This is a genomic window from Roseateles hydrophilus (assembly GCF_026712245.1).
Lineage (GTDB): Bacteria > Pseudomonadota > Gammaproteobacteria > Burkholderiales > Burkholderiaceae_C > Pelomonas > Pelomonas hydrophilus.
The window spans coordinates 170158-227592 of sequence record NZ_JAPPUY010000004.1 but is presented as its reverse complement, the minus strand read 5'-3'; the positions used below and the strand labels follow the sequence as shown (position 1 = coordinate 227592).

The following is a 57435-nucleotide window of genomic DNA, read 5'->3' as shown; positions in this document are numbered from 1 at the left end:
ACGGCGAGCGCCGCATCACAGCCTTCCAGGAGAAGCCCGCCGACCCGCCCACCATGCCTGGCCGCAGCGACACCTGCCTGGCCAGCATGGGCATCTACATCTTCAGCGCCGACTACCTCTACCGCCTGCTGGCTGAGGACCTGGCCGACGCCAGCTCCAGCCACGACTTCGGCAAGGACGTCATCCCCAAGGTCGTCGGCGAGGGCCGCGCCGTGGCTCACCCGTTCGGCATGAGCTGCATCCACAACCCCAACGGCGCCGCGCCCTACTGGCGCGACGTGGGCACGCTGGACGCGTTCTGGGCCGCCAACCTGGACCTGGCCTCCATCAACCCCGAGCTGGACATCTACGACACCGACTGGCCCATCTGGACCTACCAGCGCCAGCTGCCGCCGGCCAAGTTCATCCCCGACCACAACGGCATGCACGGCATGACGGTCAACACCATGGTCAGCGGCGGCTGCATCGTGTCGGGCTCGCACGTCGTGCAGTCGGTGCTGTTCAGCAACGTGCGCATCCGCTCCTTCTGCAACATCCACCAGAGCGTGCTGCTGCCGGGCGTCAGCGTGGGGCGCAACTGCCGGCTCACCAAGGTCATCGTCGACCGCGGCTGCGAGATTCCCGACGGCCTGGTCGTCGGTGAGGATGCCGCGCTGGATGCGGCCCGCTTCGAGCGCACGGACAACGGAGTCGTGCTGATCACCAAGCAGATGCTCAAGAAGCTCTGACATGCGGGTGCTGCAAGTCAGCGCGGAGCTGTTCCCGCTGCTGAAGACTGGCGGCTTGGCCGACGTGGCCGGCGCCTTGCCCGCCGCGCTGGCCGCGGCCGGTGCCGAGCCACGGCTGCTGGTGCCGGGCTTCCCGGCGCTGCGCGCAGCGCTGGTGCAGGCATGCGCCGTTGCGCCTGTCGCGCTGCCGTGGAGCGAGGGGCGTGCGGCGTTGCTGCGCGGGCGGCTGCCCGGCTTCGAGCAGCCTGTCTACCTGCTGGACGCGCCGGGCCTGTTCGACCGCCCCGGCAACCCCTATGCCGATGAGCACGGCACGGCCTATGCCGACAACCATCGCCGCTTCGCGCTGCTGGGCCTGGCCGCCGCGCGGCTGGCGGAAGGGCTGGATGCGCAGTGGCGGCCCGACATCGTGCATGCGCATGACTGGCATGCCGGCCTGGCCTGCGCCCATGTCGCCGCCAGCCGCGCGCGCCAGCGCAGCACGGCCAAGACCGTCTTCACGGTGCACAACCTGGCCTACCAGGGCCTGTTCCCGGCCAGCCAGTTCGGCGAGCTGGGCCTGCCGGCCGAGCACTATGCGGTTGAAGGGCTGGAGTTCTACGGCCAGGTCAGCTTCATCAAGGCCGGCCTGCACTTCGCCGACGCGATCACCACCGTCAGCCCGACCTATGCCCGCGAGATCCAGACGCCCGAGCAGGGCTGCGGCCTGGACGGGCTGCTGCGCCATCGGTCGGCCGCCTTGCACGGCATCCTGAACGGCGTGGACTACCGCATCTGGTCACCGGCCGCCGATGCGGCCATCGCCGCGCCCTACAGCGCCGACGACATCGCGGGCAAGGCCGCCTGCAAGGCCGCGCTGCAGCGCGAGTGCGGCTTGGCCGTGTCGGCCGAGGCGCCGCTGTTAGGCGTCGTCAGCCGCCTGACCGAGCAGAAAGGCCTGCCGCTGGTGCTGCAGGCGCTGGACGAGCTGGTGGCGGCCGGCGGCCAGCTCGTCATCCTCGGCGCCGGCGACGCGCGGCTGGAAGCCGAGTTCGCCACCGCTGCGGCCCGTCACCCCGGCCGCGTCGCCCTGCGCAGCGGCATGGACGAGGGCCTGGCCCACCGCATCTACGCCGGCATCGACGTGGTGCTGGTGCCCAGCCGCTTCGAGCCCTGCGGCCTGACCCAGCTTTACGGTCTGAGCTACGGCGCGCTGCCGCTGGTGCACCGCGTTGGCGGCCTGGCCGACACAGTCGTCGACTGCACGCTGGAAGACCTGGACGCCGGCAGCGCGACGGGTTTTGTCTTCGACGCCTACGCGCTGGATGCCTACCGCCGCGCGCTGCGGCGGGCGTTCGTGCTGTGGCAGCGCCCCGCGTGCTGGGCGCGTGTGCGCGCGGTAGCGATGCAGCAGCGCCTGGGCTGGGACACGGCCGCCGCGCGCTACGTGGACCTTTACGCCGACCTGCTACACGGCTAGCGCCACGACGCCAAGCGCGATCAGGCCCGCGCCGGCCAGGCGCCAGCCGCGCTCGGCCTCGCCCAGCAACTGCCCGCCCAGCAGCGCCGCGATCAGCATGGACACCTCGCGCGCCGGGGCCACGCGCGACAGCGGGGCCTCCTTCACGGCCAGAAGCACCAGCACATAGGCTGCCGGCCCCAGCGCCGACACGGCCAGGATGCCGCGCCACGACTGCCGTACCTCGGCCCAGAACGTGTGCCGCTGGCGCAGCGACACGGGCGCCTGCATCACCATGCGCAGCAGGTTGCCCACCCAATCCAGCAGCAGCGGCGACACCGCCAGCAGCTTGACCGCATAGGCATCGATGACCGTGTAGCCCGCGATCAGCGCGCCGGTGGCCGCGCCCCACCACAGGCCCAGCCGGCGGCGGCGCTCCGCGTCGGCGTCATGCGTCAGGCCGCGCCCGATCAGGCGTGGCCCCAGCGTGATGAGCAGGATGCCGCCCACCACGCCGGCCAGGCCCAGCGCGCCGTGCACGCCCAGGTGCTCGCCCAGCAGCAGCACGGCCGCCAGCGCAGACAACAGCGGCCCGCTGCCGCGCGCCACCGGGTAGACCACCGTCAGGTCGCTCGCCCGGTAGCCGGCCACCAGGCAGTTGAAGTACAGCAGGTGCACGACGGCGCTGGCCAGGGCCAAGCCCCACACCAGCGGCGTCCAGCGCGGCACCTCGTCCATGCCCAGCCACACGGCGGCCGGCAGCCACAGCAGCACGACGCCGATGGCGCAGCTCATGACGAAATGCGGACCGCCGCCCCACTTCTTGGCGGCCAGGTTCCACAGCGCGTGGAGCAGGGCGGCGGTGAGGACGAGCGCGAGCGCCGAAGCGGGCATCAGGCCGGCATCAGTAGATCAGCCGGTCGGGTCGGATGTCGCGCAGGATGGTCGTCGCGATCTCCTCGATGCTCTTGTGCGTCGACGACAGCCACGAGATGCCCTCGCGCTTCATCATGGCCTCGGCCTCGTTGACCTCGTAGCGGCAGTTCAGCGCGTCGGCGTACTTGCTGCCGGGGCGGCGCTCGTTGCGGATGCCGGACAGCCGCTCGGGGTCGATGGTCAGGCCGAAGCACTTGCGGCGGTGCGGCACCAGTGCCGGCGGCAGCTTGCGGCGCTCGAAGTCCTCCGGAATCAGCGGGTAGTTGGCCGCCTTGATGCCGTGCTGCATCGCAAGATACAGCGACGTCGGCGTCTTGCCCGAGCGCGACACGCCGACGAGGATGACGTCGGCCACGTCCAGGTTCTTGGCCGACTGGCCGTCGTCGTGCGCCAGCGAGAAGTTGATGGCCTCGATGCGGTCGTGGTACTCCTGGCTCTGCGCCACGTCCGAGAAGCGGCCCACACGGTGGTTGCTCTTGATGCCGAACTCGTCTTCCAGCGGCTCGATGAAGGTGCCGAACATGTCCATCACGCGGCCCTGGCAGTGCTCGCGCACGATCTTCAGCACGTCGCGGTCCACCAGCGTGGCGAACACGATGGGGCGCTCGCCCTCGCGCACGGCCAGCTCGTTGATCTCGGCCACCACGGCATGCGCTTTGTCAGCCGTGTCGATGAAGGGCCGGCGCACATGGCGCGGCTTGATGGAGAACTGCGCCAGGATGGAGTTGCCGAAGGTTTCGGCGGTGATGCCGGTGCCGTCAGAGACGAAATAGACAGTTCTGGCGGTCATGGCGAAGCGCTCGGAAGTCGATGTTCCGGCCATGATAGCCAGCGCCCCCGGGGCGAGGGGGGTGTTTCCCAACAGCGGACCTTTCGCACGTCCGGCGCAGGTTACGCGCGGGTACGAACCGCCTAGAATCAGCCGCAATTCCTCGCGATCAGCCCCATGCGCGCCGCCATCCTCCAAGAAGAATCCAGAAATGGATGGAGCCGCGCCTGCCTTGAGCCCCTGAGCTCGGCACCGGGCCCGGACGACGCGACGACACCGGTTTTTCAACCTCCCGGAGTTTTTTCATGTCCACCCTGTTCGAGGCGACCGCCCTGGTCGTACCGTTTGAGAACCTGAGGATGACCGATGTCGAGGCAGTTGGCGGCAAGAACGCCAGCCTCGGCGAAATGATCTCGCAGCTCGCCGCCAGCGGCGTGCGCGTTCCCGGGGGCTTCGCGACGACCGCGCATGCCTTCCGGCAGTTCCTCAAGCACGAGGGCCTGGACGCGCGCATCGCGGCGCGGCTGAGCTCGCTCAACACCGACGACGTCCGTGCGCTGGCCCAGGCCGGTGCCGAGATCCGCGGCTGGATCGAGAACCAGCCCTTCCCGGCAGACCTGGAAGCCGGCGTGCGAGCCGCCTATGCGCAGCTGACCGCTGACAACCCGGACGCGACCTTCGCCGTGCGCTCCTCCGCCACGGCCGAGGATCTGCCCGACGCGTCCTTTGCCGGCCAGCAGGAAACCTTCCTGAACGTGCACGGCATCGACGAGGTGCTGCACAAGATGCGCGAGGTGTTCGCCTCGCTCTACAACGATCGCGCCATCAGCTACCGCGTGCACAAGGGCTTCGCTCACGGTGACGTGGCGCTGTCCGCTGGTGTGCAGCGCATGGTGCGCTCCGACCTGGGCTCCGCCGGCGTGATGTTCACCATCGACACCGAAAGCGGCTTCCAGGACGTTGTCTTCATCACCTCCAGCTACGGCCTCGGCGAGACGGTGGTGCAGGGCGCCGTAAACCCGGACGAGTTCTATGTCCACAAGCCCGCGCTGAAGAACGGCAAGCTGGCCATCATCCGCCGCAACCTGGGCTCCAAGCTGCTGCGCATGGAGTTCTCGACGCCGGAGGAAAAGGCGGCCAGCGGCAAGCTGGTGAAGACGGTGGACACGGCCGTCGAGGCGCGCAACCGCTACTCGCTGAACGACGCCGAGGTCACCGAGCTGGCCCAGTACGCGCTGATCATCGAGCAGCATTACGGGCGCGCGATGGACATCGAGTGGGGCCGTGACGGCATCGACGGCAAGCTCTACATCCTGCAGGCCCGCCCCGAGACGGTGAAGAGCCAGGCGGCCGGCCAGGTGGAGCTGGCCTACAAGCTCAAGGCCCACAGCGCCGTGCTGGCCGAGGGACGCGCCATCGGCCAGAAGATCGGCACCGGCCCGGTCCGCCTGGTCGACAACGTCGCCGACATGGAGCGCGTGCAGCCCGGCGATGTGCTCGTCACCGACATGACCGACCCCAACTGGGAGCCGGTCATGAAGCGCGCCAGCGCCATCGTCACCAACCGCGGCGGCCGCACCTGCCACGCGGCCATCATTGCGCGTGAGCTGGGCATCCCGGCCGTCGTCGGCTGCGGCGACGCGACGGACAAGCTCAAGGACGGCCAACTGGTCACCGTGGCCTGCTCCGAGGGCGACACCGGCTACATCTACGACGGCCTGCTGGAGACCGAGGTCAGCGAGGTGCACCGCGGCGAGCTGCCGTACTGCCCCATCAAGATCATGATGAACGTCGGCAACCCGCAGCTGGCCTTCAACTTCGCGCAGATGCCGTCCGGCGGCGTGGGCCTGGCCCGCCTCGAGTTCATCATCAACAACAACATCGGCGTCCACCCCAAGGCCATCCTGGACTATCCGAACATCGACGCCGACCTGAAGAAGGCCGTCGAGTCCGTGGCCCGCGGCCATGCGTCGCCGCGTGCGTTCTATGTGGACAAGCTGGCCGAAGGCGTGGCGACCATCGCCGCCGCGTTCTTCCCGCGCCCGGTCATCGTGCGCCTGTCGGACTTCAAGTCCAACGAGTACCGCAAGCTCATCGGCGGCAGCCGCTACGAGCCGGACGAAGAGAACCCGATGCTGGGCTTCCGTGGCGCGTCGCGCTACATCAGCGGCGAGTTCCAGGACGCGTTCGCGATGGAGTGCGAAGCGCTCAAGCGCGTGCGCAAGGACATGGGCCTGACCAACGTCGAGATCATGGTGCCCTTCGTGCGCACCGTGAAGCAGGCGGAGAAGGTCGTCAACATGCTGGCCGAGCGGGGCTTGAAGCGCGGCGTGGACGGCCTGCGCGTCATCATGATGTGCGAGGTGCCGAGCAACGCCATCCTGGCCGAGCAGTTCCTGGAGCACTTCGATGGCATGTCCATCGGTTCCAACGACCTGACGCAGCTGACGCTGGGCCTGGATCGCGACTCCGGCCTGGAGCAGCTGGCCGGCGACTTCGACGAGCGTGACCCGGCCGTCAAGGCCATGATCTCGCGCGCCATCCGTGCCTGCCGTGCCACCGGCAAGTACATCGGCATCTGCGGCCAAGGCCCCAGCGACCACCCGGACTTCGCCGACTGGCTGGCCGAGGAAGGCATCGTGTCCATCTCGCTGAACCCCGATACGGTGATCGACACCTGGCAGCGCCTGGCCGCCAAGTAAAGCTTCACCGCTGACGACCCGAGGCCCGGGTTCTCCGTAAGGGGAACCCGGGCTTTTTGTTGCCATCATCGCGGCCGTGCTCGCCAACCGCCTCCACCGCCGCTACGCCGTCTTCGCGCTGAGCTTCATCGCACTCGTCGTCGCGCTGGGCGTGGCCGAGCAGCGCGGCATGCCCAAGGCATGGATCGGCTACACCTTCCTGGGCGCGACGGTGGCGGTCTATGCCGTCATCGGCATCCTGGGCCGCACCACGGATCCGGCGGAGTACTTCGTCGCCGGCCGGCGCGTGCCGCCGCTCTACAACGGCATGGCCGCCGCGGCCGACTGGATGAGCGCGGCCAGCTTCATCGGCCTCGTGGGCACGCTGTACGCCAGCGGCTACTCGGGGCTGGCCTATGTGCTGGGCTGGACGGGCGGCTTCGTGCTGGTGGCGCTGTGCATCGCGCCCTATTTGCGCCGCTTCGGTCAGTTCACGCTGGGCGACTTCCTCGGCGAGCGTTTCGACAGCCGTGCGCTGAGGCTGCTGGGCGCCGCCGCCGCCATCCTGGTGTCCTTCGTCTACCTCGTCGCGCAGATCTACGGCGTGGGGTTGATCACGACGCGGCTCACCGGCCTGGCCTTCGAGGTGGGTGTGTTCGTGGGCCTGGGCGGCGTGCTGGTGTGCTCCTTCCTGGGCGGCATGCGTGCCGTCACCTGGACGCAGGTGGCGCAGTACCTGATCATGATCCTGGCCTACCTGGTGCCGGTCATCTGGCTCAGCGTCAAGCAGACCGGCTGGCCGCTGCCGCAGCTGGTGTACGGCCAGCAGCTGCACCAGCTGGCCGAGCGCGAGCGCGAACTCATCCACGACCCCGCCGAGCTGCAGGTGCGGGCGCTGCACCAGCAGCGCGCCGACGCCGCGGCCGCCCGGCTGCAGGATGTGCCTGCCGCGCTGGCCAAGGCGCAGGCCGAGGCCGCTGCACGCGTTGCTGCGCTGAAGGCGGAGGGCGCGCCGCTGGCCGCCATCCAGGCGGCGGAGAAGCAGCGCGCCGCGATGCCGCGCACGCCGGCCGAAGCAGAGGAGCAATGGCGCCGCGAGCAGGCCAGCGAGACCCAGCGTGCGCGTCCGCTGTCCGGGCTGGTGCCGCATTCCCAGCCATTCCCCGAGGCCTCGCCCCGCGGCAATGCGGAGGATGCCGCGCCGGGCAGTGATTCGCGTCGCAATTTCATCGCGTTGGCGCTGTGCCTGATGGTGGGCACGGCCGGCCTGCCCCACCTGCTGACGCGCTACTACACGACGACCTCGGTGGCGACGGCGCGTGAGTCGGTGGCCTGGTCGCTGGTGTTCATCTGCCTGCTCTACCTGACGGCGCCAGCATTGGCCGTCATGGTCAAAACCGAGGTGTTCAACGGCCTGGTGGGCACGGCGTTCGACCAGTTGCCGGCCTGGATACGCCAGTGGCAGCGCGTCGATCCCGCGCTGCTCTCGGCGGTGGATCTCAATGGCGACGGCCGCCTGCAGCTGGGCGAGCTGCGGCTGCATCCCGACCTTGTCATGCTGGTGCTGCCGGAACTGGGGGGCCTGCCCTATGTGATCTCGGGCATGGTGGCGGCCGGCGGGCTCGCCGCGGCGTTGTCGACCGCCGACGGGCTGCTGCTGGCCATCTCCAGCGCGCTCTCGCACGACATCTACTTCAAGTCCATCAACCCCGATGCCTCACGCACGCGGCGCGTCACGCTGTCCAAGGCGCTGCTGCTGGCTGCTGCGCTGACGGCGGCGGCCGTGGCTTCCAGCCGGCCGGCGGACATCCTGGCCGTCGTGACGGCGGCGTTCTCCATCGCCGGCTCGACCTTCTTCCCGGCGCTGGTGGCTGGCGTGTTCTGGCGGCGCGCCAATCGAGTCGGCGCGCTGGCTGGCATGCTGAGCGGGCTGGCCGTGTGCCTGGCCTACCTGGCCATGGCCCACCCCGACCTGCGGTCGCTGTTCGGCCTGGCAGGGCCGGCGTCCTTGCTGTGGGGCATTCCGCCGGCGGCGGCGGCCGTGTTCGGCGTGCCGGCCGGGGCATTGGTGCTGGTGCTGGCCAGCCTGATGACGGCGCCCCCCGGGCCCCGCGAGCGGGAGATCGTTGAGACCCTGCGCACGCCGCCACCGCGCTGATGCGGCGCCGGTTTGGGATTTTTCAGGTTGCGGGCTAGAATCACGGGCTTCGCCTTGCCGCACCACGAGTAGACGCCGTGGCGCGGCTTCCTCAGGCCGGCCGTCACTTCCGACCATGCCGGGCTGGAATCCACAAGGAGTACTCATGCGTCACTATGAAATCGTTCTGCTGATCCATCCGGATCAAAGCGAACAGGTTCCGGCCATGCTGGAGCGTTACAAGGGCCTGATCACCGCCGGCGGCGGTGTCGTGCACCGTGTCGAGGACTGGGGCCGCCGTCAGCTGGCCTACCAGATCCAGAAGCTCGCCAAGGCCCACTACCTGTGCCTGAACATCGAAGCCAGCAAGGAAGTCCTCGTTGAGCTCGAGACCGGCTTCCGCTTCAACGACGCCGTGCTGCGCCACCTGACCGTGGTGCAGGACAAGGCCATCACGACCCCCTCGGTCATGATGAAGGCCGTCGAGCGCGAAGAAGCCCGCAAGGCGCCGCAGCAAGAAGCGGCCTGAGCTGACGCTCATCGCTGAAGAACCAGGTTTTTCGAACAGCGTGCCGACAGCGTGAATCAACTTCACCTGCAGGCACAGATCCAGCAACTCGGACAAGTTCGCTACACACCCGCCGGGCTGATGGCCCTGGACGCCGCCCTCAAGGCCGAGTCCGAAGTCATCGAAGCCGGCAAGCCGCGCAAGGTCTCCCTGGAGATCAAGGCGGTCGCGGTGGGCGAGGTGGCCAAGCAGTTGCAGGCGCTGGGAATCGGTGGCCACGCGATCTTTCGCGGCTTCCTGACCCACCAGCGCAACGGCCGGGGCTTTGTCGCCCACGTCACCGTGATCGAACCCGCTGAGTCGCAGAACCCGGACATTGATTGATCCGGATAGATTTAACAGAGGTCCAACATGCCCCCTCTTCGTGGCAAAGGTCGCTTCTCCAAGGACAAGAAGCCCAAGCGCAACCAACAGTCGCTGCTGTTCCGCCGCAAGCGTTTCTGCCGTTTCACCGTCGCTGGCGTCGAGAAGATCGACTACAAGGACGTCGACACGCTGCGCGACTTCATCGCCGAAAACGGCAAGATCACGCCCGCTCGCCTGACCGGCACGCGCGCTTTCTTCCAGCGTCAGCTGACGGTGTCCATCAAGCGCGCGCGCTTCCTGGCCCTGCTGCCGTACAGCGACCAGCACAAGGTCTAAGGAGCTGACGACATGCAAGTGATCCTGCTCGAAAAAGTCGCCAACCTCGGCAACCTCGGCGATGTCGTCAAGGTCAAGGACGGCTACGCCCGCAACTTCCTGATCCCGACCAAGGCCGCCCGTCGCGCCACCGAAGCCGCGATCAAGGAATTCGAAGCCAAGCGCGCCGAACTGGAAAAGATCGCCGCCGCCAAGCTGGCCGAAGCCCAGAAGCTGGGTGAAGCCATCGCCGGCAAGACCGTCCGCATCGCCCAGAAGGCCGGCGTGGACGGCCGTCTGTTCGGCTCGGTGACCAACGCCGACGTCGCTGACGCACTGACCAAGGCCGGCACCGCCGTCGCCAAGGCTCAGGTGCGCCTGCCGAACGGCCCGCTGAAGACCGTGGGCGAGTTCCCGGTCAGCATCGCCGCTCACACGGACGTGGTCGTCGAGATCACCGTTCACGTGGTTGCCGAAGCGGAATAAACGCTTCCCCTGATGCGCGGTGACAGCTTGTCGCCGCAACATCCAACGAAGGCCGATACCCTGAGGGTTTCGGCCTTCTGTCTTTCAGGGCCGAGTTGTCCCGCTCCGCCCACCGCTTGCTCCCAGGCCGTCCACAGCTTTATCCACAGGCATGTCTGCGATCTTCCCTGCTTCCCCTTCCACTGCGCCGCAAGACGATGAGGTTGCGCGGCTGCGCGTGCCGCCGCATTCGGTGGAGGCCGAGCAGAGCGTGCTCGGCGGCCTGCTGATCGACAACTCCGCCTGGGACAAGGCGGCCGACCTGCTGACCGAGAGCGACTTCTACCGCTTCGAGCACAAGCAGGTGTTCGCGGCCATCGGCAAGCTCGTCAACGCGGGCAAGCCGGCCGACGTGGTGACTGTCTTCGACGAGCTGACGTCGCTGGGCCGCGCCGAGGAATGCGGTGGCCTGGCCTACCTGAATGCGCTGGCGCAGAGCGTGCCGAGCGCCGCCAACCTGCGCCGCTACGCCGAGATCGTTCGCGAGCGCGCCATCCTGCGCAAGCTGGTGGCGACGTCCGACGAGATCGCCACCGCCGCGATGAACCCGCAGGGCAAGGCCGTCAACCAGATCCTGGACGAGGCCGAGGGCAAGATCTTCAAGATTGGCGAGGAAGGCTCGCGCAGCCAGCAGGGCTTCCAGAGCATGGACCGGCTGGTCATCGCGCTGATCGACCGCGTCAACGAGCTGGCCGAGGCCGGGCACCAGGACGTGACCGGCGTGCGCACCGGCTTCTACGACCTGGACAAGCAGACCGCGGGCCTGCAGCCGGGCGACCTCATCGTGCTGGCCGCGCGCCCGTCCATGGGCAAGACGGCATTCGCCGTCAACATCGCCGAGAACGTGGCCATCAACGAGGGGCTGCCGGTTGTCATCTACTCGATGGAAATGGGCGCCGCGCAGCTGGCGCTGCGGATGGTGGGCTCCATCGGCCGCATCGACCAGAGCCACCTGCGCACCGGCCAGCTCAAGGACGACGAATGGAGCCGGCTGTCCGAGGCCGTCGACAAGCTCGGCAAGGCCGCGATCTACATCGATGAGAGCCCGGGCCTGTCGCCCAGTGAGGTGCGCGCCCGCGCACGCCGGCAGGCGCGCATCAGCGGCCAGCTGGGGCTGATCGTCATCGACTACCTGCAGCTGATGACCGGCAACGGCGGCGGCAGCGAGGAGAACCGCGCGACGGTGCTGGGCGAGATCTCGCGGGGCCTGAAGGCGCTGGCCAAGGAGCTGCGCTGCCCCGTCATCGCGCTGTCGCAGCTGAACCGCTCGGTGGAGCAGCGGCCTGACAAGCGGCCCATGATGTCCGACCTGCGAGAGTCCGGCGCCATCGAGCAGGACGCGGACATCATCATGTTCATCTACCGTGATGAGTACTACACGAAGGATGAGTGCAAGGAGCCTGGGGTGGCCGAGATCATCATTGCGAAACAGCGTAATGGTCCGGTGGGCACGGTGAAGCTGGCCTTCCAGCGCATGCACACCAAGTTCGAGAACCTCGCGCCAGGCTACGTGGGCGTGGAGCGCGACGAGTACTAGCCCGGCGCTGTCGCTCAGGGCAGGGGGCGGATGCTCTGGCTCAGGCTGCCCGGCGGATGGTGCTCGTTGAAGAGTTGCCAGACCCGCCCGTTGCGGGCGGCTTGGCCGAAGGCCGTGCGCAGCGTGTCGCGCTCCGCCTTGCTGAGGCTGCTGTTGGACAGGTACAGCCCGCTCGCGTTCCAGCCCAGCTCATCCAGGGGCGAGCTCTGCAGCTGCTTGAGCAGCGGCTGCAGTTCGGGCTCCACCATCAGCGTGCCGACGAGGATGCTGGCCGTCATGACGGTGCCTTGGGCCAGGCCGCGTTGCAGCGCGCGGGCCACGCCGACGGTGTCGGCCTCCTCGACGAGGCGCTGGCGCTGGCGCAGTGTTGCGATGGCGCTGTCATAGGCCGCGCCGAAGGAAAAGCCACGAACGACGACCAGCTTGTAGTCGGGCTTCGCCAGCAACTGCGCCAGCGAGCGCGGTGGTGCGGGGTCGCTCCCCAGCGTCAGCAGGCTGGCCCGCACCTGGATCAGCGGCACGAACTCCGCCTTGGCGTCGCGTGCCGGCGTGGCCGATGCTGGCACCAGCAGGTGGGCCTGCCCCGCATCGAACAGCTTTTGCTGGCGCGCGCGTGGCACGCGCTGCACCTCCAGCTGGCAACCGGTGTCGGCGGCCACTTCGCGCAGCAGCGTCGGGTAGATGCCGGTCGCCTGGTTGCCGTCAAAGCTGACGCTCACGCCGATGGGCGCGAGTGGCACCTGCAGTGGGCGCGGGCAGCTGGCCTGCGCGCCCAGCGCGGCGAGTGCAGCCAGGCTGGCAACAACGGTGCGCATGCGGGCGTTCACGCGGGCGGTCTCCTGTGACGGACGGCCTGATTCTGGCGCGTCGCGATGCGCAACGGCATCCGGGGTGCTACGGTCGTCTGCACCCGGCTGAAGCTGTTCAGCTGCGGACTCGCAGCCGCTGTGCCAGCGTGGCGTAGGCGGGCTCGACGCGGGCCGGCGCGGCGTCGGCCAGATGGGCGCGCAGCACGCGCTTGAGCGTCTCGGGTTGCGGCGTCAGCGGGCCGGCGAAGCGCACCTGCCCGTCGTCGGCGATCAGCAGCGTGGGAAAGGTCTCGATGTCCAGCTCGCCGATCAGCTCGGCCTCGTCCTCGATGTCGATCCAGTGCACCCGCAGTCCGTCTTGGGGCAGCTCGGCGCAGGCGGTTTCGAAGACTTCGCGGTAGGACTCGCAGGTGCGGCACCAGGCGGCACACAGGCAGGCGACATGCAGGCTCATGGGGCGGATGCTGCCACGACTGCGCGCTGCATCACTTCAGCCCCGTCCACCAGCGCCGGTTCTCGCGCGGCACGCCCACGGTCAGCACCTCGCCGATCTCGGGCGTGGCCAGCGTGATGCCGCGGGCCGACGTGAGATCGGCGATGCGGTCCAGCGGGTCGCGCCACGTGTGGAAGGCCAGGTCGAAGGTGCTGTTGTGCACCGAGTACAGCACCCGGCCGCGCAGGTCCTGGCAGGCCTGCACGCTCTGCTCGGGCGTCATGTGCACGGCGGGCCAGTAGCTGTCGTAGGCGCCGTTCTCCATCAGCGCGAGGTCGAATCCGCCGAAGCGTTCGCCGATGGCCTTGAAGCCGTCGAAGTAGCCGGTGTCGCCGCTGTAGAACAGGCGCTGCCCGCCGGTCTCCAGCGCCCAGGAGGCCCACAGCGTGCGGTTGCGGTCGGCCAGCGTGCGGCCCGAGAAGTGCTGGGCCGGCGTGGCGGTCAGCGTCACGCCGGCATGCGTGGCGGCCTGCCACCAGTCGAACTCCTGCACGCGCTCGGCCGGCACACCCATGTCCACCAGCCGCGCCTTCACGCCCAGCGGCACGAAGTAGCGCTCGGCCTTTGTGGCGAGGTGCTCGATGGTGGGCACGTCCAGGTGGTCGTAGTGGTCGTGCGACAGGATGATGCCGGCGATGGGCGGCAGCTCGCGCAGCGCCAGCGGCGGCGCATGGAAGCGCTTGGGGCCGGCAAAGCTGAAGGGCGACACGCGCTCGCCGAACACCGGGTCGATGAGCCAGTAGCGGCCCTGCAGCTTCAGCAGGTGCGAGGAATGGCCCAGCCGCACGACATGGTTGGCCTGCGGGTCCAGCGCGTCCAGCTGCGCGCGCGTGACGGGGCGCACGGGGATGGCGTCCACCGGTACCGTGCCGACCTTGCTTCCGAAGATGAAGCGCGACCAGATCTGCCAGCCGCTGGCGCTGGGCGGTGTGGCCGGGTTGGGCGGGTTGGTGAACTGGCAGTTGCGGAACTGCGGCGAGGCGGCGTAGGGCGAATCGCAGTCGCGGCTGCTGGCGCAGCCGCTCATCAGCGCCATGCACGCCAGCAGGGCGAGCAGGGCCAGCAAGGACAGCGCGGCGCGGGCTTGGCGGGAAGGCAATGGCAGGCAAGCAGGCATGCGCGGCACTGTGCCGCAGCGGCCGCGGCCGTGCTGGCGCGCGGGTTCTTGCGAGCCTGGCGCTATGGCTGCCATCAACAAACGCAACTGGCCACCGCGCCGCCGCCTGCGAATACTGCAGGCCAGGCGTCGCGCCGTGGCCCCTCGGCCCCGGGCGCGGCGGCCGCACAAGACCACGGCGCTCGCGCGCAGGAGACACGCATGCTCACCTCACTGATGGACGCCTGCCGCTGCAGCATGGCGGTGCTCGGCGCCAGCCGCTGGCCGCTGGAGGCCGCGCTGGCCCACGGCCTGCGGCTGCCTGCCGACGGCAGCGTGTGATGCGCGCCGCTCAGGCCGCAGCCGGGCCTGGGGCCGTGGCGCCTGGGGCGTTGCTGCAGGGTGAGGCGATGCAGCGCCTGTGGACGCGGCTGCTTGCGCTGCTGGCACACCTGGCGCAGGTTTGCCGTGACCCGGAGGGCGAGCGGCTGTTGCGCGGCGTGGGCGTGCGGCGCACGCAGGTGCTGATCGCGGGCCTGGACGGCGAGTACGGCAAGTCCCGCGAGCTGGCGGCGCGCTGCGGCTGCGAGCCCAGCGGGCCCGCGGTGCAGGCGCTGGCCGCGCAGCTGACGCGGCGTGACGACCTGGCGCAGAGCTTCCTGGAGCTGGGCCATTGCTACGAGCAGCTGCTGCACCTGTGGGCGCCACCCGCCGGCACGCACCGCCACAACTGGCTGGACAGCCGCGCCCGTGTGCACCTGGCGCGGGCGGCTGCGCTGCGGGGGTGAGGGCGAGCGTGCGCTTCAGCCGTGTGCGTCGTGCGGGCTCGCCGGGCCACTGAGCGGCAACTCCACGCAGGCGTCCAGCCCGGCGATGCGCCCCTCCAGCAGCCGGTTGCGCAGCGTGATCTGACCGCCCAGCGACTGCACCAGCGCCTGGCAGATGGCCAGGCCCAGGCCCGAGCCGTTGCCGCCTTCGCCCGTGGCAAAGGGCAGGAACAGGCGTTGCTGTTGCGCGTCCGTCAGGCCCGGGCCGCCGTCGGCGATCAGCAGCCGGGCGTGGCGGCCTTCGGTGTTCAGCGTGATGGCCAGCCGGCCGCCGGGCGGTGTGTGCTGGATGGCGTTGTGCAGCAGGTTGCGCGTCAGCTCGCGCAGCGCCCACTCATGGCTGGTGATGGGGGCGGGTTCGGTGTGGATGTCGAAATCCAGCCCCTGCTTGGCGATCAGCGGCGCCAGGTCCAGCGCCATCGCGCGCACGATGTCGGCCCAGTCCAGCACCGGCATGTCGTCGCGCTGCTGGCGCATCTGCTCGGCACGGGCCAGCGCCAGCATCTGCGTGGCCAGCTGCGTGGCGCGGGCCACCGTGGTGTCGATCTCGGCGAGCGCCTGCTGCGGCTCCACATCGCCCTGGCGGGCGGACTGCACCTGCACCTTCAGCACCGCCAGCGGCGTGCGCAACTGGTGCGACGCATCGCGCACAAAGCGCTTCTGGTGCTCCAGCAGCCGCGCCTGGCGGGCCAGCGCGTCGTTGGTGGCGACGATGAGCGGCGCGAGCTCGGCCGGCATGTCGGGCGCCTGCAGCGGGCTGAGGTCGTCGGCGTCGCGCTCGCGCAGCGCGGCGCTGAGCGCACGCACCGGCCGCGTTGCGCGCTGCACCACGGCCCACACGACGATGGCGATGACGCCCAGCAGCGCCGCCTGCCGCCACAGCGTGTGCAGCAGCACCTGGCGCGCGAGGCTGCGGCGCAGCGCCAGTGTCTCGGCCACCTGGATGGTGGCCAGGCCCATGCCGGTCTGGCCCGACACCGGCTGCAGCAGCACCGCCATGCGCACCGGTTCGCCGCGGTAGTGGTCGTCATAGAAGTCCACCAGCGCCGGGTAGGCGCCCTGGTCGGGCAGCTTGCCCTGCCACGCGGGCAGGTCTTCGTAGCCCGACACCATCTCGCCCTTGAAGCCCAGCACGCGGAAGTACAGCCGGCTGCGGCTGTCGGTCTCGAAGGCCTCCAGCGCTGCGTAGGGCACGGCGGCCACCAGCCGCGCCTGCTCGCCGCTGCCGTCCACGCCCAGCAGCTCGCCGATGGCCTTGGCCGAGGCCAGCAGCGTGCGGTCGTAGGCGGTGTCCACGGCGCGGAGCGTGTCGCGGTACAGGCTCACCGTGTTGATGGCCACGATGAGGCCCACCGGCAGCAGGATGCCCCACAGCAACCGGGCCCGCATGGACAGGCCGGCCAGGCGCTGGCCGAGCTCAGTCATCGGCTTGCAGGAGGTAGCCCAGCCCACGCAGCGTGACGAGCTTGGCCCCGGTGGCGGCCAGCCGCTTGCGCAGCCGGTACGCGACCACCTCGATGGCATCGGGCTGCGCGTCGGCCGCGTCGGCAAACACCAGCTCGAACAGGCGGTCCTTGGCCACGGCCTGGCCCGGCCGCACCAGCAGCGCGCGCAGCAGCGCCGCCTCGCGCGGCGGCAGGTCCAGCGGCTGGCCGTGGTGGTAGACGGCGCCGCTGTCGGCGTCCGCGCGCAGCCCGCAGAAGCTCGGCGCCTCGGCCGCGCGGAAGCCCTCGCTGGCCTGGCCCTGGCGCCGCACCAGCGCACGGATGCGGGCCTCCAATTCGTCCAGGTCGAAGGGTTTGGGCAGGTAGTCGTCGGCGCCGGTGTTCAGGCCCAGGATCTTGTCGCCCAGCGTGCCGCGCGCCGTGATGATGATGACGGGCGTCGTCAGCCCCTCGGCGCGCGCCTGGGCCAGCACGTCCAGGCCGTCCTGCCCGGGCATGGACAGGTCGAGCAGCACCACATCGGGCACGGCCGCATGCCAGCGGCCCAAGGCCTTGGCGCCGTCGTCGCAGATGACGACCTTGAAGCCGCGCCGCTCGAAGGAGCGCTGCAGCGTGGTCTGCATCGCGGCGTTGTCTTCAATGACCAGCAACTTCATGGGCGACACGCTAGCACCCGCGCGCATGGGGCCAGGGCCTGAGGTTTACCCCGACGCGTTGGACAGCCGATTGACAGCCTCGCTTTCAACCATGGCGGCTCCCATAAGTCATACACAGGAGACAACCATGAACTTCCAAGCGAAGGCGCTCGTCGCCGCCCTGCTGGCGGGCACCGCCACGCTGGCCTCGGCCCAGTCCTCCAGCGTCACCATCTTCGGCGTGCTCGATGTCGGCGTGCAGCGCCTGACCAACGGCAACAAGACGCTGAACCTGGAGAGCATCGACGGCCTGCAGACCAGCCGCATCGGCTTCCGCGGCCGCGAGGATCTGGGTGGCGGGCTGAGCGCCAGCTTCCACCTCGAAGGCGCCATCGGCCCCGACGTCGGCTCGGGCGGTGACTGGCGCCGCCGCGCGACGGTCAGCGTGGCGAGCAAGGACGCCGGCGAACTGCGCCTGGGCCGCGACTACACGCCGACCTTCTGGAACATTAGCAAGTTCAACGCCTTCGGCACCAACGGTGTGGGCGCGGCCAGCAACCTGGTCTACGGCTTCGACGGCGCGTCCAGCACGGCCAAGACCGTGATCCGCTCCGACAACTCGGTGGGTTACTTCCTGCCCGACAACCTGGGCGGCGTCTACGGCCAGGCCATGGTGGCGGCGGGCGAGGGCAGCACGGGCCGCTACGTCGGCGCGCGCCTGGGCTGGGCCGGCAACGGGCTGGACGTGGCGCTGGGCGTGTCCGAGACCACCAACACCGCCGCCGGTGCCAAGTTCAAGGTCGTCAACCTGGGCGGCAGCTACACGGTCGGCGCGCTCAAGCTGCTGGGCCTGGTGCACAACAGCAAGCAGACGACGCGCGAGCAGAAGAACCTCGTCATCGGCGCGCACTACGCGCTGGGCAGCGGCATCGTCCGCGCCAGCTTCGTCAATGCGCAGTCGCGCAACAGCGCCAATGGCGAGGACTACACGGGCAAGCTGTTCGCGCTGGGCTATGTGCACAACCTCTCCAAGCGCACATCGCTCTACTCGACGATCTCGCAGGTCAACAATAGCAAGACGGGCCGCTTCCTGATCCCCGGTGGGTCGGCGATCGCCCTGGGTGACGATTCGCGCGGCATCGAGGCCGGCATCTACCACTCGTTCTGAGCTGACAAGACCAAGGAGACAAGCATGCGTCGCGACACCTTCCTCAAGTCCCTGGCGGCGCTGGCTGCCACCGGCGCGCTGCCACTGGGCGCCAGCGCGGCCGGCGTGCCGATGAAGATGATGATCCCCGCCAACCCCGGCGGCGGCTGGGACACCACGGGCCGTGCACTCGGCAAGGCGCTGCAGGATGCGGGCGTGGCCTCGTCCGTGCAGTTCGAGAACAAGGGCGGTGCGGCCGGCGCGCTGGGTCTGGCCCAGTTCGTCAACGCCAGCAAGGGCGACCCGAATGCGCTGCTGGTCATGGGTGCCGTCATGCTGGGCGGCATCATCACGGGCAAGCCGCCGGTGAGCCTGACGCAGGCCACGCCCATTGCGCGCCTGATCAGCGAGTACAACGTGTTCGTCGTCCACGCAGCCTCGCCGCTGAAGACGATGAAGGACGTCATCGAGCAGTTGAAGAAGGACCCCGGCAGCGTCAAGTGGGGCGGCGGCTCGCGCGGCGCCACCGAGCATGTGGCGGCCGCCATGATTGCGCGCGATGTCGGTGTGGACGCCGCCAAGATCAACTACGTGCCCTTCCGTGGCGGTGGCGAGGCGACGGCGGCCATCCTGGGCGGCAATGTCACCATCGGCGGCAGCGGCTTCAGCGAGTTCCAGCCCTATCTGGAAAGCGGCAAGATGCGCGCGCTGGCGGTCACCTCGCCCGAACGGCTGAAGGGTGTGAACGCGCCGACGCTGAAGGAGCTGGGCATCAATGTCGAGATCGGCAACTGGCGCGGCGTGTATGCGCCGCCGGGCATCACGCCCGAGCAGCGCAAGGCGCTGACGGCCCTGGTCGTGGCCGCCACCAAGAGCAAGAGCTGGGCGGAGTCCGTCGACAAGAACGGCTGGACGCCGGCTCTGCTGGCCGGCGCCGAGTTCGATGCCTTCGTCGACCGTGAGTTCGCGACGCTGCGCGCCATCATGGTCAAGAGTGGAATGATCTGAAGCCCCTCGCCCAGTCTTGCGTCGGCTGGACGCCGGCAAGCCTGGTCGGTCCCCCGAGGGGACGGCAATGCTTGGCGGATCGACCGCCAAGCACATCGCCAGACGGGCCGGCTTGGGGCGGCCCGGCGCTCGGCCCAATACAAACACGGAGGCGGCTCCATGAGCAGCGTGAATCCTTCCACCACCAGCCAGGCGCTGGTGGGTGCCGGCGTTTTCGTCGTCGGCGCCGTCATGGCGTTCGGCGCCACCTTCATCCCGTCGGATGCCGGCTACGCGGGTGTTGGCCCCAACGCGCTGCCGTGGCTGGTGTCCGTCGTGCTGATGCTGTGCGGCGGCTGGCTGGTGTGGGAGGCGCGCACGGGCGGCTACCGTGAGATGGAGGCGCCGTCCGGCGCCGAGCGTGGCGACTGGCGCGCCGTGGCCTGGGTGGTGGGCGGTGTCGTCGCCAACGCCAGCCTCATCACGACGATCGGCTTCATCCTCGCCTGCGGCCTGTGCTTTGCGCTCGCCGTGCGCGGTCTGCGCATGGCGGAGGGCAAGCCGGGTGGCGGGGCGAAGCGCAGCGGCATCGACCTGTTGACCGGCGTGGCCATCGCGGCGCCGGTGTTCTGGATGTTCAGCAAGCTGCTGGCCATCAACCTGCCGGGCCTGACGGCCAGCGGCTGGCTGTGAGGAGCGGCCGATCATGATGGATCTGTGGAACCAGCTGATGGGCGGCTTCGCCGCCGCCGGCACGCCCGTCAACCTGCTGTGGGCCTTCCTCGGCTGCGTCATCGGCACCGGCATCGGCGTGCTACCGGGCCTGGGCCCGGCGGTGACAGTGGCCATGTTGCTGCCCATCACGTCGCAGGTCGAGCCGACCGCGTCGATGATCTTCTTCGCCGGCATCTACTACGGCGCGATGTACGGCGGCTCCACCACGTCCATCCTGCTCAACACGCCGGGCGAAACCGGCACGATGGTGACAGCGCTGGAGGGCTTCAAGATGGCCAAGAGCGGCCGCGCCGGCGCGGCGCTGGCCACGGCGGCCATCGGCTCCTTCGTCGCCGGTACGGTGGCGACGGTGCTCGTCACGCTGTTCGCGCCGGTCGTGGCGGACTTCGCCGTCACGCTGGGCCCGCCGGAGTACTTCCTGCTGATGCTGCTGGCGTTCACGACCGTCAGCGCCGTGCTGGGCAAGAGCACGCTGCGCGGCATGACGGCGCTGTTCATCGGCCTGGCGCTGGGCCTCATCGGGCTGGACCAGATCACGGGTCAGGTGCGCTACACGGGCGGCGTGCCCGAGTTCATGGATGGCATCGAGACCGTGCTGGTGGCCGTGGGCCTGTTCGCCGTCGGCGAGACGCTCTACATGGCGCTGTACGAGGGCCGCAGCAAGTCCGAGGTCAACAAGCTCAGCAGCGTGCACATGACGAAGACGGAGTGGAAGCGCTCCATCCCGGCCTGGCTGCGCGGCACGGTCATCGGCTTCCCCTTCGGCACCATCCCGGCCGGCGGCTCGGAGATCCCGACCTTCCTCAGCTACGCCACCGAGCGCAAGCTCAGCGACCACAAGCATGAGTTCGGCACCACCGGCGCCATCGAAGGCGTGGCCGGCCCCGAGGCGGCCAACAACGCGGCCGTGACGGCCACGTTGGTGCCGCTGCTCACGCTGGGCATCCCGACCTCGGTGACGGCCGCCATCCTGCTGAGCGCGCTGCAGAACTATGGCATCCAGGCCGGCCCGCAGCTGTTCACGACGTCGTCGGCGCTGGTGTGGGCGCTGATCGCGTCGCTGTACATCGGCAACGTGATGCTGCTGGTGCTGAACCTGCCGCTGGTGGGCTTGTGGGTGAAGCTGTTGAAGATCCCCAAGCCGCAGCTGTATGCGGGCATCCTGATCTTCGCGACGGTGGGCGTGTATGGCATGCGCCAGAGCGCGTTCGACCTGTTTCTGATGCTGGGCCTGGGGCTGGTGGGTGTGGTCATGCGGCGCTTCGACTTCCCGACGGCGCCGGTCGTCGTCGGCATGATCCTCGGGCCCCTGGCCGAAGCCCAGGGGCGCAACGCGCTGTCCATCGGCAGCGGCAGCTGGAGCGTGTTCATCGAGCGGCCGCTGTCGCAGGGGCTGCTGGTGCTGCTGGTGGCCGTGCTGGTGCTGCCGCGGGTGTGGACGCGGGTGCGGCGCCAGGCCTGAGTGCTGCGCGGCTGCCGCGGCGCCTGAGCCGCGGCCTGCAGGCCCTGCCGCAGCTTGACGTCCGTCGCCACCGCCGCGAACATGAAAGCGCTTTCATATTCGTTGGATGTCGTCATGCGCCTGTTCGTTTCCTGCCTCGTCCTGTCGGCCGGGCTGCACCTGAGCGCGCCCGCGCACGCCGCGGCGGAGCCGCCCTCGAACGCGGCTGCCGCGCCGCCGGCCGAGTGCCGCGCGGCGCCAGGCGGCCTGGCGGTGTCGCGCCGGGCCTATGCGCAGCGGCTGCACGGCTTTTGGTTGGGCCTGAGCATCGGCAACTGGACCGGCCTCGTGACGGAGATGGACAAGATCGGCGGCCCTGGCCCGGCCGGGCGCTTCTACACGCGTGCCGACTGGGGCAAGCCGGATCAGCCCAGCATCTGGGGGCAGGGCGTTCCCAGTGACCTCTCGCCCACCATCGACTGGGTCGTGCGCCGCCCCGGCGAGGTGTGGGGCTCGGATGACGACAGCGACATCGAGCTCATCTACCTGCACCTGATGCATCAAAGCGGCCAGCCGCTGTTGAGCGCCGAGCAGATCCGCCAGGGCTGGCTGCGCCACATCTACAGCGATGCCGACACGCCGCATCGCACCGCCGACGGCAAGCCCGAGAACTACCTGTGGGTCTCGAACCAGCAGGCCTTCGATCTGATGCAGCAGGGGTGGCTGCCGCCGTTGACCGGCATGCCGCCGCAGAACCCCCACTACGACATGATCGACGCGCAACTCACCACCGAGCTGTTCGGCACCTTGGCGCCGGGCCGCCCCGATGTGGCGGCGCGTTTGGCGGACTTGCCGATTCGCACCACCGCTGCGGCCGAGGCGGCCGACATTGCGCAGTTCTACGTCGCGCTGCATGCCGGCGCTGCGGTGTTGCCGGCCGGCGAGGTGGCGGACGCCGCCCGCTTGCGCACCCGGGTGCTGGCGTTGGCGGATGAGGCGCGCCGCGCACTGCCGTCCAACCAGTACCCGGCCCGCATGTACGACTTCGTGCGTGCGCGCCACCGCGCCGGCCAGCCCTGGGAGCAGGTGCGCGATGCGCTGTACCGGCGCTACCAGGTCGAGCAGCGCGACGGCTATGAAGTCACCCGCCGACGGCTGTATTGCAACGGTTGCTTCGCGGCCGGCATCAATTTCGCGGCCAGCCTGGTGAGCCTGTTCTACGGTGCGGGCGACATGCAGCAGACCCTCAAGATCGCGGTGCTGGCGGGCTGGGATTCGGACAACCCGGCGGCCACCTGGGGCGGGCTGTATGGCTTGATGCTCGGCCCGGCGGCGATCGAGCAGCGCTTCGGCGCGTTGTCGGATCGCTTCAATCTGCACCGCACGCGGCGCGGGTTCCCCAACGACGGGCAATTCCGCCTGCAGACCTTGGCGCAGATGGGCGTGGACGTGATGGACCGTGTGCTCGTCGACCTGCCAGGCGCCGAGCGCAGCGCAGATGGCGACTGCTGGCGTTATCCGATGGCCGGCGCTCCGGTGCCGGCAGCCACTGCAGCGAACTGACGGCCGGGTCCGCATCCCAAGGTGCGGTGGCCGGGTGAGCGTGGGCCTGGTCCCTCCGACAGGAATCGAACCTGTATCTGCCGCTTAGGAGGCGGCCGTTCTATCCATTGAACTACGGAGAGCCTTCACGCACGGGCCGGGTAGCCCGCTGAGGGCGCGGATTCTCGCATGGGCGTTGCGGCGCGCTTCGGTGCAGGTTGCGGCTATCGCTGCCATTGCGAGGCTTGCATTGCTCCGTCATGGGGAGATTCCTAGACTGCCCAGGTCCCCAAAACAGGAGATTCCCCATGTCCTCGACCGAAGCCAAGTGCCCCTTCTCTGGTGCCACGTCTGCCCCCGCGGCACCTGCCCGCACCAACCGCCAGTGGTGGCCCAACCAGCTCAACGTCAACGCGCTGCACCAGCACCCGTCGGCCAGCAACCCCATGGGCCCCGGCTTCGATTACGCCGCCGAGTTCAAGACGCTGGACCTGGACGCCGTCGTCAAGGATCTGCATGCGCTGATGACCGACTCGCAGGACTGGTGGCCGGCCGACTACGGCCACTACGGCCCCTTCTTCATCCGCATGGCCTGGCACGCGGCCGGCACCTACCGCGTTGGCGACGGCCGTGGCGGCGCCGGCACCGGCAGCCAGCGCTTCGCGCCGCTGAACAGCTGGCCCGACAACGGCAACCTCGACAAGGCCCGCCGCCTGCTGTGGCCCATCAAGCAGAAGTACGGCCGCAAGCTCTCCTGGGCGGACCTGTTCATCCTGACCGGCAACGTTGCGCTGGAGTCCATGGGCTTCAAGACCTTCGGCTTCGGCGGCGGCCGCGAGGACATCTACGAGCCTGAGGACATCGACTTCGGCGCCGAGACCCAGTGGCTGGCGCCCAGCACGGCCGAGAACAGCCGCTACAGCGGCGACCGCGAACTCGCTGGCCACCTGGCCGCGGTGCAGATGGGCCTGATCTACGTGAACCCCGAGGGCCCGGACGGCAACCCCGACCCGCTGCTGTCGGCCCGCGATGTGCGCGACACCTTCGCCCGCATGGCCATGAACGACGAGGAAACCGTCGCCCTGGTAGCCGGCGGCCACACCTTCGGCAAGGCGCACGGCGCCGGCCCGGCCAGCCACGTGGGCAAGGAGCCCGAGGCCGCTGACATCACCGAGCAGGGCCTGGGCTGGACGAGCAGCTACGGTAGCGGCAAGGGCAGCCATGCCATCACCAGCGGCCTGGAAGGCGCCTGGAAGCCCAACCCCACGACCTGGGACAACGGCTACTTCGAGACCCTGTTCAAGTACGAGTGGGAGCTGACCAAGAGCCCGGCCGGCGCCCACCAGTGGGTGCCCAAGGGCGGTGCCGGCGCGAACGACGTGGTCGACGCGCACGACCCGACCAAGTTCCACGCGCCCATGATGTCCACCGCCGACCTGGCGCTGCGCATGGACCCGGCCTACGAGAAGATCTCGCGCCGCTTCCTGAACGACCCGGCGGCCTTTGCCGACGCCTTCGCCCGCGCCTGGTTCAAGCTCACGCACCGCGACATGGGCCCCATCGCCCGTTACCTCGGCAAGCTGGTGCCGCAGGAGACGCTGATCTGGCAAGACCCGCTGCCCAAGGCCACGCATGCGCCGGTGGACGCGCAGGACGTTGCCGCACTGAAGGCCCGCCTGCTGGCCTCGGGCCTCACCACCGCGCAGCTGGTGTCCACGGCCTGGGCCTCGGCCTCCACCTACCGCGACAGCGACAAGCGCGGCGGCGCCAACGGCGCGCGCATCCGCCTGGCGCCGCAGAAGGACTGGGCCGTCAACCAGCCGGCCGAGCTCGCCCACGTGCTGGCCACGCTGGAGGCCGTGCAGCGGGACTTCAACGCGTCGGCCACCGGCGGCAAGCAGGTCTCGCTGGCTGACCTCATCGTGCTGGGCGGCAACGCGGCCGTGGAGGCCGCGGCCAAGGCGGCCGGCTTCGACGTGAGCGTGCCCTTCCGCGCCGGCCGCACCGATGCGACGCAGGAGCAGACCGACGTGGCCTCGTTCGCCGTGCTGGAGCCTCAGGCCGACGGCTTCCGCAACTACCTGCGTCCGGGCCTGCCGGCGGCGTCGGCGGCCGAGCGGCTGATCGACAAGGCCCAGCTGCTGGCGCTGTCCGCGCCGCAGATGGCGGTGTTGCTGGCCGGCCTGCGCGTGCTGGGCGCCAACACGGGGGGCAGTGCGCATGGCGTGTTGACGACGCGCCCCGGCGTCCTGAGCAACGACTTCTTCACCCTCCTGCTGGACATGGGTACGACGTGGAAGCAGGCCAGCGGTGAGCCCGGCGTGCTGGAAGGCGTGGACCGCAAGACCGGCGCGCGCCGCTGGACGGCGACCGTCGCCGACCTGGTGTTCGGCTCCAACGCGCAGCTGCGCGCGCTGGCCGAGGTCTATGCCGGCGCCGACGCGCAGCGCAAGTTCGTGGACGACTTCGTGGCGGCGTGGGTGAAGGTGATGGAGGCTGACCGCTTCGACCTGCGCTGACACCGGCACCACACCGGTCATGACGAGGGCACCGCCGCAGGGCGGTGCCTTTTTTTCATGGCCTCAGTTCCAGCGCCACTGCCAGATCAGGTCCAGCGCCGTGTCGTCGCCGCTCTGTGCGCGCAGCGTGAAGCGCTGGGCGATGCGGTAGATGAGCTGCCAGGAACCCGTCGTCGCGTTGAGGCTGCGCTCGTAGCCCACGTACCAGCGCCGCGAGATCTGCTTGCCCAGGCGCACGATGGTGGCGCGGGTGTCGTCGTCGCTCTGCGCCAGCGACAGCTCGTCCAGCCCCAGCTGGCGCAGTGCGCGGCCGGTGGCGCCTTCGCCCTCGCCGCTGAGCAGGGCCATTGCGGCGCGTTGCAGCAGCGCGGTGTCGGTGCGGCCCAGGCCATCGGGCGCGCGGCCCAGCAGCAGCCAGGACAGCTTGTCGGTGTCGCTCATCTCGGGCTCGGAATACAGGCCGATGCGCGGGGCCTGCGCCGTGCCGCCCACTTGCACGCCCACGCGCACATCAAGGTTGGGGCGCACGGCCAGCAGGTCCAGCGCCGGGTTGTCGGGCGCGCCGGTGAAGCTGATGTCGCCGCGCTCGATCTCCAGCTTCTGGCCGTAGGCCGCGTACTGGCCGCCGTCGGCCGCCAGCTTGCCGGTCATGCGCAGCGGGCTGTCGTCCTTCTGCGTGAGTTGCAGCTGGCCGCGCAGCGTGGTCGTCAGGCCGCGGCCGCTGACCTTGAAGTCGCGGCCAAAGTCCAGCGCCAGCGCGATGCGCGAGCCGCGGCGCAGCCGGGGTGACGGCGCGTCGGCCTCGGGGGGCACCGCGTCGCGCGGGCCGCGGCGCACGACGACGTCATCGGCCAGCGTGGGCGCGTCGGCACGGCTGAAGTCGAACAGGCCTTCGTCGGCGCGCAGGCTGCCGTTCAGTTGCAGCGTTTGCTCATCCAGCGCCAGCGTGGCGTTGCCGCTGGCCACGACGCGGCGGTCCACGCGCGACAGCACGCGCAGCTTGTCGGCCACCAGTTCGATGCGCGCCGTGGGCTGGGCGCCCAGCTCGGCGCGGCCGGTGGCGCGCAGCCAGCCGTCGCCAGCGCGGGCCTGCAGCTGCGTGAGCTCGGCGTGCCGGCCGCGCAGGTCCAGCGTGAAGCGGCCCTCGGTGACGTCCACGCCATACAGCAGGTGGCGCAGCGCGATGCCGTCGCCCTCGGCCCGGCCGTGCAGCTCGGGCGCGCCGAGCCGGCCGCCGAGCTGCACCGTCGCGGACGCGCGGCCGGCCACGCGCCAGCCCGGCGGCACCCAGCGGCCCCAGGTGGCCATGTCCGACACATTGGCCTGCAGCACGCCCTGCACGGGCGTGTCGGCGTCGGGCCAGCGGCCGGTGGGGCGCAGCGTCAGTGCGCCGCCCAGGCCGCCCAGCTCCTGGCCGGCCAGGCCCTGGGCCAGCATCCACACGCCGTCGCGCACGTTCAGCGCCAGGCGCAGGTCGCTCAGGCCCAGCGCCCGGGTGCCGAACTCGTCGGTCACGCGCAGGTCGCCGCCCTGGCGCTGCAGCAGCACGTCGGCGCTGAGCGTGTCGGTCAGCAGCAGCGAGGCGTGGCCGGTGATGCGCAGGTCGCCGCCCCAGCCGAAGTCGGGCTGCCAGCGCGCCAGCAGCGGCGCGGCGGCCAGGTCTTCCAGCTGCAGCTCGACGCGGGCCTCGGGGCGCTCGCCGCCTCGCCAGCTCAATTGCTGCCAGCGCACGAAGGCACCGCCCACCTCGGCGCGGCCGGGCTCGGCGCTGAGGTCCCAGCCGCTGTCGGTCAGCGCGGCGCGCAGGCTGATGCCGGCCGCCGCCAGCGTGGCCGGCAGGCCGGGGCGCAGGGGTGCGATGTCCAGCCGCGCCAGGCGGCCGGCCCAGGCCTGGCCGTCCCAGCCGCCCTGGGCCTGCAGCGTGGCGTCCAGCGGGATGTCTTGCTCGGCGCGCGGCAACTGGCCGGCGATCTGCAGTTGGAGCTCGTGCGCGCTGCGCCGGCCCTGCAGCGTGAGCTTCAGCGTGCGCAGCCGCGCTTGCGGGTGGCGCAGCCCGCCGGCCTCCAGCTGCAGCGACAGCGGGGCGTCGCCCGCCGTGCCCGGTGCGGGCAGCGCCCAGCGGGCCTGGGCGTTGTCCAGCACCAGCCCCTGGGCGCTGACGCGCTTGAGCGTCGCCTGGCCGCTGCCGCCGACCTGCCACGTGGTGGCGGCCTTGGCGGGCAGGGACGATGCCGGCCCGCGCTGCAGTTGCAGCTCGCCCTCGCCATCGGCCTGGCCGGCAGCGGGCCCCTGGCCAGCCAGCGCCAGCAGCGGGTTCAGCTCGGCCAGCTTGGGCGCGTTGAGCTGCAGCCGCGCGGTGACGGCGTCCAGCCGCGCCTGGCCGGCGGCCTGGATGCGGTTGCTGCCCAGCCGGGAGTTCAGCTCGAAGGTGGCGGCGTCGGCCGCGCGAGCGCGGGTGAGCTGCAGCCGGCCGTCCAGCGCCAGGCCGGCGAGCTGGCTGGGCAGCAGCGTGGCCTCGGCGCGGCCGGTGGCGTTGTTGGCGCGGTGGCCGCTGAGGTCCAGCGCGAGGTCGGCATTGAGCTGGGTGCTGCCGGGCAGGCGGGCCCAGGCCGAGTCGGGCGCGCCGCGCCACAGCAGGCGTGGGTCGAACTGGCGCAGCTGGGCCTGCAGGCGGGCCGTGGGCAGGCCGGTCTGCGGGGCCTGCAGGCTGCCGCTGGCGCTCAGCAGGCTGGCGCCGCTGGCCAGGCGCAGCTCGTCGACGTCCCAGCGGCTGCCGCCGTCGCGCAGCCGCCCCTGCACGCGGGCCAGCAGGCGCAGCGGGCGCTCGGCCAGCGTGCCGGTGAGGTCCAGCCGTGCCTGCAGCGGCGCCGTGCCGCCGCCGGCCAGTGCGAGCGGCCCGTCCAGCCGGGCCGGCGCGGCGCGGGCGTCCAGCAGCTCGGGGCGCAGCGCCTGGACGCGGGCGTCCAGCTGCCAGCGGCCGTCGGCCTCGCGGCGGCCGTGGCCCTGCACGCGGGCGCCGCCTTCCAGCACGGCGTCCAGCGTGGTCAGGCGCAGGCTGGTGGGTTGGTCCGGCCGGCCGGCCAGCGCCAGCTGCAGGCGGCGCACGGGCAGGGCGCCCTGGTCCCAGCGGCCGGGGGCGGTGTTGCTGAGGTCGGCTTGCAACGTGGCTTCGGCATCGCGGGCCGGGGCGTGCAGGCGGGCCTGGCCGGTGAGGGCGGTGCGCGGCAGGCCGGGGGCGAGCGTGGCCAGCGCGGCGAGGTCGAACTGGCGGGCCTGCAGTTGCAGCGCGCTGACGGGCCAGGGCGCGAACGGGCGCAGCTCGCCGCTGGCCTGCAGCGTCTGGCCGCCAGCCGTCACCTCGGCCTGCAGAGCCAGCTGCGCCAGCGGCCCGCGGGCGCTCGCCACGGCCTGCCAGGGCAGGGCGCTGCCCTCGCGCTGTTGCGCGGACAGTTGCAGCTGCGTTTGCAGCGGCTGGGCGCTGGTCAGCTGCAGCCGGCCCGTGAACTGCACCTGCTGCCAGCTGGCGCTGTTCAGCCGCAGGTCGTGGGTGCCGTGGCGGGGCAGGTCCAGGTCGGCGTTGATGCCGAGCAGGGGCGGCTGGTCGGCCGCCCAGCTGAGGCGGGCGATGGCCAGGCGTGGCAGGCGCAGGCCCAGCGGCAGTGACAGCTCGGCCGGCGCCGTCAGCGGGCCGCTGCTGGGTTGGGTGCGCAGCGTGAGCTCGTCCACCACCAGTTCGCGCGCGGCCAGGCGGCCGTCGCGCAGGCCCAGGCCGGCCCAGCGCAGGCCACGCAGGTCGGCCGTGCCGCCGGCCCAGCTCAGCAGCAGGCGTCGGGCGCGGAAGTCACCCAGCAGCGTGCCCTCGGGCGCCTCCACCTGCACGCCTGGCAGGCGGGCGAGCAGCCAGGCGCTGCCGGCCGGGCGCAGCAGCAGCCAGCCGAGCGCGGCCGTCACCGTGGACAGCGTGACGGCGAGCGCGATCAGCGCGATGCGCAGGGGCCGGTTCACCGCGTGATCTCCACGCTGTTCGACCACGTCGCAGCGTCTAGCTTCATAGGGTGATCCCCACGCTGTTCGACCACGTCGCAGCGTCTAGCTTCATAGGGTGATCCCCACGCTGAAGTGCAGGCGCCACTTGCCGGTTTCCTGCGCGCGCGCGGCGTCGATGCGCAGCGGCCCGACCGGGCTGCGCCAGCGCAGGCCGGCGCCGATGCCGACGACGGGGCGGTAGTCGGCCCAGCGCGAAGCGGCATTGCCGGCGTCCACGAACACGGCGCCCAGCACGCTGGGCAGGCTGGCGGTGAAGGGGCGGGCCAGCTCCAGGCTGGCGGTGGCCAGCACGCGGCCGCCGACGGTCAGGCCGTTCTCGACCGGGCCCAGGCTGCGGTAGGCGTAGCCGCGCACGGACTCGTCGCCGCCTGCCAGGAAGCGCAGCTTCTCGGGCACGCCGACCTGCTCGCGGGCAATGACCTGGGCCAGCTCGGCGCGCGCCGTGCCGAACCAGCCGCCCAGCGGGCGGTAGTAGCCCAGCTTGAGTTGCAGCCGGCCGAAGGGACCGCTGTCGTCGCTGCCGCCGCCGCGCACATGGCCGGCACCGAGCAGCAGCAGGCCCTGGTGGCCGTCGGTGGGCAGCAGCGTGCTGTCCAGGCGGCGGCGCACCCACTGCTGGTTCAGCGACAGCGCGAGGTTGGTGTTGACCTGGCTGCCGGTGGTCTCGCGGGCGCGCAGCAGCTCGACATAGGTCAGCCGTTCGTCCTGCGGCGCCTCGTACAGCCGGCCCAGCCGCACGCCGAGGTTCTGCGCGATGGTGTCGCTGCTGCGGTCCTGCTCGAACTGCAGCGACATCAGGTTGCGCTTCAGGTCGGGTTGCGGGTGCGAGCTGAGCTCCAGCTCCACGCCATGCACGTCACGGCTGAGCTGCAGCTTGGAGCGCGCGCGCACCGACTGGCCGAAGGGGCGGCGGTGCAGGTGCTCGATGCTGAGGCTCTGGCCGTCGTTGGCGTGGTAGCCGACGGCGACGGTGGCCTGCTGCAGCGCGGACTCGGTCAGCGTGACGCGCACGGGGCTGCTGCCGTCGGCGTCCACCACCTCGGACTGCAGCTGCACGCGCACGGCGTCGAACAGCTGGGTCTTGACCAGGCGCTCCTGGAAGTCGGCCAGCGCCTGCTCGGTGTAGGGAGCGCCCCGCTCAAAGCCGGTCAGGCGCTCGACGGTCTGGCGGGCCTGGCGCTGCAGGCCTTCGATGCGCAGCTCGCCCAGCCGGGCGCGGTGGCCGCTGGCCATCACCAGGCGCAGCTCGGCGGTGTGGCTGTCAGTGTCTACCTGCGCGGCGGTCTCGGCCCAGCGCGCCAGCGGGTAGCCGCCCTGGCGGGCGCGCAGCAGCAGCTCGCTCTTGGCCGACGCCCAGGGCGATTGCGTGAACGGCACGCCCTCGCCCAGCGGCCAGGCGCTGCGCAGCGCGTCGCGCAGGGCCTGCGCGTCATCGTGGCCCAGCGCCTCAGTGAACAGTAATTCGACCCGGGCCACCCGCGTCACCGGCCCGGGCTTGACGAGCAGCCGCAGTCGCGAGGCGTCGTCCGCGGCGCGGCTGACCGTGGCGCTGGCGTTGAAGTGGCCCTCGGTCTCCAGCAGGGTCTGGGCCTGGGCGGGCGCGGCCGCGGCCAGCCGAGCCAGCTCGCCACGGCTGAGTGCGGCCTCGCTGGCGCGGTAGCGGGCCAGGTCCAGGTGCTGCTGCAGCAGCTTGCGCAGGCGGTCGTCGCGGTAGTCGCCGTCGACCTCGATGTCCAGGCTGTAGACGGCTGGTGCCTCGGCAGCGGGCGGGGACGGGGCAGCGGGCGGGGCGGGGGGCGACGCGTTGGGCGCCGGGGCCGTCGCACAGCCGCTCAGTACCGCCACGAGCAGCAGGCCGACGAGCAGTCGCGTCATTTGCTGAGCAATCGCATCGCGCCTTCAAGGCCGGAGAGGCTGAGCGGGAACATGCGCTGCTGCATCAGCTGCTGGATCAGCGCGATGCTCTGGCGGTACTGCCAGACGCCCTGCGGCTCGGGGTTGATCCAGGCGTACTTGGGGAAGGCGTGCGTGAGCCGCTGCAGCCATTCGGCACCGGTCTCGTCGTTGTTGTATTCGACGCTGCCGCCGGGCTGCAGGATCTCGTAGGGGCTCATCGTCGCGTCGCCGACGAAGATGAGCTTGTAGTCGCGGTTGTACTTGCGGATCAGCTCGAAGGTGTCGAGCTTCTCGGCGAAGCGGCGCCGGTTGTTCTTCCAGACGAAGTCGTAGACGCAGTTGTGGAAGTAATAGAACTCCAGGTGCTTGAACTCGCTCTTGGCGGCGCTGAAGAGTTCTTCCACGCGGTGCACGTGCTCGTCCATCGTGCCGCCCACGTCCATCAGCAGCAGCACCTTGACCTTGTTGTGGCGCTCGGGCTGCATCTTGATGTCCAGCATGCCGGCGTTGGCGGCCGTGCCGTGGATGGTGCCGTCCAGGTCCAGCTCCAGGTCCGACCCCTCGCGGGCGAAGCGGCGCAGCCGGCGCAGCGCGACCTTGATGTTGCGGGTGCCCAGCTCCAGCGAATCGTCGTAGTCGCGGTAGGCGCGCTGCTCCCAGACCTTGACGGCGCTCTTGTTGCCGCCTGCGCCGCCGATGCGCACGCCCTGCGGGTTGTAGCCGCCGTTGCCGAAGGGGCTGGTGCCGCCGGTGCCTATCCAGCGGTTGCCGCCCTCATGGCGCTCCTTCTGCTCCTCGAAGCGCTTCTTCAGCGTCTCCATCAGCTCATCCCAGCCCATCTTCTCGATGGCGGCCTTCTGCTCGGGCGTCAGGTTGAGTTCGAGGTTCTTCTTCAGCCACTCCAGCGGCACCTCGGCCGTGAAGTCGGTCAGCATCTCCACGCCCTTGAAGTAGGCGGCGAAGGCGCGGTCGAACTTGTCGTACTGGGTCTCGTCCTTGACGAGGCTGGCGCGGGCCAGGTGGTAGAAGTCGTCGATGCGTGCGACGCCGCCGTCCTCGGGCGACGCGATCACGCCAGCGCGCAGCGCCTCCAGAAGCGTCAGGTACTCCGGAACGGTGACCTTGAGCTTGGCGGCGCGCAGCGTGTAGAAGAACTGGATCAGCATGGCCCGCCGATTATGCGGAGTCGGGCCATGCGCCGTTGTCAGCGGGTGTTGCGGCGGCGCGCGCGCAGGCCGACGGCGGCCAGGCCGGCCAACATCAGCGCGTAGGCGGAGGGTTCCGGCACGGGCGTGCTGACGACGACGACCTGGTTCAGGTTGGGCGTGGTCGAGGCGACGGCCCAGCCCTCGGTGCGCATGTCCAGCCAGTCGTTGACGCCGAACAGGTTGCGGGTGCCGTTGGTGGTGGGGTACATGTTGTCGCCCGGCACGGTGCCCTCGTGCACCAGGCCGAACAGATGACCCATCTCGTGCATGGCGACGGTGGCGAAGTCCAGCGTGCCTGCCACGGTCTCGGTGCTGCGGATGTCACTGTCGTAGTACCAGTTGACGCCGTTGTCGAACAGCATCTGGCCGCCCCAGCCCGAGAAGAAGCCGTTGTCACTCGAGTTGACGCGGTTGGGATTGGCCGTGCCGACGTAGGCCAGGCCGATGGTGCTGTCGCGCAGGTCGACGGCACCGACGTAGAACACCAGCGTGTTGGCGGCGATGTTGCGGTTGGTGACCGACAGCGCGGTGCCAGCGTAGCCGTCCATCAGCCCGGTGCTGAAGTCGACGCTGGTGAGCGCCGCCAGCGAGGTGGTCAGGTTGTTCTCGAAGATGGACGCGACCTGGTTCAGCGTCTCGCGCTTGGCGGCGGTGAAGAAGCCGGTTGTGTCCAGGCTGTAATCGAAAACGATGTCCAGGGCCTGTGCGGCGGGGGCGGCGCTGACCAGCGCGGCGGCGAGGGTGGCAGCCAGGGTGTGACGGATCTTCATCGGCGTGTCTCGTTGTGATGGCCGCAGGGCGGAACCCGCCGATTGTGTCGGCGCGCGCCCGTGCGCACCGGCCGCGCGCCACCCGCAACCTGGGGGGGTCAGCTTCGCGTCTGGCCAGTGTGCTGTGCGAGCCACGCGAAGAATTCGCCGTACCAGAGCCGGCTGTTGCGCGGTTTCAGGATCCAGTGGTTCTCGTCCGGGAACCACACCAGCCGCGCCGGCACGCCCAGCGACTTCAGCGTGTTGTAGTAGGCCAGGCCCTGAGCGTCGGGCACGCGGTAGTCCAGCGCGCCGTGGATGACCAGCGTGGGCGTCTTGAAGTGCTTGGCGAATGCGTGTGGGCTCTGCGCGGCGACGCGGGCCGGGTCGTCCCAGTACGCGGCGCCCAGTTCCTTGCGGTGCCAGGCGTAGGCGTCGTCCGCGTACATGGCCTGCCAGTCGTAGCAGCCGGCATGGCAGATGTAGGCCTGGTAGCGGCCGGGCGCCACATGGCCGTTCATCCACGCCACCATGTAGCCGCCGTAGCTGCCGCCGGTGGCGACGATGCGCTTCTTGTCCACCCAGCGCTGGCGCAGCAGCCAGTCGGTGCCAGCCTCGATGTCCTGCAGTTCGTACTCGCCCCAGTGGCCGGTGATGCTGTCCAGGAACTCATGGCCGAAGCTGGAGGAGCCGTGGTAGTTGACGCTCGCGACCACGTAGCCTTGGGCGGCGAAGGCCTGGTGATTCCAGCGCCAATGCCAGCTGTCGCCGAAGGCGGTGTGCGGGCCGCCATGGATGACGTGCATGACAGGCCACTTCTTCTTCGCGTCGAAGCCGGGCGGGTAGGTCAGCCACATCTGAACGGCGTCGCCGCGCGCGCCGGTAAGGCTGACTTCCTCTTGGCGGCCGAAGCGGTGCGCAGCCAGCCGGTCCTCGTTCAGGTGCTCGATGCGCTGCGCGCGGCCGTCTTCATCGAGCACCGACAACTGTGGCGGGAACGCCATGCCGTCATGGTTCACCACCGTGAGGCCACCGGCCTGCGCGAAGGCGCCGACATGCCCGCCCTCGAACACGCACTCGGCGCAACGATCACCCAGCGCGAAGCGCCACAGGTGGCGGCGCCCGCGCGCTTCGGCCGTGAACAGCACGGCCTGGTCGTCCTCGGTCCACTGCAGCGGCGCGGTGACCTCGTGGTCCCAGTCCTCGCTGAACACGGCCCAGTGGCCGCGCTGGTCCAGCACGGCCAGGCGGTCGGGTTGGTTGTGGCCCCGCGCCTGGTGGCTGGCCAGGAAGGCGAGGTGGGCGCCGGACTGGCTGTAGCGCGGCGCGCCGAAGTCCCAGTCGGCGTCCTGCAGCAGCGTTTGCACGGCGCGCGTCTTGACGTCGATCTCGGCGAGCGCCTGGCGGCCGTCCAGCCGCTTCTCGGCGCTGGGGTCGAAGGCGAAGGCGATGCGCCGGCCGTCGGGCGAGATATCGAAACAGGTGGCCTCGGGCTCGGCCCGCTCCAGTTCCCAGGCGCTGCCCTCGAACAGGTCACGGACCTTGCCGGTGGCCACGTCCATCACATGCAGGTGCGGCACGCGGCCCTGCGGGATGTGGTGGTCCCAGAAGCGGTAGAGCGTTTCGTCGGTGACGTAGGCCGTCTCCTTGCGGGCCTTGAACTCGCGCAGCGCGTCCGCCTGCGCGGCGGCCTTGCGGTCGGGCCACACCCAGGACACGAAGGCAATGCGCCGGCCGTCCGGAAACCAGCGGAAGGCACCCACGCCGGTGGCCACCTGGCCCACGCGGCGCGCCTCGCCACCGTCGGGCGGGATGACGTAGAGCTGGGCCTCGTCGTCCTTCACGCCGCCCTGCTCGCGCTTGGCGGTGAAGGCGATCAGGTCGCCCTGCGGGCTCCACAGCGGCTGGCCGTCCTTGTCGCCCGCTTCGGTCAGCCGGCGCGGTTCGCCGCCCAGCGTGGAGAACAGCCACAGGCTGGCCTGCGCGCGGTTGGCCTGCATGTCGTGGCGCGTGACGGCAGCTACGGCCTGCGCGCCGTCGGGGCTGAGGCTGGGGGCGCCGAGGCGGTCCAGCGCCCAGAGGGCATCGACATCGAAGACGGGGGCGGCGTTGCGGGTCATGGTCGGGGGCGGGTGAGTTGCCAATGCAGATGGGCCTTGACCTCGGGCCATTCGCCGGCGGTCAGGCTGTACATCACGGTGTCGCGCACCGTGCCGTCACGGCGCAGCGCGTGGTGGCGGATCACGCCGTCACGCCGCGCGCCCAGGCGCTCGATGGCGCGCTGCGAGGCGTGGTTGAAGTTGTCGGTGCGCCAGCCGACGAGCTGGGCGCCCAAGGTCTCGAACGCATGCGTCAGCAGCAGCAGCTTGGCCGTGGTGTTGACCGCGCTGCGCTGCACGCGCTGGGCATACCAGGTGTAGCCGATCTCCAGCCGCGCGATGGCCGGCACGATGTCGTGATAGCTGGTGGAGCCCAGCACCTCGCTGCTGCGGGCATCCAGTACCGCAAAGGGCAGGCGGTGCCCGGCGGCCTGGCCGGCGAGGGCGGTGTCGATGTAGGCGGCTGTCTCGTCCGGCGCCGGGACGCTGGTGAAGCGCAGGTTCCAGAGCTCGCCGTCGGCCGCGGCTGCCTGCAGGCCGGGCGCGTGCGCTGCGGTCAGCGGCACCAGCCGGATTGGCCCGGCCGCCAGCTCAACCGGCAGGACGGGCCTCAAGACGGGTCTCGCAGCATCATGCGTCGCGCGGCCCAGCGGCCCACGCCGCAGCCGGCCACGATCAGCAGCAGGCCCAGCAGCTGCTGTGCGTTCCAGTCGGTGCTGGCGACGAAGTCGATGCCGAACTGCCGGCCCAGGCCCCAGCCAGCCAGCGCGCCGCCCACAAAGCCGACGGCATCCGCCAGCGCCTCGCGCATCGCGCGGTTGAAGTCTTGGGCCATCTCAGCGGTTGTTGCGTTGCATGAATACGAGCTTCTCGAACAGCGTCAGGTCTTGCTCGTTCTTGAGCAATGCCCCGACCAGCGGCGGGATGCTGACCTTCTCGTCCTGAGCCTGCAGCGCCTGCACGGGCACGTCCTCGGCCACCAGCAGCTTGAGCCAGTCGATGAGCTCCGAGGTGCTGGGCTTCTTCTTGAGGCCCGGCAGGTTGCGCACGTCGTAGAAGTTCTTCAGCGCCGCAGCCAGCAGATCCTTCTTGAGCGTGGGGAAGTGGACGTTGACGATCTTGGCCATCGTCTCGGCGTCCGGGAACTTGATGTAGTGGAAAAAGCAGCGGCGCAGGAAGGCGTCCGGCAGCTCCTTCTCGTTGTTGGACGTGATGAACACCAGCGGGCGGTGCCTGGCCTTCACGAGCTGGCGTGTCTCGTAGACGTAGAACTCCATGCGGTCGATCTCGCGCAGCAGGTCGTTCGGGAACTCGATGTCGGCCTTGTCGATCTCGTCGATGAGCAGCACCACGGGCTGGTCCGCCTCGAAGGCCTGCCACAGCACGCCCTTGACGATGTAGTTCTCGATCTGGCGCACGCGCTCGCTGCCCTCGATGCCAGCGAGCTGGCTGTCGCGCAGCCGGCTGACGGCGTCGTACTCGTACAGACCCTGCTGGGCCTTGGTGGTGCTCTTGATGTGCCACTGGAGCAGCGGCATGCCGAGGGCGGCGGCCACCTCCTCGGCCAGCATGGTCTTGCCCGTGCCGGGCTCGCCCTTGATGAGCAACGGGCGCTGCAGCGTGGCGGCCGCGTTGACCGCCAGCATCAGGTCGGCGGTGGCCACATATTGGTCGGAACCTTGGAATTTCATGGGGAAAACCGGGGCAGGAAGGGGGCGGTTTCAGTATAGGAGCCCTCCTATAATCGCGGCCGCCTAAGAACCCAGACCCCACGAGACATGAAAAAACTGCTGCAGATCTCGATCACCCTGGCCGCCCTGTTTGGCGCCGCCTCCGCGCAGGCTCAGGACGTGAAGGCCGGTGAAAAGAAGATCGCGATGTGCATCGGCTGCCATGGCATTCCGGGTTACCAGGCCAGCTTCCCCGAGATCCACAAGGTGCCCATGATCGCGGGCCAGAACGCCAAGTACATCGTGGCGTCGCTGCAGGCCTATGCCAAGGGCGAGCGCAAGCACCCCACCATGCGCGGCATCGCGACCTCGATGAGCGAGCAGGACATGCTCGACGTGGCCGCTTTCTACGAGCAGCAGGCCAAGAAGCCGGCCGTGCCGGAGAGCGTGCCCGCTGCGCCGGCCAATGTGGCCGAGCTACTGACCAAGGGGGCCTGCATCTCCTGCCACGGCGTCAACTTCAGCAAGCCGATCGACCCGGCGTATCCCAAGATCGCCGGTCAGCACGCCGACTACCTGACCGTGGCGCTGAAGTCCTACAAGACCGAGAAGAATGCCAACATCGGCCGCAGCAACGGCGTCATGGCGGGCCAGGTCAAGCAGTTCAGCAACGCCGAACTGAAGGCCATCTCAGGCTACATCGCCAGCCTGCCGGGCGAGCTGGCCACCGTGCCGCAGGGCAAGATGCGCTGACGCACACGGCGCGCGCCTGTGAAAGAGCCGCCTCGACCGAGGCGGCTTTTTTTCGCCTCGGGCAAACTGTGCAGGGCTGCACACTGCCGGCCCTGGCCCTGAACCGATACTCGGTTGGATGGAAACGACGCTGTCATGTTGAAGAAGATCCCGACCTCTGAGGCCAGGCTGGGCATGTACCTGCAATCGATGGAGGGGGCCTGGCTGTCCCACCCATTCTGGAAAACCAAGTTCGTGCTGACGGATGCCGTCGACCTGGCTGCGCTGAAGGCCAGCGGCGTGCCGGCGGTGTGGATTGATGTGAGCAAGGGCGCGGATGTGGCGGTCGTCGAAGACCCCAAGCCCAGCCCTGTCATGACGGTGGCGTCTCCCGCGCCGGTCGCTGCGGCTGTGCCACCCCCGCCTCCACCACCACCACCGCCGGCTGCGCGTGTCAGCATGGAGGCGGAGCTGGATCGCGCCGGTCAGGTGTTGAACCGCTCCAAGGCGGCCGTCATGGCGCTGTTCAACGAGGCCCGGCTGGGCAAGGCGATCGACAGCGAGGTCTGCCTGCCCATCGTCGATGAGGTGGCGTCGTCGCTCGCCCGTAACCCGTCCGCCTTCGTGAGCCTGGCCCGGCTGAAGGACAAGGACGACTACACCTACATGCACTCGGTGGCCGTGTGCGGGCTCATGGTGGCGCTGGGGCGCCACATGGGCTTGAGCGACACCGAGGTGCGCGAGGCGGGCCTGGCGGGCCTGCTGCACGACGTCGGCAAGATGCAGATGCCGCTGGACGTGCTGAACAAGCCTGGCTCCCTGACCGACGCGGAGTTCAACGTGATGCGCAGCCACCCCGAGCGGGGCTGGGAGATGCTGCGCGAGGGCACGCATGTGCCTGAAGCCGCGCTGGATGTGTGCCTGCACCACCACGAGAAGGTGGACGGCACGGGCTACCCGCACAAGCTGGCGGGCGATCAGATCAGCCTGCTGGCGCGCATGGGCGCGGTCTGCGATGTCTATGACGCGATCACCTCGACGCGGCCCTACAAGAAAGCCTGGGACCCGGCCGGTTCTCTCCAGCGCATGGCGCAGTGGAAGGGGCAGTTCGACCCGGTGGTCTTCCAGGCCTTCGTGAAGAGCGTGGGCATCTACCCCACCGGCACGCTGGTGCGGTTGCAGTCCGGGCGCCTGGGCGTGGTGGTGGATCAGAACCCCGAGGCGCTGATTGCGCCGCGCGTGAAGGTGTTCTATTCCACCAAGTCCAACATGCCCATCCCGGTGCAGTTGCTCGATTTGTCGGCGCCGGGCGCCACCGACCGCATCGCCGGGCGCGAGCCGCCGGAGAACTGGGGCTTCAATCATCTGGAAGAGCTCTGGAATCCAAATCTGAAAAGGTGATTGGGGGCGCTCCTAAACTGCCGGGCCTTGCAGTTCTTGGGGTGGGACGATGAAACGATGGATGGCGGTGGCCGCGCTGCTGGGCTGGGCTCTGGTGGCGTCGGCGCAGACCTTGCGCTGGGCGGGCCAGGGTGACCCGCAGACGATGGACCCGCACTCGCAGAATGAGACGCTGACGAACAACGTCAACTCCCAGATCTACGAGCGCCTCATCCACCGCGACGCGCGGCTGGCGCTGGTGCCGGGGCTGGCCACATCCTGGGCCCAGACCGGGCCGCTGAGCTGGCGCTTCAAGCTCAGGCCGGGCGTGAAGTTCCACGACGGCACGCCGTTCACGGCCGATGACGTCGTGTTCTCGCTGCAGCGCGCGCGGGCGCCCACATCGCAGATCGCCGTCTATGCCCATGCGGTGGGCACGCCCAAGCGCGTGGACGACCTGACGGTGGACTTCCAACTCGCCGCCTTCAACCCCATCTTCCTGCAGCACGTCGAGCAGCTGCCCATCATGAGCCGCAAGTGGTGTGAGACCCACCGCGTGGTGCAGCCGCTGGACTTCAAGGGGCGCGAGGAGAGCCACGCCTCCGTCAACGCCAATGGCACGGGGCCCTTCCAGCTGGTCACGCGCCAGCCTGGCGTGAAGACCGTGCTGCGGCGCAACCCGGCCTGGTGGGGGCGCGCCGACGGCAATGTGCAGGAGGTGGTCTACACCCCGATCGCGAGTGACGCCACGCGGCTGGCGGCCCTGGTGTCGGGCGAGGTGGATCTGGTCAACGACCCGGCGCCGCGCGACATCACGCGGCTGCGCAGCACGCCCGGTGTGAAGATCATCGACGGGCCCGAGAACCGGCTGGTCTTCATTGGCATGGACCAGGCGCGCGACAAGCTGCTCTACGGCCGCGCACCCGGCGACCGCAATCCGTTCAAGGATGTGCGCGTGCGGCGCGCGCTCTACCAGGCCATCGACGTGCAGGCGCTCAAGCTCAAGCTGATGGCCGGCCTGTCCGAGCCGACCGGCGCGCTGACGCCGTCGGCCAACGCGTCCTTCGACGACCCGGCGCTGCAGTCACGCCTGCCGCTGGATGTCGCGGGCGCCCGCAAGCTGATGGCCGATGCCGGCTATGCGGACGGCTTCGAGGTCACGCTGGACTGCCCCAACAACCGCTACATCAACGACGAGGAGATCTGCGCCGCACTGGCCGCCATGTGGGCGCAGATCAAGGTGCGTGTGAAGGTCAACGCGATGCCGCGCGCGCTGTACTTCCCCAAGCTGGAGAAGCTGGACAGCAGCCTGTTCCTGTACGGCTGGGGCGGCAGCATCACCGACGCCGAGGTCATGCTCACGCCCGTGCTGCGCAACCGCAGCGTCAAGGGTGTGGGCGACTACAACTACGGTGCCTTCCGCAACGACCGCGCCGATGCGCTGGCCGCGCGGAGCAGTGTCGAGACCGATGCGAAGAAGCGTGAGCAGCTGATCCGCGGTGCACTGGCGGAATGGCGCGAGCAGGTGAACGTGATCCCGCTGCACCGGCAGGTCATCCCCTGGGCCATGCAGGCTGCGGTGACGGCGGTGCACCGCGCCGACAACTTCGTCGAGCTGGCCTGGGTGCAGATCAAGCGCTGAATCCCGGCGCTTAACTGCGCACTGCAGCGGCGCGCGGCGCGGCAAACTGGCTCAAGCCCAGTTCCAGACCGCGCCATGCCGTACCGTTTTGCCGCCCTCGTGTTGCCCCTGCTTGTGCTGCTCGCCGCGTGTGGCGGTGGTGGTGGCAAGGACGAGGCGAGCTCGACACCGGCAGCCACGACGCCGCCGACGCTGCGCGGCATCGCAGCCACCGGCGCGCCCCTGGTGAATGCACAGGTCAGCGTCGTCGATGGCCAGGGCAAGCTCGTCGGCTCGGCCACCACCCACGCGGCGGACGGCAGCTACAGCCTGACGCTGTCGGCCACCAGCCCGGCGGCGCCGCTGTTCATCCAGGCGCGCGGCGTGGACGCCGCCGGTCGCATGCAGGTGCTGCACTCCATCGTGCCCGTCGTCGCCGCCACCATGGTGGGCCATGTCACGCCGCTCAGTGACGCCGTCGTCGCGCTCGCGCTGGGCACCGAGCCGGCGCCGGTGTTCGCCGCCGCGGCCACCAGCACCAGCCAGCTCACGCAGATGGCCAGCGCCACGACGGCCGCCAAGGACTTCCTCAAGACCCTGGTCAAGACCCAGCTGACCGACCTGAAGATCACCGACCCAGCGACGCTGGACCCGCTCGCCGACGCGAGCTTCGCGGCCAACAAGGGCACGCACGACCTGCTGATCGAGAGTGTGCGCGTGGACTTTGCGCGCTCCAGCACCAACGTGCCGCAACTGCAGATCAGCAACAAGTTCCTCGCCAGCACGGCGCCCGAAGTGGTTGTGGCGCTGCCCACAGCGCAGACGGAACTGCTCAAGGCCACCGGCGCCACGCCCGCCAACGCCATCACGTCCACGCTGAAGGCCGCCACCAGCGCCTCCAAGCTGCTGCCCAACCTGTCGGGCCTGGATGACCTGGGCGCCGCGCTGAACAAGCTCATCGTGCAGGGCAAGGACAGCGCCGCCATTCAGGCCGATGCGCTGTTGACCACCAGCTACGACCGCCACAACAGCCGCACGGCCGCCGGCCTGGCCACGCTGCTGGCCAGCTACTCGGCCGCCAACCGCCAGCTCGGCCGCTTCCAGCTGCTGGGCTGCGCGGAAGGCGCGGCGACCACCGGCGACTGCAGCAAGGTGCTGGTGGCTGCGGCGGTCAGCGACTCGACCGGCGCCATCGTCGATGTCTTCAGCGATGCCGTCAGCTACAACAAGAGCGCCACGACCACGCACAAGTGGAATCTGGCCGGCAACGGCAAGAAGCTGGCAGTGGCCGTGCACCCGCTGGCCTTTGCGGCCAAGAAGGCCGACGGCAGCGCCGACAGCACGCAGAGCCCCAACCCCGGCATCGGCCTGCAGGTGGAGATCCAGGCGCTGGCAGCCGACGCCAGCGTGCTCATCAGCAGCGCCACTGTGCAGCTCACCGGCGGCTTCAGCCTGTCCTTTCGCGACTGCGGCCGCAGCCTGCTGTGCATGTCCTCCGCCGCGGGCACGGCCAGCGTCGTGCCCACCGGCGGCGTGGCCGACATCGCCATCCAGCGCGCCGCCATCGGCTGGGTGGGCGGCGTGGACAGCACGCGAGGCGCCAAGTTCCTTGTCACCACGGCGCTGGAAGACCGCAGCATTTACCTGAACGCGGACGTGCCCGGCGAGCCGGCCGCCGCGCGCTTCCCGGCGCTGGACACGGTCAACAGCAGTGCACTGCTGCGCGCGATCGACCTGCAGGGCAGCACGCTGCAGCTCGACTGGCGCACCTGGGCGGCCGCCAATCCGGACCTGCGCCTCATCGAGATCAAGCGAGTCTTTCGCCCCACCGACGGCAGCGCCCCCACGGTGCTGGACACGGCCGTGCCGCTGCCGCCCAAGACCAGCGTCACGCTCGCCACGCCGTTCACGCCGGCCGTCACGGTCACCACCGAGTTGTGGCTGCAGGCCATGGACCCGCAGGGCCGGCGCTTGCACACGCGCTACACGGCGCAGCCCTGACATGGCCCGGGCGCCAGCATGGGCGCTCAGCACCAGCCCAGACGCCTGGCGATTGGCGCCGGCGGTGACGCTGAGCGAGCGCTGTTCGCCCGCGAGTCGTCCGCGCTGGCGAAACCTCGACACGCGTCTGCGGTGCCGCTGAAGTTGATTAAAGTCGCGGCGCTGCCTGATGAGCAAGCGACTTGTGATGCTCGCTGTGCTGCGCCCCCGTTGCCCATGAAAAGTCCCATGAACCTTCTCAAGCGCAACAACGTGGAAGTCCTGGGCGATCGCGGGCCTGTTCTGCTCTACGCCCACGGCTTCGGCTGCAACCGGGAGATGTGGAACCACATCCTGCCGGCGTTTGCAGAAACCCACCGCCAGGTCGTGTTCGACTACGTTGGCAGCGGCAATTCCGATCGCACAGCGTTCGATCCGCTGCGTTACGCCAACCTCACGGGCTACGCGCGTGATGTGCTGGACGTGTGTGACGCGCTGGGCCTGACGGAAGACGTGACCTTCGTTGGGCATTCGGTGAGCTGCAGCATCGGCATGCTGGCGTCCATCCAGCGCCCCGCCTTGTTCAACCGACTCATCTTGATCGGGCCTTCGCCATCGTTCCTGAATGACCCGCCAGCGTATCTGGGCGGCTTCGAGCCGGAAGACCTTGAAGGCCTGCTGACCTTGCTGGATCAAAACTACATGGGCTGGGCGCAATACCTGGCGCCCGTCGTGGCGGGCGCCTCCGGCGGCGACGCCGTGGCGGGCACCTTGAACGAAAGCTTCTGCTCGACGGACCCGGCCGTGGCGCGCGTGTTTGCGCGGGCCACCTTCTTTGCGGACAACCGCGCAGACCTGCACCGCGTGCCGGTGCCCTCGCTGCTGCTGCAGCACCGCAAAGACAGTCTGGCGCCCCTGGGCGTGGGTGAATACATGCATGCACAGATGCCGCAGAGCACCTTGCGGGTTCTGGACGTCGAAGGGCACTGTGCGCACCTGAGCAACCCGGCGCTGGTCATCGAAGCGATGCAGCAGTACCTGGCTCCCGCCGCCGCCGTCTGAGATCACTGCTGAGTGATGGAACTCCTGGACGAGCTCCCATGCGCCGTGGTGATCACCGACCGTGCGGGACGCATCCTGGGCGTCAATGCAGGTCTCGCTGAACTGGTGGGCGCCTCCCGGCACGGCCTGGTCGGGAGTTCAATCGAGGACCTGCTGCCGCCGGCCAGTCGGATCTTCCTGCAGACGCACCTGTGGCCGACCTTGTTGCGCGATGGGCGGTTGAACGAGATCCACCTGCAATTCAAGGGTGAAGGCAGCGCCAGGCTGCCGGTGCTGTTGAATGCCCGCCTGGGGCAGCACCAGGGCGGGCCGGCCTACTACTGGACGATCTTTTCAGCTGTCGATCGGCATCGCTTCGAGGCCGAGTTGGTGGAGCAGCGCAACCTGGCCGAGTCCCGGAATCAGGCGCTGCTGCATCAGCAGCGATTCATCAAGGGCGTCACGGATGCGATTCCGGGGCTGGTTGGGTACTGGGACAAGGACCTGCGCTGCCGGTTTGCGAACAGGTCCTACCTCGATTGGTTTGGGCAGGACCCTGACCAATTGATGGGCACCTCGCTTCGCGATCTGCTGGGCGGCAGCGTCTTCGCGCTGAACGAGCCATACATCCTGGGCGCGCTCGCCGGGCAGGAGCAGATCTTCGAGCGCAGTCTGGCCAGGGCGGACGGCAGCACGGCGCACACGCTGGCGCACTACATCCCTGATCTGGTGGACGGGGAGGTGCAGGGCTTCTTCGTGCTCGTCAATGACGTGACTGCCCTGAAGCAAAGCCAGACGGTGCTGGAAGAGGCGCAGCGCCTGGGCCAGATCGGCAGTTGGACCTGGCGCGTTGAGGGGGATGTGGTTGCCTGGTCGCCGCAGCTGTTCGCGATTTTCGGGCGGGATCCAAACGGCCCGGCACCCAGCTTCGTCGAGCAGTCGGCGCTCTACCTGCCGGAGGATTTTGAGCGCCTGCGTCGGCAGGTCGAGTCTGCCTTGGTGTCGGGCGAACCGTATGAGATGGAGCTCAGGTACTGGCGCCCGGATGGCTCCGTGGGCTGGGTGGATGCGCGCGGCGAGCTTGTCCGTCATTCGAAGGGCAAGGTCCAAGGACTGCGGGGCACGGTGCAGGAGATCAGCCTGCGCAAAGAGCAGCAGCAAGCCCTGCTGGCCGCCAAGGGGCGTCTGCGCTCGATGTACGAAACCACGCCGGCGCTGCTGCATTCGATCGACGCGCAAGGACGCCTGCTGCACGTCAGCGATGCGTGGCTGGCCCGTTTGGGCTACGAACGCAGCGAGGTGATCGGTCGACCCATCACAGACTTCCTCACGGACGATTCCCGGCGGCGGGCGCGCGAGGAGGTGCTGCCCGCCTTCTTCAAGCTCGGCCGCTGCGACGATGTGCCCTATGAGATGGTGACCCGCGGGGGCGAGATCGTCGACGTGCTCCTGTCGGCCATCCTCGAGCGCGATGGGCTGGTCGACGGTGAACGCAGCCTGTCCGTGGTCCAGGATGTGACCTTGCGCCGTCGCGCGGAGCGCGAACTGGCCCGCGAGCATGAGCGCCTGCGCAACCTGATCGAAAGCACGAACGCGGGGACGTGGGAGTGGAACGTTCAGACCGGTGAGGTGATCGTCAACCCGCGATGGGCGACCATCCTCGGGTGGTCGCTTGACGAACTGGGCACGGTGACCAACCAGTTCCGTGTCGATATTGCGCATCCGGATGAGTTGCCCCACACCAGGCGACTGCTGCGGGACCACTTCGCGGGGCGCTCGGACGCCTACATCACCGAAGCCCGGTTGAGGCATCGGGATGGGCACTGGATCTGGGTGGAAGACCGCGGGCGTCTGATCACCCGCACACCAGATGGGCGCCCGGAGTGGGTTTACGGCATCCACATCGACATTTCCGAGCGCAAGCGGCGTGACGAGGCGCTGTCCAGGCTGAGCATGCAATTGGCCGATCAGCATGAGCTGATGCGGGTGACGCTGCGCTCGATCGGTGACGCCGTGATCACGACCGATGCTGCCGGGCTCATCAGCTGGCTCAATCCGGTGGCCGAGCGCATGACCGGATGGCTGTCCTCCGAGGCGGTGGGGCGTCCCTTGCTGCAGGTTTTCCACATCGTCAATGAAGAGACGCGCGAGTCGGCACCTGACCCGGTCGCCGCCTGCTTGGCCGAAGGGCGCATCGTCGGCCTGGCGCACCAGACGCTGCTGATCTCCAAGGACGGCACCGAGTACGGCATCCAGGACTCGGCTGCGCCCATCCTGAACGCCCAGGGTGAGATGCTGGGCGTGGTGCTGGTGTTCCACGACGTCAGCGAACAGCGCCGCCTGAGCGGCGAGATGACCTACCGCGCCACCCACGATGCACTGACGGGCTTGGTCAACCGCGCCGAGTTCGAGACGCGCATGCTCCGAACGCTGCGGCACGCCCAGGAGCACGACAGCCAGCATGCGTTGATGTACATCGACCTGGACCAGTTCAAGCTGGTCAACGACGCTTGCGGCCACTCCGTCGGCGACCAACTTCTGCAACAGGTCAGCAAGCTGCTGGGTGATGCCGTGCGAGCACGTGACACCCTGGCCCGCTTGGGCGGCGACGAGTTCGCGATCATCCTCGAGCACTGCAACATGGAGCAGGCAGGCCGTGTGGCGCAGAAGATCTGCGACCGCATGGACGATTTCCGATTCATCCACGAAGACCGTCGGTTTCGCATCGGCACGAGCATCGGCCTGGTGCCGGTGGACAAGCGCTGGGCCAGCACGGCAGCGATCCAGCAGGCCGCGGACACCTCCTGCTACGCCGCCAAGGAGGCCGGTCGCAATCGGGTGCACGCTTGGTTCGACACGGATGCCGCCATGCGGGCTCGCAGCCACGAGATTCAATGGACGTCTCGCATCGAGAGCGCGCTGGATCACGACGGTTTTGCGTTGTTCGCGCAGCGCTTCGAGTGCCTGAACGGGCAGGCCCAGGGCCTGCATGCAGAGGTGCTGCTGCGCATGCGCAATGACGATGGCTCGTGGGTTCAGCCGGGTTCGTTTCTTCCGGCTGCCGAGCGTTTCCATCTGGTCTCGCGGATTGACCGCTGGGTCTTGAGTCGGGCGGTCGCCTGGCTGCGCAGTCGCGCGCAGCCCTGCGGCATCGAGAGCCTGAGCGTCAATTTGTCAGGGCGATCCGTTGGTGACCGCGCGTTTCATGGCTGGGTGCTGGAACTGCTCGCGGATGCCGGGCCCGCGGTGTGCAGCAGGCTGTGTCTGGAGATCACTGAAACCGCTGCGGTAACCAACCTGGCGGACGCCGCGGTGTTCATCGGCCAGGTTCGACAGGCGGGCGTGAAGGTGTCGCTGGACGACTTCGGCGCTGGCGCCTCGTCGTTTGGCTACCTGAAGGCTTTGCAGGTGGACTATCTCAAGATCGACGGCCAGTACATCCGCAACCTGGTGACGGAGGCCTTGGACGATGCCGCCGTGCGTTGCTTTGTCGACGTCGCGCAGCTGATGGGCATCAAGACCGTGGCGGAGTTCGTGGACAGCGCCGATGCCTTGCACCGACTTCAGCTGATCGGCGTGGATTACGCCCAGGGCTACCTGATCCACCGGCCCGAGCCCATCGACGCGTTGCTCGCTGAACCGGCCAAGTCAGGTCAGTGACGTTTCACGTGGATGTTTCTGCGCGTGCGCGCGGCGACGGAATGGCAGCTCTGATCCGTGCACTGGGCAGTTCCAGCTGCTGCGCGATGCTCTCGATGCAGCGCTCAAGTTCATGGGCGGGTTTCGTGGCGTGATGTGCAAGCACGGAGACCGCCGCGATGCGCCGATGTCCGACTGGGCCGGAAAGTGCGAGCGTGGCGTGCATGGCCACATGACAGCGCACGCTGTGTGCGGCTGCAGCCTGCAAGCCCCAGGTTTCGCACAAGGCAGCGCCGAGGATGTCGTGCGAAGCGCCAAACGCCTGCATCTCATGCAGCACCAGCGCGGCGTCGTCGGTCGGCGCCTGCTGCCAGATCGATCGGTAGGCCGAAGTCGCATGGCGAAACAGCAAGGCCTTGCCGCATTCCTCGAACAGGCCGGCCGAGTGCGCCGCCCACGCATCAAACCCGAGCGCCTGAGCCACGGCACCCATCCATCGACTGCGTTCCGTGGACCGCTGCCAAAGCGACTCGAGCTCCGGCGCCGGCGGGAACGCGGCGCGCAGGCCATTCTGGAGCGTGATCGAGCCGACTTCGCGATAGCCCAGGTAGGTGATCGCCTCGCGCACCGTCTGCACGCGTCCAGAAAGCTTGAAGAATGCGGAATTGACGGTTCTGAGCAGGGCCGCGCTCAGCGCCATATCGGTTTCGATAATGTCGGCGAGGGCGTCGATGTCGCAGCTGGGTTCAGCCAGCAAGGCGGCCATCTGCAGAAGCGCCAAGGGGGGCGCTGGCAACTCAAGATTCAGGGCGTGCCGGGCCGCACCTGCCATCGATTCGTCCAAGCTAGCCTCGCGGTCGTTGCACGCAGATGGAGGGCCGCCGCCTGCGGGGGGGGGGGGGGGGGGGGGGGGCTGTGCCCGCGCCGCTCATGGTGCGCTGAACGTTGCGCAATCAGTCTACTGCGCGAAGGGGCAGGACCGCGCCGGGCCGTCACCACGGCGGCCACTGCACGCGCCCATGCAATCCGGTTTGCGTTGGTGGACGGGATGGCGGAAAAAAGAAAAGCGCCCATTTGGGCGCTCTGCTATTGGGTTCCTGGCGGAAGCGGTGAGATTCGAACTCAAGAAGTTTTTACTAATTTCCCTTTGAAATCAACTACTTAGTTCACTTCTGCCGGCCTCCAACTGTCACAGTTATCTGTCACGCGGCGAGCCTGGATAGTACCCCCTCTGCAAGCCGCAGCGAACCACTTCTGTCCAGCCTCGGCGCCTACCCCAAGTCGATGCCGGTCGCGTCTTTCAGCTTCTTCTTCAGGAAGCCCTCGGCTACCTTCTTGCCGAACTCCATCATCATGCTGAAGCCGCCGCCGCCCGCCTCCTTCATGGCCTGCTTGGTCCGCTCCCACACCTCTTGCGACTGCATCGTTTCAATGAAGTCGTGGCCCTTCCAAGTGATTTCCAGCGGAAGCGCCTGGCTGAATGCGTCGCTCATCGTCGTGATGTCTGCAATCTTAAGAAGTCCCGCCTGTCCCATCAGAGAGACGTGATGGCCTACTGCCTGTTCAGTGTGCCCATCAATCACCAGCGGATTAGGTATGTGCTGCCCCTCAGGCACGGCAGCCAAGGTCAGCAGGATCGTCCTGACCAGTTCCATGTCGCGCTTCATTACCTCTCCCGTTTATGTGGCTGGCGGTGGTCGCCGTGCGCCCATCATCGCTGGCTGAACGTCGCCACCGTGTCCAGCCACTCCCCGAAGTCCGACTCGACCACCTCGACCCCGCACAGGAACTCCAACTCGCGGTTGCCATCCGCACGTGCCTGACGTTCTCGGCCGACCCTGGCCGCATCCACAGCCTGGGCGGTGAACCAGCGGGGCATCCGGTGCAGCAGGGCAGCGGTGCGAGTAGAGATGGTGGTGGTTTGCATGACCGGCGCTTCGTGTTGGTAGAGCCAGTCTCGGCCTCAGCCGGTGTGGCAGCTATCACCCAGAGGTGGGAGCGATGGGGGATGGCGCCCCCCCCGTATCCCCCTCGTATCCCCCAAAAGGGGGAAGCCGGGTCAGAACGGCACATCCATCAACTCGATGCCCAGCGCGTCCAGCACGCGCTCCTCGATGCCAGGGGCGTCCACATCGTCCACACGGACCACCAGCCGGCGCCAGCGGGTGCAGCCCACGCGGTAAGCATGCCCCGGGAGTGGTGTGCTGTACAGGTAGCGCATCGGCTTGCCGGAGTCGTCGGTCATCACGCCCATGTCGAAGGCGGCCGCGTCGATTCCGGTGAGTTGGAAAGGCTTCAGGTGGGTGTCGTCGTAGGTCATGGGGGACCTCCTGGAGGAACGTCATGCACCCAGGCCGGCACCATGCCCCTGGGGTCGATGTCAGGCGCGGGCACGGCCCTTGGCTTGCCCTTGCCGGCGGTGGGTGGAAATCGGGCCTTGGCGCGGGCCTCCGCGTCATCCACAGCCTCACGCACCGGGTCACACCACCAGACCTGGGGGAACAGCTTCGGGCTCTTGTAGTGGGTCCCAAGGTCTTCGTAACCCAAGACCATGATTTGGCCGTCCCTTACCTTGACCCGCACTTTGTCGAGTTGCCAGATGAGCCGATCCTCGCCCCGCGAGCCCAGCAGCGAAGCGGTCAGGGGCCTGCGCTCGCCGTCGTCGGCCCAGCCGCGCATCACGGAGACCCACAGGCGGCCGCGCTGCGGCACCATCATTTCCAGTTCGGCCTGCGCCAGCTTCATGCCTCGCTGCCTTGTCCTGATTGCATCCACCCACATGCTGTATGTTTATACAGTATTCGACCCATGCTGTGCCGAGTCAGGGGGCAAAGTCAGCCGAGGACCGATAGGCGAGGTCACGCTCCGCTTGGAGGGCCGTGCCCCCGGTAGTGGGTCTTCAGGGCACTCGCCTGTTCCCGCTGCTGTTGACCGGCCTGGAGGACTAGGCCGGGCTCCCTGAGGGCTGAGGCGGATCAGCAGAGCTGCGCGGTCAGGGTTGCGCCTCATGCACTGCAAAGCTGGCCGTCTAACATCGCAGTCACACGGGCAGAGATTCGCAAGGGAGCGACGTGGATCACATCATCACCAAGCCGGCAGCGTTGACTGGCTACGCAGTGCATCGAGCTGTTGCCGGCCTCCTGGATGGCAAGGCGGCCCAGTTCGTTGACCGAGGGGACCACCTGGTGGTCCGTGTCGCCGAGCCCCTGGAGGGCGCTACCCCCGTGCCCCTGCGGGAGTTCTCGGTCGGCAGCATCCTGGGCTTCACGCTGAGGGCATCAACTGGTGCCAAGGTCAAAGGGCGCCATCGGTACTGGCCGACGAATGACTGGCGCAGCCGGCATGCCTGGCTTGACCGCAAGGCCGCACTGCACGGGTTTGAGGTCATCTCGGTGCATTGCACTGCCCGCATGGCCCTCATCGAGGCATCGGGGCGCAGGTTCTCCATTGACCAGACCGATTTCACCGGGGTCCTGAAGGTCCTGGATGTCGAGCGTTTTGGCGAGGCACTGAGCCAAGGCGTGGGTAGCACAGGCAAAGCGTTCGGTATGGGCATGTTGTGCCTGTGACCAGCGGCAGACCACAAGCCAATCACGAGGGAGAGACTGCTATGAACACCATCCTTATCGAGGCCACCATCACCACGGTGGCGCCGCTGTCCATCGCCATGCCTGTCGCCGAGGGGCAGCAGGAGAACGAGTGGAAGAACTTCCCCGTGACTGCGGTGGGCCTGGACGATGCGGGCCAACTCCGACGCACCGGATACCTGCCCGCCAGCACCGTGCGTGGGTTCTTGCGGCGGGCCGTGTCGATGGCGGCCATGCAGGCCCGAGGTCCTGGCAACACCACGATGCAGCAGGCGTACAGCGACATCCTGGGCCAGGCTGGTGATGGCAAAGAAGAGGTGGACTTGCTGCAAATGTCCAAGGAGCGTGAAGCCGACCCCATCCTCGATTTGTTTGGCCGGTGGTCGTTCAAGAGCCGCCTGCTGGTCTCCAACTTCATGCCCGCCGTTCCGGTGTTGCCAGAGCCCATCACGGGCACCCGCAAGGACTTGGAGGACACGGAGGGCGTGCTGGAGGCACTGACCGACGGTGACCGTGCGGCCTACTTTGGCCGCTCCGATGCAAACGCGGACCGTGCGGCTGCGGAGGCCCTGGTCAGTGGCATCAAGGCAAAGTTGCGCAAGGCGAAAAAAGCAGGTACGGACGCGGCAGACCTGGAGGCCGCCCTCGCGGAAGCTGAAGCCAAGGCCGCCAGTGCCAAGGCTGCAATGGGGGACATGCAGAACAGCAGCCGCACCATCACGACGTTCTATGCGCTGCCCTCAGGGCTGGCGCTGTCGGGAAAGCTGGTCGTCGAGCGTGCCCGCGAGCGAGACCTGGATTTGCTGCTCGTCGGCCTCGATGCATTGTCCAGGCGGCCCCTGCTGGGCGCCCAGGTGGCGCGGGGCTGCGGGGAGGTGGGCGGCCGGTTTGTCGTGAGGGTGGATGGCGCTTTGCACAGCATCGTCACGACACAGGGCTGGCAGGCCATGCAGGTGGAGCGTTTTTGAACTGCCCTACTGCCTGAAAGCTGAACAGCGTCATGGACTTGCAGTTATCGAGTTCAAGCCACCCGGTAGATGGGTGGTTCCTGGAACCAGCCTGCACCCGTCAACGACGGCGGCCCGGTTCAAGCCACCCGGTAGATGGGTGGTTCCTGGAACCAAAGACGCGAGGTGCATTCGGTCGTAGCCGTTCAAGCCACCCGGTAGATGGGTGGTTCCTGGAACTCGTCGGCCCCGTGGGCGCAGAGCCAGCAGGTTCAAGCCACCCGGTAGATGGGTGGTTCCTGGAACTAGTCGGTGCCAAAGCGCGCCGCGGCCTTGGTTCAAGCCACCCGGTAGATGGGTGGTTCCTGGAACCCGACGGCGCTGAAGTAGCCCACCAGGCCAGTTCAAGCCACCCGGTAGATGGGTGGTTCCTGGAACCCAGAGCTGGGCGTCAGCGATGTCAGCGGCGTTCAAGCCACCCGGTAGATGGGTGGCTCCTGGAACGTGTTGGTGCCGCCGCTGTCCATTGCACCGGTTCAAGCCACCTGGTAGATGGGTGGCTCCTGGAACCAGACCAAGAGTTACGAGCACTGGAGCGGGGTTCAAGCCACCCGGTAGATGGGTGGCTCCTGGAACGTGATCGTCTGCGGGCCAATCACGCCGTCGGTTCAAGCCACCCGGTAGACGGGTGGCTCCTGGAACGACCGCTCTTTCGGGCTGACAGGTTCTTCCGTTCAAGCCACCCGGTAGATGGGTGGCTCCTGGAACATGTACTTCGCCACGTAGCCGGCCGCGTCAGTTCAAGCCACCCGGTAGATGGGTGGCTCCTGGAACGGAATGCCCCCACACCTGCGCTGCGTCGACGTTCAAGCCACCCGGTAGATGGGTGGTTCCTGGAACCAGTGCCAGCATCAACGGCTGTGAAGCCACGTTCAAGCCACCCGGTAGATGGGTGGTTCCTGGAACTGGGGAACTCGGGGCGCACCCAGGCGCCGCGTTCAAGCCACCCGGTAGATGGGTGGCTCCTGGAACGGGCCAGGCGTGTAGTGGGCGTCGGAGCCGGTTCAAGCCACCCGGTAGATGGGTGGTTCCTGGAACATGAGCCAGCGGGAATGTGCCGGGTTCAACGTTCAAGCCACCCGGTATGTGGGTGGCTCCTAGAACAAGCAGGCCAGCGTCGTCATCCCCTCGCCTGTTCAAGCCACCCGGTAGATGGGTGGCTCCTGGAACTCCTTGACCGAGAACTGCCGTTCCCAGCTGGTTCAAGCCACCGGGTAGATGCGTGGCTCCTGGAACGGTATCCGGCGTGCCAAGCCTGGCGGGACTGTTCAAGCCACCCGGTAGATGGGTGGCTCCTGGAACCGGCTGTCGCTCGTCCAGTTGGTCGTGCTTGTTCAAGCCACCCGGTAGATGGGTGGTTGCTAGGGGACCAACTGGAGCGCCGGCCCCATGACCTTGGAAGGACATTGCATTGAAAACCTTGACCGTGACGGCCCGCATCAAGGGGCCGTTGATTTCCGGCGGGGGCTACATGACGTTCGACGGGCTTCTGGCAGCGGCTGTGTTCGCACAGACCCAAGACCTGGAGCAGGCCCATGAGCGGCTGCCTCTGGCCCGCACGGGGGGCATGTACCACGCCAGCGCGGCGTTGTTGGAGCCGCTTCAGGTGGGCCGCCGAGCCATCGTGCAGGGCATGCGACCCGGGCCAGAGTTGTTTCCCTGGCTCAAGAAGAACGCGGCCGGCAACGTCCATCGGGCGTTCTCCAACATGCCCGACAACATCCTGAGCAGCTACCGCGCCTTCGATGCGGACCAAGTGAGCTGGAGTTGCGAGGGGGACCCCGATGCCATTTGGCCGCTGCTGGAGGCACTCCCCATGATTGGCAAGAAGCGCAGCACCGAGGTCCTCCAGTGGAGCATCACGGATGGGGACCTCGATGGTGTGGTCGGTTACGCCGATGAGCCATTGCGGCCTGTGCCGGCGTGGCTCTGGAAGGGCGAGCACAAGCATGTGCTGGCCGATGTTTGCTGGCGTCCTGCGTACTGGGACCCCCGACACAAGGCCCCCTGCTATGTCTGCTGAGGTCACGATGCCCGAGTCGTCCCTGGACTTTTTCAATCGCCTGCTCGGCTGTCGCCTGGTCGAGCCCAGCGGTGATGCACTGGGCGATGCGCAGCGGGCCCTGTCAAGCGGCCACCGCATGGCGAAGGGGGGACCTCCTCAGCGGATCGCCTCAGGATGGGCCGTGCTGACGGAGGCGGGCGCCACGATGCAATTCAAGCTGGCCGCCGAGGGCATCACCTACAGCGAAGCCACGCGGTACGAGGCATGGCTGGATTGCCTGGAGGCCTTCGATGGCAGGCCGGTGATGTTGCTGGAGTTCGACAAGAAGCCCATTCCGGCCGGCAACCTGGCGAGAACCTTGGACCTGCGGCATGTGGTGATCTGCGGCCCGAAAGGCATGGAGGTGTTCGACTGGACTGCCGAGCCCGACCCTGCAACCGGCAGCCGCACCCACAAGGTCCTGTGGAGACTCAAGGCGGACCGGGCCAAGGCCAGTGGTGCAGCACGGAGCCAAGTGACGGCATGACCGCTGGGAGCGTTGTGAAGTTCCGTTCGACCGAGCAGGCCGACTTTGCAGCCTTGCTTGGCAAGCACATGGCACTGCAGGATGCCCCGTTGCTGCTGGAGGGCGGGACGGGCATCGGCAAGACCCGCGCCTACCTGCACGCCGTCGTCATGAGCGGGCACCGGGTGGCCTTGGTGTTGCCCACGCACCAACTCATCGACCAACTGCTGGCCAGTGCAGACCTCGCGGCCGTTGGCTTGGATGTGGTGGACTTCAGGCCGGCGGCGATGTTTGACAAGCGCGCAGATTACGAGGCCAGGCGGGCAGCAGCACAGGCAGCGCGGGTGATGGTCTGCACCTCGGCGGCCGTCATCATCGACCAGCGTTTGCGAGGCGAATACTGTGGGGCCCTGGGGCGGGACTACCTGGTCTTCGATGAGGCCGACCAACTGCCAGAGATGGCGGCGCTTCAGTCAGACATGCGCATCACGCGGGCTGCCTTGAGTGAGGCTGGGATTGCGTTCACGGATGTCCCCGACACGCTGAGGCGGGTGGCTGACGCGCCAGCCCGGGTCATTGACCCAGAAATGCGGGCCGCCGCACGGGTCATGCTGGAGGTTCTGGAGGACCCCCAGCCTTGGCAGCGGGTCGGGGTCGAGGATGACGGCACGGTGGCGCTGTCCCATCGGCTTCCTGGCCGCTTGTTGACCAAGGTTGCGAACAGGGCAGGGGTGGCCTTTGTGAGCGCAACGCTGACGGTCTCGGAGCGGTTCGACAACTTCCGCAACGTGATGGGCATCGGCGAGATAAGCCGGCTGTCCTGCGCCATTGAGCCTCGGCAGCATGGTCATCTTCAGTTCCAACTGCATGCGCTGGAGGTCGGCACCCAGGAGTGGTTCGACGCCACCGTCGAGGCCATTGAAGACGCGCCCAGGCCCACACTGGTGGCGACCACCTCACATGAGTTGACCGCCCGCCTTCTTGCTGCCGTCGGGGCGCGGGATGACGTACTCATCAAGGCTGGCGCGTGGGCTGGTCTGGATGTGCCTGTGCCTTGGCGCAGCATCGTTGTGCCCACCGTCCCTTTCGGCCAGCCCGTGGTCCTCGATGGTGAGGTGGTGAGCAGCTACCTCGATGCCCGCACGATGGCCCAGCGCCGCCTTCGCCAGGTGATTGGGCGCGGGCTGAGGTCCCCCGATGCGGCATGCACCATCATCATGCTGGACCAGCGGGCATCCAAGGTGGGCCAGTTCGTGCCCGCTCGGTTTCTGGAGGCGTGGGGGTCCCGCACGGAGTTTGACGAGGGGCAGCGGGCCGAGGTGGTCTTGAGCAAGGCGGAGCGTGACCCCAACCTCCGCAATGCGGCACTCAAGCACTACGGGACGCGTTGCCGCTGGGAAGGGTGCGACATCACGCAGAAGCACTTGCTGGACGTGCACCACCTGGACCCGATTGCCGAAGGTGTCCGCAAGACCACCCTGAAGGATGTGACGGTGCTGTGCAAGAACCACCACGCCGAGGCGCATCACCAGTTGAGGCAGCAGGCACGCGGGGTGAGCCGTGCCACCTCGGGTGCTGAATTGGACTGAGTTGGCGCCACTAGCCCCAGCCAGGGGCCCCGGCGCGATGTGCTAGGTTCATCGCTCCGTCCGGTGCGCCATGGTGCGGTCAGGTAGTCGGTTGGGTTACAGGTCCAGCGCATCGCGGACGCTGGCGATGGTCTTCAGGATGGTTTCGCGTTCGCGCTCCAGCGCATCCAGGCGGCGACTCAGTGAACCCCTCAAGGCCAGCAGGTCAGCACGCAAGGTGCCCACCGGGGCATCGGGCTGGGCCGCCATGTCGCGCTGGCTGGCTTTCAGGGCTTCGCGTGCAGCGTGCACCCAGCTATAGACCGTGTTCGGAAGGATGCCCAGCTCGCGGGCAATGGCTGCCTGCGGCCGGCCCTGCTCGGCCATCAGAAGGGCCTGGAGCTTCTGCTGGGGCGTGTACTTGGCGCGGGTGCCCTTCACGCGAACAAGCGCAGCGGCGGTCGGGACTTGAGGCATGGTCAGGGCGGAGGGAATGGAGAGAGTGAGCGTGGTCATGGTGGCGAGGGGGTTAGGTGTTGGGGTTGGCGATGCGGACGGGCTCCGCGTTATGGAAGGCGGGCATCGCATCTAGGCGGCGGTCCAGTTCGGCACGTGCGGCGGCCCGGGCAGCGACCACGGAGGGGCCTACAAGCGTTTCGATGAAGCTGGGCAGGGGTTGCCCTTCCGGGATCAGCGCGAGGGCCTGGAGGCGCCCTTCGGCCTGTGCCTGGGCTTCTGCTTCAGTGCCTGTGCCGTGCAGGGCGTCGCCCGCTATGCCGCCTGCCGTGGCTGCCTTGATGGCTCGCCATTCGGTCAGGCGCCGGCTAGCGTCCTCGGCGGCTGCCTCACGCTGGAGGTGCAGCGCATAGACCAGCAGCGCACGGCGGACGATGGCAGCGGATGGCACCTTGAGGCCCCCCAGGTGCTTGGCTTGGGCCTGCGCATAGGCCAGCGCCACCCAGGCCGGGAAGTCCAGCATGGTGTTGTGGCGGGTGTGGGTGCGGCCGAGGGTCAGCGTTGTGCGCTCCCGGGGCTGGAAAGGTCGTTTCTTGGTCATGGGGATGGATGCGCCGGACGGACGCGGG

At 68.7% G+C, this 57435-nt stretch carries 49 protein-coding genes and 1 tRNA gene (1 of these 50 only partly in view); 27 read left to right on the top strand and 23 right to left on the bottom strand.

All coding sequences use genetic code 11. The features are described from left to right. A protein-coding gene (glgC, locus tag NYO99_RS16045) for a glucose-1-phosphate adenylyltransferase (protein WP_268168256.1) crosses the window boundary here: on the top strand, positions 1-728 show its 3' portion. It extends 532 nt beyond the left edge of the window; 728 of the gene's 1260 nt are visible here — the last part of the coding sequence; its start codon lies off the left edge, out of view; the stop codon is at positions 726-728. Position 729: 1 nt separating this feature from the next. Then, positions 730-2187, top strand: a complete 1458-nt coding sequence (gene glgA / locus NYO99_RS16040) for a glycogen synthase GlgA (protein WP_268168255.1) — start codon at positions 730-732, stop codon at positions 2185-2187. Here glgA and NYO99_RS16035 read toward each other — a convergent pair. Both NYO99_RS16035 and ppsR read right to left on the bottom strand, forming a co-directional pair. Further along, positions 2176-3060 carry a DMT family transporter gene (locus NYO99_RS16035; RefSeq protein ID WP_268168254.1) on the bottom strand — a complete coding sequence of 295 codons (885 nt, stop codon included), beginning with the start codon at positions 3058-3060 and terminating at the stop codon, positions 2176-2178. The two genes, glgA and NYO99_RS16035, sit on opposite strands and share 12 nt — an antisense overlap. Positions 3061-3070: 10 nt before the next feature. After that, positions 3071-3892, bottom strand: a complete 822-nt coding sequence (gene ppsR / locus NYO99_RS16030) for a posphoenolpyruvate synthetase regulatory kinase/phosphorylase PpsR (protein WP_268168253.1) — start codon at positions 3890-3892, stop codon at positions 3071-3073. A 284-nt stretch (positions 3893-4176) separates the two neighbouring features. Here ppsR and ppsA point away from each other — a divergent pair, with 284 nt between their 5' ends. From ppsA to dnaB, 7 genes are all read left to right on the top strand, one after another. Next, on the top strand, positions 4177-6573 hold the full coding sequence (gene ppsA / locus NYO99_RS16025; protein ID WP_268168252.1) for a phosphoenolpyruvate synthase: 2397 nt from the start codon (positions 4177-4179) through the stop codon (positions 6571-6573). Positions 6574-6649: 76 nt separating this feature from the next. Then, a complete protein-coding gene (locus NYO99_RS16020; protein WP_268168251.1) occupies positions 6650-8710 on the top strand; it encodes a VC_2705 family sodium/solute symporter in 2061 nt (686 codons plus the stop codon). A gap of 145 nt (positions 8711-8855) precedes the next feature. After that, positions 8856-9218: a 30S ribosomal protein S6 gene (gene rpsF, locus NYO99_RS16015; RefSeq protein WP_268168250.1), complete on the top strand. Its 363-nt coding sequence runs from the start codon at positions 8856-8858 to the stop codon at positions 9216-9218. Between the two features lie 51 nt (positions 9219-9269). Beyond that, positions 9270-9581 carry a primosomal replication protein N gene (gene priB / locus NYO99_RS16010; RefSeq protein ID WP_268168249.1) on the top strand — a complete coding sequence of 104 codons (312 nt, stop codon included), beginning with the start codon at positions 9270-9272 and terminating at the stop codon, positions 9579-9581. Positions 9582-9608: 27 nt separating this feature from the next. Continuing rightward, the gene (gene rpsR, locus NYO99_RS16005) at positions 9609-9899 is read left to right on the top strand and encodes a 30S ribosomal protein S18 (protein WP_268168247.1); all 291 of its coding nucleotides are present in this window, start codon (positions 9609-9611) and stop codon (positions 9897-9899) included. A 12-nt stretch (positions 9900-9911) separates the two neighbouring features. Continuing rightward, the gene (gene rplI, locus NYO99_RS16000) at positions 9912-10364 is read left to right on the top strand and encodes a 50S ribosomal protein L9 (RefSeq protein ID WP_268168246.1); all 453 of its coding nucleotides are present in this window, start codon (positions 9912-9914) and stop codon (positions 10362-10364) included. A gap of 151 nt (positions 10365-10515) precedes the next feature. Further along, on the top strand, positions 10516-11940 hold the full coding sequence (dnaB, locus tag NYO99_RS15995; RefSeq protein ID WP_268168245.1) for a replicative DNA helicase: 1425 nt from the start codon (positions 10516-10518) through the stop codon (positions 11938-11940). Positions 11941-11954: 14 nt separating this feature from the next. On the opposite strand, the gene NYO99_RS15990 is transcribed toward dnaB, so the two are convergent. The 3 genes from NYO99_RS15990 to NYO99_RS15980 form a co-directional block, all read right to left on the bottom strand. Continuing rightward, positions 11955-12755: a substrate-binding periplasmic protein gene (locus tag NYO99_RS15990; protein WP_268168244.1), complete on the bottom strand. Its 801-nt coding sequence runs from the start codon at positions 12753-12755 to the stop codon at positions 11955-11957. Between the two features lie 109 nt (positions 12756-12864). Then, positions 12865-13203, bottom strand: coding sequence for a thioredoxin family protein (locus tag NYO99_RS15985; protein ID WP_268168243.1), 339 nt, complete (start codon positions 13201-13203; stop codon positions 12865-12867). 31 nt (positions 13204-13234) lie between these two features. Then, the gene (locus NYO99_RS15980) at positions 13235-14341 is read right to left on the bottom strand and encodes an MBL fold metallo-hydrolase (RefSeq protein ID WP_268168242.1); all 1107 of its coding nucleotides are present in this window, start codon (positions 14339-14341) and stop codon (positions 13235-13237) included. Positions 14342-14679: 338 nt separating this feature from the next. Between NYO99_RS15980 and NYO99_RS15975 the strand changes: the two genes are divergently transcribed. Continuing rightward, entirely contained in the window at positions 14680-15126 is a 447-nt protein-coding gene (locus NYO99_RS15975; RefSeq protein ID WP_268168241.1) for a low molecular weight phosphatase family protein, read from the top strand. A gap of 15 nt (positions 15127-15141) precedes the next feature. Here NYO99_RS15975 and NYO99_RS15970 read toward each other — a convergent pair whose 3' ends face one another. Then, a complete protein-coding gene (locus NYO99_RS15970) occupies positions 15142-16590 on the bottom strand; it encodes a sensor histidine kinase (RefSeq protein WP_268168240.1) in 1449 nt (482 codons plus the stop codon). Continuing rightward, positions 16583-17266 (bottom strand): response regulator transcription factor, encoded by a 684-nt coding sequence (locus NYO99_RS15965; RefSeq protein ID WP_268168239.1) that lies wholly within the window; start codon positions 17264-17266, stop codon positions 16583-16585. Before NYO99_RS15965 ends, NYO99_RS15970 begins: the two co-directional genes overlap by 8 nt. 127 nt (positions 17267-17393) lie before the next feature. Between NYO99_RS15965 and NYO99_RS15960 the strand changes: the two genes are divergently transcribed. The 5 genes from NYO99_RS15960 to NYO99_RS15940 all read left to right on the top strand — a co-directional run bounded on the left by NYO99_RS15960 (position 17394) and on the right by NYO99_RS15940 (position 23118). After that, positions 17394-18413: a porin gene (locus NYO99_RS15960; RefSeq protein ID WP_268168238.1), complete on the top strand. Its 1020-nt coding sequence runs from the start codon at positions 17394-17396 to the stop codon at positions 18411-18413. A 24-nt stretch (positions 18414-18437) separates the two neighbouring features. Beyond that, on the top strand, positions 18438-19400 hold the full coding sequence (locus NYO99_RS15955) for a tripartite tricarboxylate transporter substrate binding protein (protein ID WP_268168237.1): 963 nt from the start codon (positions 18438-18440) through the stop codon (positions 19398-19400). Between the two features lie 159 nt (positions 19401-19559). After that, positions 19560-20072, top strand: a complete 513-nt coding sequence (locus NYO99_RS15950) for a tripartite tricarboxylate transporter TctB family protein (RefSeq protein WP_268168236.1) — start codon at positions 19560-19562, stop codon at positions 20070-20072. A 16-nt stretch (positions 20073-20088) separates the two neighbouring features. After that, on the top strand, positions 20089-21576 hold the full coding sequence (locus NYO99_RS15945; RefSeq protein WP_268168621.1) for a tripartite tricarboxylate transporter permease: 1488 nt from the start codon (positions 20089-20091) through the stop codon (positions 21574-21576). Positions 21577-21690: 114 nt separating this feature from the next. Further along, the gene (locus NYO99_RS15940; protein ID WP_268168235.1) at positions 21691-23118 is read left to right on the top strand and encodes an ADP-ribosylglycohydrolase family protein; all 1428 of its coding nucleotides are present in this window, start codon (positions 21691-21693) and stop codon (positions 23116-23118) included. Between the two features lie 47 nt (positions 23119-23165). On the opposite strand, the gene NYO99_RS15935 is transcribed toward NYO99_RS15940, so the two are convergent. Beyond that, a tRNA-Arg gene (locus NYO99_RS15935) sits at positions 23166-23240 on the bottom strand. A 165-nt stretch (positions 23241-23405) separates the two neighbouring features. Here NYO99_RS15935 and katG point away from each other — a divergent pair. After that, complete coding sequence (gene katG / locus NYO99_RS15930; RefSeq protein ID WP_268168234.1) at positions 23406-25616, top strand: catalase/peroxidase HPI; 2211 nt, start codon at positions 23406-23408, stop codon at positions 25614-25616. Between the two features lie 63 nt (positions 25617-25679). Here katG and NYO99_RS15925 read toward each other — a convergent pair whose 3' ends face one another. The 8 genes from NYO99_RS15925 to NYO99_RS15890 all read right to left on the bottom strand — a co-directional run bounded on the left by NYO99_RS15925 (position 25680) and on the right by NYO99_RS15890 (position 37306). Continuing rightward, positions 25680-29621 carry a translocation/assembly module TamB domain-containing protein gene (locus NYO99_RS15925; RefSeq protein WP_268168232.1) on the bottom strand — a complete coding sequence of 1314 codons (3942 nt, stop codon included), beginning with the start codon at positions 29619-29621 and terminating at the stop codon, positions 25680-25682. A 90-nt stretch (positions 29622-29711) separates the two neighbouring features. Further along, the gene (locus NYO99_RS15920; protein ID WP_268168231.1) at positions 29712-31538 is read right to left on the bottom strand and encodes an autotransporter assembly complex protein TamA; all 1827 of its coding nucleotides are present in this window, start codon (positions 31536-31538) and stop codon (positions 29712-29714) included. Further along, complete coding sequence (locus NYO99_RS15915) at positions 31535-32725, bottom strand: vWA domain-containing protein (RefSeq protein ID WP_268168230.1); 1191 nt, start codon at positions 32723-32725, stop codon at positions 31535-31537. Before NYO99_RS15915 ends, NYO99_RS15920 begins: the two co-directional genes overlap by 4 nt. Positions 32726-32763: 38 nt before the next feature. After that, positions 32764-33537 (bottom strand): M12 family metallo-peptidase, encoded by a 774-nt coding sequence (locus NYO99_RS15910; protein WP_268168229.1) that lies wholly within the window; start codon positions 33535-33537, stop codon positions 32764-32766. Positions 33538-33635: 98 nt separating this feature from the next. Beyond that, entirely contained in the window at positions 33636-35636 is a 2001-nt protein-coding gene (locus NYO99_RS15905; protein WP_268168228.1) for a S9 family peptidase, read from the bottom strand. Then, entirely contained in the window at positions 35633-36229 is a 597-nt protein-coding gene (locus NYO99_RS15900) for a GNAT family N-acetyltransferase (RefSeq protein ID WP_268168227.1), read from the bottom strand. The genes NYO99_RS15905 and NYO99_RS15900 overlap by 4 nt, the downstream gene beginning before the upstream one ends. Further along, complete coding sequence (locus tag NYO99_RS15895; protein ID WP_268168226.1) at positions 36226-36450, bottom strand: hypothetical protein; 225 nt, start codon at positions 36448-36450, stop codon at positions 36226-36228. The genes NYO99_RS15900 and NYO99_RS15895 overlap by 4 nt, the downstream gene beginning before the upstream one ends. Position 36451: 1 nt before the next feature. Continuing rightward, positions 36452-37306: an AAA family ATPase gene (locus NYO99_RS15890; protein ID WP_268168225.1), complete on the bottom strand. Its 855-nt coding sequence runs from the start codon at positions 37304-37306 to the stop codon at positions 36452-36454. A gap of 87 nt (positions 37307-37393) precedes the next feature. Between NYO99_RS15890 and NYO99_RS15885 the strand changes: the two genes are divergently transcribed. The 6 genes from NYO99_RS15885 (at position 37394) to NYO99_RS15860 (ending at position 47699) form a co-directional block, all read left to right on the top strand. Beyond that, positions 37394-38038, top strand: a complete 645-nt coding sequence (locus NYO99_RS15885) for a c-type cytochrome (protein ID WP_268168224.1) — start codon at positions 37394-37396, stop codon at positions 38036-38038. A gap of 135 nt (positions 38039-38173) precedes the next feature. Further along, complete coding sequence (locus NYO99_RS15880; protein ID WP_268168223.1) at positions 38174-39418, top strand: HD-GYP domain-containing protein; 1245 nt, start codon at positions 38174-38176, stop codon at positions 39416-39418. A gap of 49 nt (positions 39419-39467) precedes the next feature. Continuing rightward, the gene (locus NYO99_RS15875) at positions 39468-41039 is read left to right on the top strand and encodes an ABC transporter substrate-binding protein (RefSeq protein ID WP_268168222.1); all 1572 of its coding nucleotides are present in this window, start codon (positions 39468-39470) and stop codon (positions 41037-41039) included. Between the two features lie 99 nt (positions 41040-41138). After that, positions 41139-43019, top strand: a complete 1881-nt coding sequence (locus tag NYO99_RS15870) for a hypothetical protein (protein WP_268168221.1) — start codon at positions 41139-41141, stop codon at positions 43017-43019. Positions 43020-43037: 18 nt separating this feature from the next. Then, complete coding sequence (locus tag NYO99_RS15865) at positions 43038-44060, top strand: alpha/beta fold hydrolase (RefSeq protein ID WP_268168220.1); 1023 nt, start codon at positions 43038-43040, stop codon at positions 44058-44060. A gap of 15 nt (positions 44061-44075) precedes the next feature. Next, positions 44076-47699 (top strand): bifunctional diguanylate cyclase/phosphodiesterase, encoded by a 3624-nt coding sequence (locus tag NYO99_RS15860; RefSeq protein ID WP_268168219.1) that lies wholly within the window; start codon positions 44076-44078, stop codon positions 47697-47699. Positions 47700-47703: 4 nt separating this feature from the next. Here the strand turns inward: NYO99_RS15860 and NYO99_RS15855 are convergent, their stop codons facing one another. From NYO99_RS15855 to NYO99_RS15835, 5 genes are all read right to left on the bottom strand, one after another. Further along, positions 47704-48522 (bottom strand): HDOD domain-containing protein, encoded by an 819-nt coding sequence (locus tag NYO99_RS15855; protein WP_268168218.1) that lies wholly within the window; start codon positions 48520-48522, stop codon positions 47704-47706. A 427-nt stretch (positions 48523-48949) separates the two neighbouring features. Further along, the gene (locus NYO99_RS15850) at positions 48950-49345 is read right to left on the bottom strand and encodes a DUF2513 domain-containing protein (RefSeq protein WP_268168217.1); all 396 of its coding nucleotides are present in this window, start codon (positions 49343-49345) and stop codon (positions 48950-48952) included. Positions 49346-49389: 44 nt separating this feature from the next. Further along, entirely contained in the window at positions 49390-49605 is a 216-nt protein-coding gene (locus NYO99_RS15845; protein WP_268168216.1) for a hypothetical protein, read from the bottom strand. A gap of 132 nt (positions 49606-49737) precedes the next feature. Beyond that, the gene (locus NYO99_RS15840) at positions 49738-49998 is read right to left on the bottom strand and encodes a hypothetical protein (protein ID WP_268168215.1); all 261 of its coding nucleotides are present in this window, start codon (positions 49996-49998) and stop codon (positions 49738-49740) included. After that, on the bottom strand, positions 49995-50423 hold the full coding sequence (locus tag NYO99_RS15835) for a hypothetical protein (protein ID WP_268168214.1): 429 nt from the start codon (positions 50421-50423) through the stop codon (positions 49995-49997). The genes NYO99_RS15840 and NYO99_RS15835 overlap by 4 nt, the downstream gene beginning before the upstream one ends. Positions 50424-50749: 326 nt before the next feature. On the opposite strand from NYO99_RS15835, the gene NYO99_RS15830 reads away from it, so the two are divergent. From NYO99_RS15830 to NYO99_RS15810, 5 genes are all read left to right on the top strand, one after another. Further along, complete coding sequence (locus NYO99_RS15830; RefSeq protein WP_268168213.1) at positions 50750-51247, top strand: type I-E CRISPR-associated protein Cas6/Cse3/CasE; 498 nt, start codon at positions 50750-50752, stop codon at positions 51245-51247. A 41-nt stretch (positions 51248-51288) separates the two neighbouring features. Next, on the top strand, positions 51289-52233 hold the full coding sequence (locus NYO99_RS15825; protein WP_268168212.1) for a hypothetical protein: 945 nt from the start codon (positions 51289-51291) through the stop codon (positions 52231-52233). A 1450-nt stretch (positions 52234-53683) separates the two neighbouring features. Further along, complete coding sequence (locus NYO99_RS15820) at positions 53684-54295, top strand: hypothetical protein (protein WP_268168211.1); 612 nt, start codon at positions 53684-53686, stop codon at positions 54293-54295. Beyond that, positions 54285-54803, top strand: coding sequence for a hypothetical protein (locus NYO99_RS15815; RefSeq protein WP_268168210.1), 519 nt, complete (start codon positions 54285-54287; stop codon positions 54801-54803). The genes NYO99_RS15820 and NYO99_RS15815 overlap by 11 nt, the downstream gene beginning before the upstream one ends. A gap of 14 nt (positions 54804-54817) precedes the next feature. Next, the gene (locus tag NYO99_RS15810; protein WP_268168209.1) at positions 54818-56371 is read left to right on the top strand and encodes a DEAD/DEAH box helicase; all 1554 of its coding nucleotides are present in this window, start codon (positions 54818-54820) and stop codon (positions 56369-56371) included. A 96-nt stretch (positions 56372-56467) separates the two neighbouring features. Here NYO99_RS15810 and NYO99_RS15805 read toward each other — a convergent pair whose 3' ends face one another. Both NYO99_RS15805 and NYO99_RS15800 read right to left on the bottom strand, forming a co-directional pair. Beyond that, positions 56468-56866 (bottom strand): transposase, encoded by a 399-nt coding sequence (locus tag NYO99_RS15805; protein WP_268168208.1) that lies wholly within the window; start codon positions 56864-56866, stop codon positions 56468-56470. Positions 56867-56879: 13 nt separating this feature from the next. Beyond that, positions 56880-57407: a hypothetical protein gene (locus tag NYO99_RS15800; RefSeq protein ID WP_268168207.1), complete on the bottom strand. Its 528-nt coding sequence runs from the start codon at positions 57405-57407 to the stop codon at positions 56880-56882. Positions 57408-57435: the final 28 nt, after the last annotated feature.

Coding starts and splice junctions, on each gene's coding strand:
- glgA (WP_268168255.1), top strand. CDS start 730: ATGCGGGTGCTGCAAGTCAGCGCGGAGCTGTTCCCGCTGCTGAAGACT.
- NYO99_RS16035 (WP_268168254.1), bottom strand. CDS start 3,060: ATGCCCGCTTCGGCGCTCGCGCTCGTCCTCACCGCCGCCCTGCTCCAC.
- ppsR (WP_268168253.1), bottom strand. CDS start 3,892: ATGACCGCCAGAACTGTCTATTTCGTCTCTGACGGCACCGGCATCACC.
- ppsA (WP_268168252.1), top strand. CDS start 4,177: ATGTCCACCCTGTTCGAGGCGACCGCCCTGGTCGTACCGTTTGAGAAC.
- rpsF (WP_268168250.1), top strand. CDS start 8,856: ATGCGTCACTATGAAATCGTTCTGCTGATCCATCCGGATCAAAGCGAA.
- rpsR (WP_268168247.1), top strand. CDS start 9,609: ATGCCCCCTCTTCGTGGCAAAGGTCGCTTCTCCAAGGACAAGAAGCCC.
- rplI (WP_268168246.1), top strand. CDS start 9,912: ATGCAAGTGATCCTGCTCGAAAAAGTCGCCAACCTCGGCAACCTCGGC.
- dnaB (WP_268168245.1), top strand. CDS start 10,516: ATGTCTGCGATCTTCCCTGCTTCCCCTTCCACTGCGCCGCAAGACGAT.
- NYO99_RS15990 (WP_268168244.1), bottom strand. CDS start 12,755: ATGCGCACCGTTGTTGCCAGCCTGGCTGCACTCGCCGCGCTGGGCGCG.
- NYO99_RS15985 (WP_268168243.1), bottom strand. CDS start 13,203: ATGAGCCTGCATGTCGCCTGCCTGTGTGCCGCCTGGTGCCGCACCTGC.
- NYO99_RS15975 (WP_268168241.1), top strand. CDS start 14,680: ATGCGCGCCGCTCAGGCCGCAGCCGGGCCTGGGGCCGTGGCGCCTGGG.
- NYO99_RS15970 (WP_268168240.1), bottom strand. CDS start 16,590: ATGACTGAGCTCGGCCAGCGCCTGGCCGGCCTGTCCATGCGGGCCCGG.
- NYO99_RS15965 (WP_268168239.1), bottom strand. CDS start 17,266: ATGAAGTTGCTGGTCATTGAAGACAACGCCGCGATGCAGACCACGCTG.
- NYO99_RS15960 (WP_268168238.1), top strand. CDS start 17,394: ATGAACTTCCAAGCGAAGGCGCTCGTCGCCGCCCTGCTGGCGGGCACC.
- NYO99_RS15955 (WP_268168237.1), top strand. CDS start 18,438: ATGCGTCGCGACACCTTCCTCAAGTCCCTGGCGGCGCTGGCTGCCACC.
- NYO99_RS15950 (WP_268168236.1), top strand. CDS start 19,560: ATGAGCAGCGTGAATCCTTCCACCACCAGCCAGGCGCTGGTGGGTGCC.
- NYO99_RS15945 (WP_268168621.1), top strand. CDS start 20,089: ATGGATCTGTGGAACCAGCTGATGGGCGGCTTCGCCGCCGCCGGCACG.
- NYO99_RS15940 (WP_268168235.1), top strand. CDS start 21,691: ATGCGCCTGTTCGTTTCCTGCCTCGTCCTGTCGGCCGGGCTGCACCTG.
- katG (WP_268168234.1), top strand. CDS start 23,406: ATGTCCTCGACCGAAGCCAAGTGCCCCTTCTCTGGTGCCACGTCTGCC.
- NYO99_RS15920 (WP_268168231.1), bottom strand. CDS start 31,538: ATGACGCGACTGCTCGTCGGCCTGCTGCTCGTGGCGGTACTGAGCGGC.
- NYO99_RS15915 (WP_268168230.1), bottom strand. CDS start 32,725: ATGCTGATCCAGTTCTTCTACACGCTGCGCGCCGCCAAGCTCAAGGTC.
- NYO99_RS15910 (WP_268168229.1), bottom strand. CDS start 33,537: ATGAAGATCCGTCACACCCTGGCTGCCACCCTCGCCGCCGCGCTGGTC.
- NYO99_RS15905 (WP_268168228.1), bottom strand. CDS start 35,636: ATGACCCGCAACGCCGCCCCCGTCTTCGATGTCGATGCCCTCTGGGCG.
- NYO99_RS15895 (WP_268168226.1), bottom strand. CDS start 36,450: ATGGCCCAAGACTTCAACCGCGCGATGCGCGAGGCGCTGGCGGATGCC.
- NYO99_RS15890 (WP_268168225.1), bottom strand. CDS start 37,306: ATGAAATTCCAAGGTTCCGACCAATATGTGGCCACCGCCGACCTGATG.
- NYO99_RS15885 (WP_268168224.1), top strand. CDS start 37,394: ATGAAAAAACTGCTGCAGATCTCGATCACCCTGGCCGCCCTGTTTGGC.
- NYO99_RS15880 (WP_268168223.1), top strand. CDS start 38,174: ATGTTGAAGAAGATCCCGACCTCTGAGGCCAGGCTGGGCATGTACCTG.
- NYO99_RS15875 (WP_268168222.1), top strand. CDS start 39,468: ATGAAACGATGGATGGCGGTGGCCGCGCTGCTGGGCTGGGCTCTGGTG.
- NYO99_RS15865 (WP_268168220.1), top strand. CDS start 43,038: ATGGGCGCTCAGCACCAGCCCAGACGCCTGGCGATTGGCGCCGGCGGT.
- NYO99_RS15860 (WP_268168219.1), top strand. CDS start 44,076: ATGGAACTCCTGGACGAGCTCCCATGCGCCGTGGTGATCACCGACCGT.
- NYO99_RS15850 (WP_268168217.1), bottom strand. CDS start 49,345: ATGAAGCGCGACATGGAACTGGTCAGGACGATCCTGCTGACCTTGGCT.
- NYO99_RS15845 (WP_268168216.1), bottom strand. CDS start 49,605: ATGCAAACCACCACCATCTCTACTCGCACCGCTGCCCTGCTGCACCGG.
- NYO99_RS15840 (WP_268168215.1), bottom strand. CDS start 49,998: ATGACCTACGACGACACCCACCTGAAGCCTTTCCAACTCACCGGAATC.
- NYO99_RS15835 (WP_268168214.1), bottom strand. CDS start 50,423: ATGAAGCTGGCGCAGGCCGAACTGGAAATGATGGTGCCGCAGCGCGGC.
- NYO99_RS15825 (WP_268168212.1), top strand. CDS start 51,289: ATGAACACCATCCTTATCGAGGCCACCATCACCACGGTGGCGCCGCTG.
- NYO99_RS15815 (WP_268168210.1), top strand. CDS start 54,285: ATGTCTGCTGAGGTCACGATGCCCGAGTCGTCCCTGGACTTTTTCAAT.
- NYO99_RS15805 (WP_268168208.1), bottom strand. CDS start 56,866: ATGACCACGCTCACTCTCTCCATTCCCTCCGCCCTGACCATGCCTCAA.
- NYO99_RS15800 (WP_268168207.1), bottom strand. CDS start 57,407: ATGACCAAGAAACGACCTTTCCAGCCCCGGGAGCGCACAACGCTGACC.